The following is a 55,537-nucleotide window of genomic DNA, read 5'->3' as shown; positions in this document are numbered from 1 at the left end:
GCTGCCTCTCGGGGTTACCAGCACCATGACTCGTGGTGTCTCGCCACTCTGCAGCGTCGACAGGTGGCCCGGTCAAGCGAATTACGGTCGAGTCGGCGCGGCTGGACACGACGCAGCCCGGTCCCGGACGACCCGGCCCGGCGTGTGAGTTGGGGTCGACGGACTCGGTGGCGCTGATCCCCTGAAGCCACATGGCACACAGGCAGGGATCGGGGTATGCGGCCGCACCCGGCCGGGGCCTCGCCGCGAGGGGCACCGAGAACTACGGTTCTGTCGTCTGGCGGCGTCCTGTGACAAAGGGCCCTGGTGGCGTAGCCCTGGCGCTGCCCGGGTCAGTCGAGGCCGGCCCCGAGGCGACGCGCCAGATCGGTCAGATCTGCCACCCTCAGCACCCGTCCGGCGAACCCTGGCAGGGGCACGTGCAAGGACCCGGTCCACCGGGCGGGGATCGCTTCCCATCCGTAGTAGGCGCCCGCGAGACCTCCGGTGACCGCGGCGACGGTGTCGGTGTCACCGCCGACGTCGATCGCCGCCCGAAGGGCGTCCTCGAAGCTGGTCGTGCTGCGCAGAGCCCAGACCGCCGTCCCCAAACAGGGCCAGACCGCGCCGTTGAACTCGGTCGCCTGGGCGGGGTGCCAGTCAGCAGCCAGGACCGTGGCGTATCGCCGGCGGTGGCCTGGATCGACGAGGTCCAGAACGTCAGGAAGGGCGCGGAGGGGATCGACGCCGGTCAGGCTGAGGCGAATGAGTTCGTGGAATATCGCGGTGCCTTCCCAGGCGGCGCGATCGCCGTGAGTAAGGGCGGCAATGCGTCGCGCGGCATCCATCGTGGCCGACTGTCCGGCCCGCGCAAAGTAGACCGCGGATGTCGACGCCCTCATCAACGAGCCGTTGCCGGCTGCCCGTTGGTTGACCTGGAAGTGAATCGCGGCGGCGAGATCCCAGGGCATGCCGTTGGTCAGTACGTCCTCGGTCTGCAGGCCGATGTCTTTGGGCTCGGCCGCCGCCCACTGCTGGAAGCGAGCGAAGATGTCGGGCAGGTCCGGTCCGCCCTGCTGCAGCAGCGACTCGGCGACAAGAACGGCCATCTGCGTATCGTCCGTGGCCTCGCCCGGATCCCAACCGCCGCCTCCGCACATCTCGCCACCGCTCCCTGGCGCAGGGAATCGGGCAGAGAACGCACCTGGCGGGCCGAACTCGAAGGGAGCTCCCAGAGCGTCGCCCACGGCTGACCCGACGACTGTCGCGACGGCTCGCTCCATACGGTCCATCGGCGCAGGCTATCCGCCTCACGCGAAAGTGCACCCGTCAGCTCAGGGCCCGCGGTCGAGTGCTCGTGCCGCGGCCGGCCTCGATGAGACAGGACAGCGAGCCGCTGGAGAACGGCCAGTGCCGTTTTGCGTCCCGGTGTCTGTGCGCGCCACCGCCACAGCCATGCCATGCCATGCGTTGGCGGAGGCGCCCCGCTCCGACTTGCGATGGTGCCCGCCCCAGGTCACGTCGAGTCGACGTGACCTGAGGCGGAGCTTCTGAGGGGGTGTTACTTCAGCGTCACGGCGTCTCCGCCGGACATGACGCGCGCGGTCGTGTCCGTACCGGGGAAGTAGCCGTTCTGGCCCTTTTCCCTTGCATGATTCCTCCCCTGTGGTGTGCGAGGAGAGTGCAGTGCAGACGACCTCGACCTGTTCGGCAGATCGATCGTTCAGCCGGTGTGTGGCCGCGAACGCCGGTGCAAGTGGGCCGCTTTGGTGGTGAGGTAGCGCTGCTCGGGCGCGTTGGTGGTGAGGGCGGCTGCCAGGCGGTACTGAGTCACTGCCGACGCCGGCTCTCCCGCCATTTCCAGCAGGTGTGCTCGTACCGCGTGCACCCGATGATGGTCGGCGAGTAGGCCGCGGTCGTCGGTGTCGAGCCGGTCGAGCAGTGCCAGGGCGGCGCTCGGGCCGTCGACCATGGCGAGGGCGACCGCGCGGTTGAGAGTGACGAGCGGGCTGCCTGTCACACGTTCGAGCAACTCGTAGAGGCCGTGGATCTGTGGCCAGTCCGTGTCCTGAGCGCGAGCCGCGCGGTCGTGGACGGCTGCGATGGCGGCCTGCAGCCGGTACTCGCCCGGCCGTCCCTCGTTGGCGAACGAACCGATGAGCAGCGCGGACCCCTCCCGGATCAGGCGGCGGTCCCAGCGCGTGCGGTCCTGTTCGGCCAAGGGGACCAGTTCGCCGTGCGGGCCGGTGCGTGCCGGCCGGCGCGCCTCGGTCAGGAGCATCAGGGCCAGCAGCCCGGCCACCTCACCTTCGGCCGGCAGGATCCGGTGCGCCTGCCGGGCCAGCCGGATTGCCTCACCGGACAGGTCCGCTCGGTGCAGCATCGGGCCCTTGGAGGCGGTGTAGCCCTCGTTGAACAGGAGGTACAGCACGTGCAGTACGGAGCGGAGCCGGCCAGGCCAGTCCGGCTCACCCGGCGCGGGCACCTCGAACTGCACCGACGACGCCTTCAAGCGCTGCTTGGCCCGGCTGATGCGCTGGGCCATCGTCGCCTCGGGCACCAGGTAGGCGGCTGCGATCTGTGCGGTCGTCAGGCCGCCGACGGCCCGCAGGGTCAGGGCGATCGCCGAGGCGGGTGTGAGCGTGGGGTGGCAGCACATGAACAGCAGGGCGAGGCTGTCGTCGGCGTTCGGGGCTTCGGGCTGGGCCGGCTCCCTTGCCACACGTTGCTCGCGCCGTCGTCGTGCTGTGTCGCTGCGCATCTGGTCGGTGTAGCGGCGCGTGGCGGTCTGCAGCAGCCAGCCGCGCGGATTCTCCGGCACCCCGTGTGCGGGCCAGTGGCGGGCGGCTGCGATCAGGGCTTCCTGGACCGCGTCCTCACATGCGTCGAAGTCGCCGTGCCGTCGCGCGAGCAGGCCGAGGACCTGCGGCGCCAGTGAGCGCAGCAGGTCCTCGATGTCCGGGCGTTCGGTCACAGGTCGAACGCGGTGTCGTGCATCACTTGGCGTACCTCGACCGGCTGTTGGGTCGGAACCCCACCAGGCCCGGGCACGGCCGAGATCCTCGCCGCGATCTCCAGGGCGCGGGCCTCGGAGGCCACATCGATGACATTGAACCCGGCCAGAACCTCCTTGGACTCCGGAAACGGGCCGTCGGTCACCACCGGGGTCGCAGCCCCGTCCGAGCGTACGACCCTGGCGAGACGCGGGTCGGCCAGCCCGGTGAACTGCACCATCTCACCGCTCGCGACGAGTTCTTCGGTCAACGCCTCGTAGTAGTCGAAGTGGGCCGTGATGTCGTCGGGAGCCCATTCGTCCATGGGCTGCTCGAACACTCCACCGTCGTGGTTGACCAACAACAGGAACTTCGGCACGTGAACTCCTTGATCTTCGGTGCGCCCAGTGTGGCGCACTCGCCCCATGAACGGAGCCGTCGAGGGGTTCTCTACATCGCCTGGGAGGGAAAAGAGCAGGTTCACCATGACGGAAGAACGAGGGGAGTCGAGCCAGGCTCTCGACCGCTCCCCGCAGCGAGGTCGGTGCCTCACGGTCAGCCGCGAGGAACTGCCCGCCCGAGTTCCAGCGTTCGGATTCCGTGTCATCCGCTGACTGTTCGGCCGTCTTCGGACACGGTGAAGTAGTTGTTGCCGGAGAAGGCGAGCTTGAACACCATGCCGTACTTGTCGCGCAGGTTCGTGACGCTGGTGGAGGCCGGCTCACGCAGGCAGCGCTGGACAGGCGGATCGCCAGGGGAACATGCCGGGAGTTCCTCGATCCGCTGACGTTTCCCGTCCTGGCGGACCTGGTCCCAGTCGAGCGTGATCGTGGGCGCGCTGAACAGTTCGTTCGGCTCACCGGTGCCTGGGCCCTGCGGGTCGCCCGTCTTGCCCCGGTAGTAGTCGACGACCTTGGTCGCGTAGAAGAAGTCGTGTCCGAAGGGAATCCGGGAGCCGCGATGATCACCCGCGGTGAGGATGCTGTCGATCGTGTCGGCCGCATGGTCCGGGCCGGCGCCGAAGTAGGCGTTGACGTACATCGTGCAGTGGATCTTGTACTGGTCGTCCCCGTCCACGGAGAACAACTCTCGGGCCTGCCCGCCCACGCACGAGTCGTGGACGGTGACCAGGCCGAGCGAGAGCGCGGTGTGGGTATCCCAGTAGGTGATGGTTGCCCGGATCTCCTGCTCCGCCTGCCTGCGGGCCTGCACCGCCTCGGCACTGCCGGCGAGTTTGCGAACCGTCTTCGGACTGGTGGCGCCATCCTGCGAACAGGCGGAGACGGCCAGCAACACCGCGCTGCACACCATGCCCAGAATGGCTCTGGTACGACGTCGATGCCCCACCACAGTCGCCCCTTCCCCCGTCTGTGACCACTGTGGACGGCGGGGGTGGGAAGTCGCATGAGTATGCGTACTCAGCTGTCACCGTGCCTCATCGGAACGCTCTCCAGTCGCCGGGGGCCGTGGGGTCCGGAGACCCTCAACGGCCGAGGCCACGGTGATCGGAGGTCGAGCCCGGTCTTGGGGACTATTCGAGCAGGAGGTCATTGGCCGTCCGGCCTGAAGCCACGAGAACGCTCGGCGCCGGTTTGCCTCATCAACACGGCTTGATCTGCTGGTTCAGGGCCGTGACGGCAACCGCTGCGGCACGAGCGATGAGCCTGTCGTCGTAGTCGGCATCTCGAGCGGCTCGGCTGGAGAGGACGACGATGATGACGGGGGCTGCGTGGGGCGGCCAGGCGAGGGCGATGTCGTTGCGGGTTCCATAACTTGCGGAGCCGGTCTTGTCGCCGACCGACCAGGTGTCCGGGACTCCTGCACGAATGAGGTTGTCACCTGTGGTGTTGCGCTTGAGCCAGTCGATGAGCAGTGCTCGCTCGGCGGCGTCGAGGGTGTCGCCGAGGCCGAATTCGCGTAGATCGGCGGCGAGGGCACGTGGCGTGGACGTGTCGCGACGGTCGCCGGGCGTGGCTTCGTTGAGAGCGGGTTCGTAGCGGTCGGCCTGGGTGGTGTCGTCCCCCAGCGCTGCCAGGGCGTTCTGGAAGCCCTTCGGTCCGTTGAGCTCGTCGAACAGCAGGTTTCCGGCGGTGTTGTCGCTGTAGCGGACCGCGGCGTCGCACAGAGCCCGCAGGCTCATGCCGGTGTCCACATGCTGTTCCGTGATGGGCGAGTGGTCGACCAGGTCGTCCTGGGCGTAGTGCACGATCCGTTCGAGGTCTTCCAGGCGGTTGTGGTCAAGTACTGCGGCGGCCGCCAGCGCCTTGTAGGTGGAGGCGTAGGCGAACCTCTCGTCCGCGCGATGGGCGACGACCGTGCTGGTAGCGGTGTCCACCGCGAAGACCCCGAGCCGCGCGTCGAACTCCCGCTCAAGGGCGGTGAAGGCCTGATGCGCTGCCGTGTGAACCCTCCCTGCGGCCGCGTTGGCGACGGGCGCGCCGCTACCGATGATCGGGGTGACGGAGAGGCCGGCCAACGCGGTCAGGGAAGAACGGCGCGTGATGGGCATCGAAGTTCCTGTTCGGTGGGGTTGTTGCCTATTGGCCGAGGCTATCGGCCGCGATCAACTGCCGCGGGCACGACGCCACTGGTCGCAGAATGATCGGATCGCGGTCTCGTAGAGGACGACGAACCCTGGTGAGGGAGCTGATGCGGCCGTGGGGTGAGAGAGGCGAGTTCCAGGCGCAGGTTCACCTCGTCGATGATCCGGACTGGGCCGGAGCCGCGTCGGACGAGGTCATCGCTGCCGTGCGACGGGACGAGAACCCGAGTGTGGTTTTCATGGCCGACCGTGTGACCGTGCAGTCCTCCGACGGGGCGCTCGCTGAGGTCGCGTCCTCGCACCCCGCTTGTCGTCCTCAGCATTGTCGAGCCGGGCCGGGCGGATGGCCTCGGCAATGGGGAAGAGCCTCGAACTCTGGCCGAGCCGTGCTCGGTTGACGTGGGGGCCGCGCCTCGCGGGCTTCATACCCTTGATTCCGTCGAGCCGATGGGGTCGGCCGGGGCGCTGTCCGTCGGGCGATGCGCGGGCCGTTCCGACGCGGGGCTTCGGCGTGGCACTGACCGTCATTCAGCGTGTCGATGTACGGGCTGCCCCAGGTGTGCTGGACTTCTGTGCACGACGAGCGAGGGGTGTCGGAAGTGATTCGTAAGCTGCAGGCGGTCGCACTGGACTGCGCCGATCCAGTACGGCTCGCGGAGTTCTACGCGAGTCTGCTGGGCGGCCGGGTGGTCGTGGATCCGAAGGAGCCCGACTGGGTGGAGGTGCACGGGTTCGAGGGGACGCCGTTGGCCTGCCAGCGGGTCGATGGATACAGGCCGCCCGAATGGCCCGGCCGGCAGCACCCGCAGCAAATCCATCTGGACTTCGATGTGGACGACCTCGACGGGGAGGAGGAGCGGGCCCTCGCCCTCGGAGCGACCGTGCTCGAGCGGACGGACCAGCTCCGCCCGGAGGCGAACTGGCGGGTCTACGCCGATCCGGCCGGTCATCCGTTCTGCCTGTGCCTCCACTGAGTGCGCCGAACTCATCACGGCCCGGCATGGCGGGCAGGCCGGCGGTGAGCACCATGAGGCGCCGTCGAGGCCGGACAGCATGCGTCGCGTCGGCCTGGCGCGGTGGGCGAGGCTCAAGTGGCGCGTGCCTATGCGCGGAAGGTGCGGCGATACGTGTCCGGGGGGACGCCCACGGTGCGGTTGAAGTGGCGGCGCAGGGTCGTGGCGGTGCCCATGCCGGTGGCTTCCGCGATGGTGTCGATGCTGTCGTCACTGATCTCCAGCAGTTCCTGGGCGCGGCGGAGCCGTTGGGTCAGCAGCCACTGGAGCGGGGTTGTGCCGGTGACCGACTTGAAGTGGCGGCCCAGATGGCGGGAGCTCATGCGCGCCTGGCGGGCGAGGTCCTCGACGGTCAGAGGCTGGTCCAGGCGGGCCATGACCCAGGGAAAGAGTTCGGCGAGCGGGTGGTTCGCGGGAGAGGGCACCGGGGTGGTGACGTACTGGGACTGGCCGCCGTCCCGGTGCGGCGGGACGACGAGGCGCCGGGCCACGGCGTTGGCCACGGACGAGCCGTGGTCGAGGCGGACGATGTGCAGGCACAGATCCATGGCGGCTGCCTTGCCCGCTGAGGTGAGGACGCGGCCGTTGTCCACGTACAGGACGTCGGGATCGACGTCCACCTTCGGGTAGCGGGCCGCCATTTCCCGTGTGTGTGCCCAATGCGTCGTGGCGCGCTTCCCGTCGAGCAGACCGGCGGCCGCGAGCACGAACGCGCCCGTGCACAACGAGGCCACACGGGCGCCGGCTTCATGGGCCTCCCGTACGGCGTCGACCAGTTCGGTGGGCGGGTCGACGTCGATGTCGGACCAGCCCGGGACGATGACGGTGTCGGCGTGTCGCAGACGGTCCAGCCCATGGTCCGGTGAGAGGCGGAAGTTGCCGATCCGTACGCCCTCGGGCCCGCACACGGCGACCTCGTACCAAGGGACCTTCACGGCGTCCGCGGGCGGGCCGAAGACCTCGTACGCGAGGGACAGTTCGAAGTGGAGCATTCCGTCGGTGACGGCGATCGCGACAGTGGCCATGTCCGGAATTGTATGGCGTAGGTCGTTCCGGACACTGGTTTCCGGGTTTCCGGCTGGCCAGGATGACTGCAGTCGATCGTCCGGGAGCGAGGAGACGGGTTATGGGATCGGTGCAGAAGGTGGCGGTGTTCGGTGCGTACGGGCACACCGGGCGGTTCGTCGTGGCGGAGCTGCGTGAGCGCGGGTTCGTCCCGGTCCTGTCCGGCCGCGACACCGCCAAGCTGGAGAAGTACGCCGCGGAGACCGGGATGGAAGCGCGACCGGCGTCCATCGACGACCCGGACTCGCTCGACCGTGCGCTGGCGGGCACGGCCGCCGTCGTCAACTGCGCCGGCCCGTTCGCCTCGACCGCCGGCCCGGTGATCGAGGCGGCCCTGCGCGCCTCGATGCCGTACATCGACGTCGCCGCCGAGGTCGAGGCCAACCGCGATACGTTCGCCCATTTCGCAGCTCGCGCACGCGCCGCACAGACGGTGATCGTCCCCGCCATGGCCTTCTACGGCGGTCTCGGTGACCTGCTCGTCACCGCCGCCATGGGTGACTGGACCACGGCCGACGAGGCGCATGTCGCCTTCGGGCTGACCAGTTGGCACCCCACCGCCGGGACGCGTGCCTCGGGCGCCGTGTCCCATGAGCGGCGCGACGGCCGGCGCGTGCGCTACGCGCAGGGGCGGCTGGAGTACCGGGACGACGCCCACCCCACCCTGGAGTGGCCCTTCCCCGAACCGATGGGCCCGCGTCCGGTCATCGGCGAGTTCACGATGGCCGAAGTCATCACCGTACCCAGCCACCTCGACATCGCCGAGGTGTGCACCTACATGACGACCGAGGCCGCCCGTGACCTGTCGAACCCCGACACCCCGGCACCGACTCCGGTCGACGCGAGCGGCCGGTCCGACCAGACGTTCCTCGTCGACGCCGTCGTACGCGCCGGCGGCGTCGAACGCCGCGCCGTTGCCACGGGTCAGGACATCTACGCGGTCACCGCACCGCTCGTCGGAGAAGCCGTCGACCGAGTCCTCGGCGGCCGGACCCGAGCGGTGGGGGTTGCGTCCGCGGGGGAGATCTTCGACGCCGTCGACTTCCTCAAGGCGCTGGCCCCGCACATCAGCGTGGGACTGCCTGCATAGCGGGCAGCCAACGGCTCCCACCCCGTTCCTGAACACGGCACGCACACCGGGCAGCCGGTGAGGCGCTGACGCCGCCCGAGGCGCCGACACGCCAATTAGTATCGAATGATACCGTCGTGATCGAAACCTTGAAGGAGGCTGCCGCGATGGGTGCCGTTCTGTCGTCCTTCCCTCGCGCAGCGTGAGCGGACGGGAGAGATCATGAAGATCGCAGTTGCCGGTGGTACCGGGGTGGCCGGACGAGCGGTGGTGGAGGTACTGCGGGCTCGCGGGCATGCGCCCGTAGTGCTGTCGCGTGGCCACGGTGTCGATCTGGTGAGCGGGTCGGGGCTGTATGCCGCGCTGACCGGGGCCGAGGCGGTGATCGACGTCAGCAATGTGACCACGAATCGCAAGTCGGTGGCCGTCGGCTTCTTCGACAAGGCGGGACGGAATCTCGTCGGGGCGGCCGAACGCGCCGGGGTGCGGCACCTCGTGACGCCGTCGATCGTGGGGGTCGACCGGGTCGGGCACCCGTACTACACGGGTAAGTTGCGGCAGGAGGAGATCATCCAGGGTGGGGTGGTGCCGTGGACCATCATGCGGGCGACGCAGTTCTACGAGTTCGTGGGGCAGGCGCTGAGTGGTGTCCCCGGGCCGATCGCGCTGGTGCCGACGGCGGTGGTCCAGCCCATCGCCGTACGGGAGGTGGCCGAGGCCCTCGTCGACCTTGCCCTCGGATCGCCGAGGGGGATGGCCCCTGAGCTCGCAGGTCCGCAGGTCGAGTCGCTGGTCGACCTGGCCCGGCGCCTCATCGCCGCGGGCGGCGCGCGCCGGCGCCCCGTCGTGCCCCTGTACCTCCCCGGGGCGATGAGGAAGGGAGGCCTGCTGCCGACCGGCGCCGGCCCCCGCGGCACTCAGACGTTCGCCGACTGGCTCAAGGAGGAGAGCCCGGCGACGCCCTCGTGACCGATTCCCGTGTCGCGCAACGAACGGACGGCTGAGGCCGGTCTGCGGCAACCGGGCCCTCGACGAGCGGCGGCCAGTGCGTGACCGTCGCACTTGGGCGCGACACCGTCCGCTGTCGGGCGGCTGTGCCGGTCGCAGCGCTCGGCGAGTGGCTGTGGCCAGCGGGGGGTCGGCATGCTGACGTCTCCCCGGATGCCCTGCCGCACCGGCCGGACGAGCAGTAGAGTCCGCATGTGCGTTGATCTCCCCGGCGGCAGCCGTGCGCAGCCGCAGACAGTGCAGGGCGCCTCTCGCGCAGGGGCCGCCCCAGCAGGCATCCCTGTCGTCACCGCAGCGGAGATCCACACCATGACTGCTCAGCAGCCTCTCACCTACGACGCGCTCGTCGAACTCGCCACCGCTGATTCATCCGTCGTCGGGCTCGTCCTCAAAGGTTCCCGAGCCCACGACGGCATGATCAGACGGCACTCCGACCACGATCTGTACGTAGTCGTCGCCGACGACGCCACGACCGACCTCGCCCGGTTCGCGGGTCATCGCACCGCCGAGCTGGACCTCGTCATCGTCTCCGTCACCGAGTTCCGTGCGGCCGGGATGCCCGGCTTCGAGCGCTACGCCCTCGCCCGCGCCCGGATCGTGCTCGACCGGCTCGACGGAGGCATCGCCCGGATCCTTGCCGACAAGGCGCGTCTGGGTGCCGACGAGGCATTCCGGGACGCCCGTGGCAGGCTCGACGCCTACGCCAACTCGCTCTACCGCTCCGTCAAGAACCACCGGGACGGCCAGGCTCTCGCGGCTCGCCTCGACGCCGCCGACAGCATGCGGTTCCTGCTCGAACTGCTCTTCGTCCTCGACCGCCGCCCCCGCCCCTACAACAAATACCTGGAGTGGGAGCTCGCCCGACATCCGCTTCCGGGCTGGGACACCGACGTGTTGCTGCGCGCCCTGGACCGGATCTCGGCAACAGGCGACGTATCCATGCAGCGGTACCTGTTCACCCTTGTCGAGGCGGCGGTCCGAGAAACCGGTCATGGCGAAGTACTGGATGCCTGGGGCGAGGACCTGGACCTCATGCGACCGCAATAGGGATACAGGGACTCCCTGGTCGGAGCCGGCGTGGCGCACCCGCGCGGATGACCTTCCGAGTCGCGAAGATCGAGGCCGTGCGCCACGCTGATCAGTCAACCGCTCGTGTCGCGGGGTGCGGTGATGCCGAGGACAGGGAGTTCTTGTGGTGGGGGAATGGTCCACGTGGTGTGGCAAGTGGCTGGGCTCGCCGTCCGTCGAGACGCTTTTCGAACGCGCCCACCTGTCCACGGTCGTGGGACTGCGGCTTGCGGACGGCCGCGAAGTCGTCGTCAAGGCAAGGCCGTTCGAGCACCGGCTGGCCGGCTGCCTGGAGGTGCAACGCCGCATGCACCAAGCCGGCTTCCCGTGCCCGGAGCCGCTGGTGGGGCCGGAGCCTCTGGACGCCCGGGGGCCGTTGAGGGACTTGGTCGTCACGGCCGAGGCACTGGTCCCGGACGGCACCGTGCTGCCGCCGCGTCCGGACGCGCCCGAACTGTTCGCGGCGGCGCTGGCGCGCCTGGTGACGGCGGCGCCGTCAGCCGCGGACGTACCGTCGCTGGCTCCCGCGCCACCGTGGATCGGTTGGGATCATGCCGATCCGCGGCCCTGGCCGTGGCCGGACGACATGGACGTGGATCTCAACGATCGCCCCGGACCCGGCTGGCTGGACGAGACGGCGCGCCGTGTGCGCACGCGGCTGCGGCGCGCCGCCCTGCCCGAGGTGGTCGGCCACGGCGACTTCGAGTCCCAGAACATCCGCTGGAACGGCGACACACTGCATGTGGTGCACGACTGGGACAGCGCGGTCGCACGGCCCGAGGCGGCCCTGGCCGGTACCTCCACCGCAGTCTTCCCCGCGGGCGGGCCCGAAGACCGGCCCGCGACCGTCGCCGAGACCGAGCGGTTCCTGGCCGGATACGCCCGGGCCCGCGGCCGGCACTGGACGCGTGAGGAGTGCGAAGTGGCCTGGGCCGCGGGGCTGTGGGTACTGGCCTTCAACGCCAAGAAGGCAACGGTCGGCCGGCCGAACGGCTCCGCAGCCGCTCGGCCGGCCGAAGAAGCAGCCGAGCGGCTGCGGCGGGCCGGCGCCTGAAAGGTGTGGGCCGGGGTACGCCCGGCAGCGATGTCCAGCCGGGGTGTCGTCGACCGCCACGGTCGGCGCCGGCCGCAACGGACCGCCGGACGAGGAGCGGGCCAGGCATCCTTGAGCGGGGCACGCCGCACGTGTTCAGCTCACGCTCTCGTGGAGCGTTCAGCGTGTGGCGAGGAGTTCCAGTGTGTCGATGACGCGGTTGGAGAAGCCCCACTCGTTGTCGTACCAGGCGACGACCTTGACGTGTCGGCCGTCGACTCGGGTGAGGGCCGCATCGAAGATCGACGAGGCGGGGTTGCCGACGATGTCGGACGACACGAGGGCGTCGTCGGAGTATTCGAGGACACCGGCCAGCGGGCCCTGCGCGGCAGTGCGGTAGGCGGCCAGCACGTCGTCGCGGGTCACCTCGCGGGCGACGGTGGTGTTGAGCTCCACGATCGAGCCGACCGGCACCGGCACACGGATGGAGTCGCCCGACAGCTTGCCGTCCAGGGCGGGCAGCACGTGGCCGATCGCCTTGGCGGCGCCCGTCGTGGTCGGCACGATGTTGACGGCGGCGGCGCGGGCGCGGCGGGCGTCGCGGTGCGGGCCGTCCTGCAGGTTCTGCTCCTGCGTGTAGGCGTGCACCGTGGTCATGAAGCCGTGCTCGATGCCGGCGAGGTCGTCGAGCACCGCGGCCAGCGGGGCGAGCGCGTTGGTCGTGCAGGAGGCGTTCGAGACGATCGTGTGCACGGCCGGGTCGTACGCGTCCGTGTTGACCCCGTACGCGAGCGTGACGTCGGCGCCGTCCGACGGGGCACTGACGAGCACCTTGGCCGCTCCCGCGTCCAGGTGGGCGCGGGCCGCCTTGGCCGACGTGAAGCGGCCGGTCGCCTCCAGCACGATGTCGACGCCGAGCTCGGACCACGGCAGCTGGGCCGGATCCCGCTCGGCGAGCACCGTGATGCGCCGACCGTCGACGACCAGGGCGTCGCCGTCGACGGTCACCGGACGGCCGAGCCGCCCGGCGGTGGAGTCGTAGGCGAGGAGCCGGGCGAGGGTGGCGGGCTCGGTGAGGTCGTTGACGGCGACGATCTCCAGGCTGCTGTCGCGTTCCAGCAGGGCGCGCAGCACGTTGCGTCCGATGCGGCCGAATCCGTTGATGGCGATGCGAGTCATGTGGGGTGTCCCTTCCGTTCCCCATCAGCCTCGCGTGCGCGATCCGTACGTGGCCGTGGCGAGAGCGCCATGGTTCGAAAGGATCGCGCCAAGCGCCGGGCGGCGGGGCTACTCGCCTCGGGTGAAGGTGCGCCGGTACTCGCTCGGTGTGGTGCCGAGGATGCGCTGGAAGTGCATCCGCAGATTCGCGCCCGTGCCCAGACCGACATCGTTGGCGATCTGCTCGACGCTGCGCTTCGAACGCTCGAGCAGCTCGCGGGCCAGATCGATGCGGGCGCGCATGATCCATTGCATCGGTGTGTACCCGGTGTCCTCGGCGAAGCGGCGCGAGAACGTGCGCGGTGAGACTGCCGCGTGCTGGGCGAGGGATTCGAGGCTGAGCGGTTCGTCGAGCCGGTGCAGGGCCCATTCGCGGGTGGCGGCGAACCGCTCACCGAGCGGCTCGGGCACGCTGCGCGGCACGTACTGCGCCTGGCCGCCGCTGCGGTAGGGCGCCGCGACCAGGCGCCGGGCCGCGTGGTTCGAGGCGGCCACCCCGAGATCGCCGCGCAGGATGTGCAGACACAGGTCGATGCCCGAGGCGGCGCCGGCCGACGTCAGCACACTGCCCTCGTCGACGAACAGGACGTTCTCGTCGATCCGGATCAGCGGATGCTTCTCGGCGAGCGCGTGTGTGTAGTGCCAGTGCGTCGTGGCGCGCTTGCCGTCGAGCAGGCCCGTCGCGGCGAGCGCGAAGGCGCCGGTCGAGATGGCGGCGAGCCGTGCACCTCGCCGGTGCGCGGCGATGAGCGCATCGACGACGTCCTGTGGCGGGTCGTCGCGGTCCGGGAACCGATAGCCGGGAATGAAGACGATGTCGGCCCACGCCAGCGCGTCGAGACCGTGGGCGACGTGGTAGGCCAGGCCGTCGCCGCCGGTCACCAGGCCGGGTGCCGCACCGCACACCCGCACCTCGTACGGCATGCTCGCCCGGGTCGTGAACACCTGAGCGGGGATGCCGACATCGAGCGGCTTCGCACCCGCGAGAACCAGAACGGCGACGCGACGCAGGCGGGAGGAGGACACGGGGACAGGGTACGAGGTCTCGCATCGGATGCCTGCGGACCATGCCTGGGCGCACGCGTATCCGTGCCCCCGTCTGCGAACGCAACTCGTCTGCTCGTGTGAGTTGGTCCTGCACCTGATGACGAACCTTGGGCGGGAGCGCATCACGATCGCGGTCGCTGCCGTCGCCGGCGCGGAACGCCTTCTGGAGATCACCACCCGGTACGTGAAGGAACGCGAGACGTTCGGGCGGCCGCTGGCCAGGCTCCAGCACGTCCGCTTCGAGATCGTGGAGAGGGCGACCGAGTGCGCCGTCACCCGGGCTTTCCTGGACCGGTACGTCGAGGAACACGCACGTGGTGCGCTGGATGCCGTCCACGCGTCGATGGCGAAGTGGTGGGCGACCGAGCTGCAGAAGCGTGTCGCGGACAGGTGTCTGCAACTGCACGGCGGATACGGCTGCATGACCGAGTACCCGATCGCCAGGGCCTTCACCGACAGCCGCATCCGGACCATCTACGGCGGAACCACCGAGATCATGAAGGAGATCATCGGCCGTTCTCTGCTCGCCTGAGTCCGTCTGCCCTCACAGCACCCCGCCCTGCGCCTGGAGTACGGGGAAGGGTCGACCGGCACGAGGGATGCCCGCCGCCTGTGTGTGCAACGGACGCGCCTACAGGGTCGTAGGCGCGTCCGTTGCTTCTCGTCGTTCCGTCGGCGTCAGCTCAGCGGTTCGATCCAGATGTTGCGGTAGCGCACCTTGTTGCCGTGGTCCTGGAGGCGGACGGCTCCGGCCGACAGTCCCTCCGATGCGCCCCCGCCGGTCGGGCCGTTGATGGTGACGTCGTCGTGGACCTTCTTGCCGTTCCAGACGACGCTCACGCGAGCGTCGGCGGTCTTGGTGCCGTCGGCGTCGAATCGTGCTGCGTGGAAGGTGATGTCGTAGGTCTGCCAGGTCTGCGGGGCCGTTGCCGCGTTGACGTCCGGCGCCTTCTTCAGATAGATCGCTCCCGCTTCGTTCGTGTCGAGTGTCGTGTCACCGTAGGAGTCGAGAATCTGCAGTTCGTAGCGGTCCTGGAGGTAGACGCCGCTGTTGCCTCGGTCCTGGCCGGTCACGTCGTCCGGCAGGAGCGGGACGCGGAACTCCACGTGCAGCTTGAAGTCCTGGTAGGCGTCCTTGGTACGGATGTCGCCGCAGCACACCTCCATGGATCGTTCGTCGGTCAGCGGCCACTGCACGGCCCGCCCGTTCGTGTGCTGCCACTGACCCTGCGAGCCGGTGGAGCCGTCGAACAGGGTGACCCGGGTGCCGTGCGGGCGCACGGTGATCAGGTCCAGGTTCACGTGGCCGGCGTCGCCGGAGTCGAAGCGGTACGCGATGGTGTTCTTCCCCTTGCCGAGCATGACCCGCTCGGTCTGCGTCGACCAGGCGTCCCAGGTGCCGGTCGAGGCGAGCTTCGTCTGCCTCAGCTTCTGCCCGTTGGCGTACAACGAGAGTGACTTGGTGCCCTGGTAGGGGTTGGGGCCGTTGGAGTAGCGCAGGTTCACGTCGTACTCGCCGGCCTCGGGCACGGTGACGTCGAAGGTCGTGGCGCCCTTGCCCTCGGTGTTGTAGCGATCGACGAAGCCGCTGCCCGAGTAGCCGGTGTGGTCGGTGTTGATTCCCGCCGTCCCGGTCAGCCGCGCCTCCTCGGCTTCATACAGCGTGGCGGGCGGCGGTTGCTTTCCCGGCAGGGCATTGAGGGTGTACCAGGCCTCCGTGCTCCACAGTGCCTCACCCGAGGCGGATGCGAAGGGGCGTGGGGAGCGGACGTGCACGACGCGGCCGGGCTTGAGGCCGTCGACCTGGAGGTGGACCGTGCGACCGTCGTCGTCGAGTGTTGCCGAGCGGATACCGAGCCGCTCCTCTGCGATCTTCGGCCCTCCGTAGTCCGACGTGGGGGTGTAACGCCACTGCTCGGCCTGGTAGTGGGAGGCCAGCTTCTCCGCGGTGCTCCGTGACAGCGGTTGGGTGTACTCCAGATCGAAGCCGCCGTCCACGGCGCGCATTTCCTTGATGTCGAACGTGTTGCCACCGTTGGGCGTCAGTTTCTGCAGGCCGAACTTCAGTTTCCCTTCCTGGCCCCAGTTGCCGTCGGCACCGAGCCCGCCCGCGTAGATGGCGCCGTCGGGGCCCATGGTGATGCGGTTGACGCCGGCTTCGAGTCCCTGTGTGTAGCGGAACACGGCGCCCTGGTACTGGCCCTTCACCTTTTCCAGGTAGGCGCGCTGAAGCCCGCCGTAGGTGACGTCACCGAAGAGCATCTGCCCGGCGTACCGGCCCTTGGCCAGATAGAGCGGTGTGCTGGGGGAGTTGGCGATCTCGTTCTGCGGCAGCCACAGCACCGGCTGGGTGACGGAGCGGTCGTCGAAGGGGCCCTGGGGCTCGGTGTAGTGGTTGAAGAAGCGGTCCTGCTTGATGTGGACGAGCTTCGAAGCGGGCAGCCAGCCGCCTTGGTTGTCGGTGGTGAAGATGTCGCCGCCGGGACCCCAGCCGATGCCGTTCGGGGTGCGCAGGCCACCTGCGACCGGGTGAATGTCCCCCGTCTTCTTGTTGATCTTGTACGTGGTGCCCCGACCGGGGGCCGGCTGCGGAGTCGTGGTCGCCCCGCCGTAGTTGATGGCGACGGAGAGGTTCACGTAGAAGTAGCCGTCACGGTAGAGCAGGCCGAAGGCGAACTCGTGGAAGTTGCCGCCGTAGGGCCATGTGGCGATCCTGCGGTACTCGTCGGTGACGAAGTCACCATTGCTGTCGACCAGTTGGGTCAGCTCATGCTTCTGCGACACGTACAGCGAACCGTCGACGTACTTGATGCCCATCGGTTCACGCAGTCCGCTCGCCACCTTCTTCACGGTCACCTTGTCGCGACTCGTCTTTCCGGTGACGTGGTCCAGGAGGTACACCTCGCCCGCCGTGGTCTGGGAACCACCCCAGGTGGAGATCGCCAGGCGGCCGTCGGGCAGCCAGTCCATGCCGGTGACTTGAGGGTCGAAGCCGTCCGGGCGCAGGTCGGTGAGGTCGAGGTCGGGACGTACCTCGGTCAGGGGCAGGCCGTCGCCGGGGCTGTCCGCCCCCGATTCGCACTCCTTGCGGCCCGGTGCGGTGACCCGGACGACTCCGCTGTCGGTGCTCAGCGCCTCGCTCGGCACGGTGGTGAAGTCGTTCGCACCCGGCGGCTTCCAGGCGAGCGCAAGGCGCTGTTCTCCGCCGGCTTCGAAGTAGTCGATGCGGAACGGGTGTGATCCGGCGCCGAGTTGGACGGATCCGTCCTTGGGCTCGGCCGCGTGGAGTCCGTCGTGCTCGATGACCGTCCGGTCGTCGACGATCAGCCGTGAGCCGTCATCACTGCTGAGACGGAAGTCGTACGTTCCGTCGCTGGGCACGACGAGGTAGCCGGAGGCCTCGGCCGTGAAGTTGTCGGCGAAGCCGCCGAAGTCACCGGTTGTCGACCAGTCCACGGTCGGCATCAGCTTGTCGACGTTGGGTGTCTGGCCCGGCTTGAGTGTGCACAACTTGCTGAGCGGAACCTGGGTGTCGAAGACCCGCAGGGTCACTCCCGGTTCCTGGGGCGGGATGTCGGCGCCGGCGGCGGCGGTCGTAGGCGCTGCCCACACACCTCCGACAAGGAAACTGCCCAGAAGCAGCGGAGTGAGCCGTCTTCGGGCGCGTGAGAACAACCGTCGATGCATCGGACCTCCAGTCGGACCGGAGGCCGTCGGGTCGCACTCCGGTCGAGCTTTCCCTCTGCGCGGGCGGCGCGCAGAGAGTGCGGTACTGGTGCGGTTGTGTCGATACGGTAGGGGTCTTTTGCGGAGCGCGTCCATACTTTGTCATCAGTGAGTTCAAAGTTCACCGCTCGCCGGCGGAAGCCGTGATGTGAGCCGTAGCGGCAACGGGGGAGGGGCCTCGCCGAGCCCCTCAACTGACGTGGATGCACCGGGTTTTGACCGGCCCATCGGTCATCGGTGCGGTGGGCGCCGCCAGTGGACCGTTGCCAGGCAGGCAGAGGCAGGAAGGTGTCTGGCCCAGCTCTCGCTGGACCAGACGTGGGAAGAACCAGGGCCACCCGGAGCCCCTGTCGGCCCGTTACGTCACCGGACGGCTCTCCGACTCCCGCTGCCGCGCGGCCAGTGCCCGCGCCAGCATCTTCGCCCGGTAGGGATTCGCCGCGCTGAGGGCCGTCGCCACCTTCACCGCCTCATCCAGCAGAGCCAGCCGTTGCTCCGGCAGGTCCCGCACCAGGGGCGAGGTGCTGGCCTCCACCAGGACGTACGCCAACTTCGATCCGTACACCTCCGGCTCGACCTGTGTGAGAAGGCGGTACACCCACAGCCCCTCCGCGCCGCGTACCACCCGTCGGTTGGCGCTGAGCAGCTTGACCCTCGCCAGCACGACCATGTCCTGATCCAACGATCCCCCTCTGTTCCCATGCTCCCGACGCGCCCGTCGCACGACGAGACAGCACGGCGAACGCACCGGCAGCCGAGGACGGATGCCGGCACGGACGCCGGAATGTGGATGACGACGAGTTTGCGGGCCGTCCGCCCTCTGCGACAAGCCCGGACGGACGTGCTCTCCGTCCTACCGAAACACCCGCCGAACAGGCATGATGGACCTGACACTCACCCCAGACTCGTCCGGTGGACCACCCGAGATGCGGGGATCGCAACACCGGGGCGGAGCCGGCTGTCGTACCCGGGCCGAGTCGGCCCCAGGGCGCAGGGCACTCGCCGGGCAACGTCGTGTCGCACCAAGGGTGGCTCCACTGCGGCCAGTTGCAGCAGTGCGCGCGCCGTCGAGACCGGTCCCGGATCCGGCGGCGTCCGGGGGAACCTCAGGGCAGGGTCAGGATGCGAGGGCCGTGGTCGGTGATGGCGACGGTGTGTTCGATGTGTGCGGCCCTGCTGCCGTCGGTCGTGCGCAGGGTCCAGCCATCGGTATCGGTGCGGTAGGTGTTCTGCCCGCCGGCCATGAACATGGGCTCGATGGCGAGGACGAGGCCGTGGCGGAGGGGGAAACCACGGCCGGGGCGGCCGCGGTTGGGGACATGAGGGTCTTCGTGCATGCGGCGCCCGATGCCGTGGCCGCCGAAGTCGGCCGGCATGCCGCAGCCCGCCTTGCGGGCGACCGTGTCGACGGCGTGGGAGATGTCCCCGATGCGACTGCCCACCTGGGCGGCGGCGATGCCGGCGTCGAGGGCTCGCTGCGTGGCGTCGATCAGATCGAGGTCGCCGGGGCGTGGCGTTCCGACGGTGAAGGTGATGGCCGCGTCCCCCGCCCAGCCGTCGAGTTGCGCGCCGCAGTCGATGCTCACCAGGTCGCCGTCGCGCAGCCGGTAGCCGGTGGGGATGCCGTGCGACACGGCGTCATTGACGGAGGTGCAGATCACGGCCGGGAACGCGACCGGGGCGAAGGACGGCCGGTATCCGAGAAAGGGCGAGCCGGCCCCGGCCTCGTCCAGTACCGACCGGGCCGCTTCGTCCAGTTCTCGCAGGGACACCCCCACGCCGGCTGCGTCACGCACCGCGGCCAGCGCGCGGGCCACCACGCGCCCGGCTTCCCGCATCGCATCCAATGCGGCATCGGTCTTGATCTCCACCATGTGTCCGACTCCCTCGAAGCACGCCTACCCAATTCTTATACCGGTATTAGTATCACGGTTGCGGGAGCAAGCTCCTCGTGACGCCGTCGGAGCGGGGGCAGGGGCGGAAGCGGGAGCTTGGCGTGCGGCGAGCGGTTCGGCGGGCTGCCGCGTCGAGCGTGCGGTCGCCGAAGCGCGGTGGAGGTGGCGGCCGCGGCGTGGCGGAAGTGGCGACCGTGACAGGGTTTCCTGGGGGCCCTGCGCAGGATCGAAACCGGCCGGGCCCGCCCCCGTCCCTCTCGTCATCGCGCTCCCGGTCCGCCGCGTCTCCCCTGCATTGGCCGTCTACGCTCTCGACATGCAGCGCAGCAATGTCGCACGGGACGACGGCGCATGGATGGGCCTGTCCCTGGACCTGGAGGATCGCCGCCTGCCGGGACTGTGCGTGCTCAGTGCCGGGTCGCCGCTGCTGATCTCCCAGCAGTCGCGGCCCGTGCTGCTCGCCGATGTCGACGGCCACTTCCAGGGCGTGGACTTCTGGCGCACCGACGAGTACCGGTCGTGCATTCCGCCGCTGCGCGCCGACGTGGCGCGTGGCCTGGCGGGCAGCCCGGAACGGTGGGCTCACCGCTTGGCGCAGCACCTCATCGACTCGTCCGGCAGCCCGTTGCACGAGGGTCGATGGATGCTCTCGGCCCGGAGTCCGCTCCGGCGCCGGCGTCACGCTGACGCTTCGACTGCCGAGTACTGGAGCTCGATGCTCGTGGAGGGCCATCCGGACGGATACATCGACTGGTCCGTCCACTCGGGCTCGTGGGAGGTTCTCCCGCTGCGGCCCGTACCCGATCCTGGCGACAGTCGGGTCGAGGCGTACCGCAAGCAGGCCCGTGAAGGGGTTCTCCCACCCGTCTTGTTGTGGTGGGTCAGTGGCCTCGACTGCCACTTGATCCTGGACGGTCACGCACGGCTCGCCGCGGCGATCGCCGAGTCCGTCGAGCCCCCGCTGCTGCACCTGCATCGATCGGTGCCGCGCTATGACCTCGCCCTGCGCATCGATGACGCCGTCGGCTTCTACGAGCGCGAACTGGCTCGCTTCGTCGAGCTCCGCGCCGTCCAAGGCCCTGCCGTCCCGGACGGCGCCACCATCGCCGGCCCGCAACTCGCCCGCCGCCTCCGCGGTCTCGATACGGCGGCGCAGCCCACGTGGGCCTGGCCTCTGCCCGGCGGGCAGGCTCAGTGGCGTCGCATCGCACGCGAGGTGACGTCCGGTCAGGACTGGCCCCGCAGCTGAGTCCTGGCGGATTCCGTAGGTGGTGGGAGAGGCCTGCACGTGCTGCGAGACGGCATGGCTGCTCAAGGGGTCCGCGGGCAGTCTCGCCACGTGGTCGAGGATCCGGCACTGCTGCGGTCCCGCCTCGGTCGTGGCTTCCAGGGCCGGCGTGCGCCCGCAGGCCGAACGGCACCTCCGTCATAGCGTTCACCTCCAATCCATTGCAATGGAATCAAGATCCGGACGTTGCGTTAAAGCCAAACCATCGCAACGATTATTCCTCTCTGACCGGCTGGTACGTCGATCCTGCGCAATAAATCGATTGCCCAAAATATGAATGCAACGTAGCGTTTCCTATGTCGGAAAATGCGTGCTCGAAGGCCTTACGGGCCGCGGACCGCGCGTTTCATGGGGTGGGCGATCAAAGGGGGCGGACCATGGACACAGTGCAGAGACGGCAGCCGGGGGAACCCGGCAACGTCACCGCCTTCGCCCGCTTCGTGGTCTGCGGCGGCGGAGTGGGTGTCGCCTCCAGCTTCGCCGTGGCGGCCCTCGCTTCCTGGATTCCGTGGGGCCTGGCCAATGCCCTGATCACCGTGGTTTCCACGCTCCTCGCCACCGAGCTGCACGCCCGCTTCACCTTCGGCGCGGGTGTGGGCGCGACCTGGCGCCAGCATGCGCAGTCCGCCGGATCCGCGGCAGCCGCCTACGCGGTGACCTGCGTGGCGATGTTCGTCCTGCAGCAACTCGTCGTGGAACCGGGCGCGTTGCTTGAGCAGGTCGTCTACCTGTCGGCCTCCGCGCTCGCCGGTGTCGCGCGATTCGCGGTGCTGCGCCTCGTCGTCTTCGCGCGGAACCGCTCGCACGTCGCAGCCACCGACCACACCGCGCGCCTCGTGCAGGCGACCGTGGCCCGCGACACGGCACCCGCCGATCCCGTCGCGCTCTACCGCGCCGCCTGAACCTTCCGTCCGGGCGGTGCGCCGCGCGCCGGCCTCGTGGCCGGCATCTGCGCGATGCGCAGCGCCGTACGAAGACGCCCGGTACACAGCACAGGTGCCCGGTGATCGCGAAGCGAGCGGGTCCCGTTTGACCTTGACACGGTGACAAGGCCTTCAGTACTCGCCAAGGAGGTGGTCCCGATGGCCATGACGAGACAGGACGCGGAGGCGGGACGAGCGCTCCAAGCGCTGGAGGACGGCCGGTCGTCCGTACGACTGCGAGCGGCTCTGGAGGCCGGTACGACGCCTGACCCGCGCTTCGTCGGCAAGCTCATCGAGCGATGCGGAACCGAGCCGGAGTTCTTCGTCCGCGACATGCTGACCTGGGCCCTCACCCGACACCCGGTGTCCATCACGCTCCCCGGGCTGCTCCATGAAGTCCGCTCGGAGCGTGCGCAGGCACGGAGCCAGGCGCTGCACACGCTGTCCAAGATCGGGGACCGGCAGGCGTGGCCGTCGATCACACCGGCGCTCCTGTCCGACGCCGACGACGAGGTGGCGCGGAGCGCCTGGCGGGCCGCGGTCGTGCTCGTCCCGCAAGGCGAGGAGTCGGCCTTGGCCGCGGGCCTGGCGGCGCAGCTCGGGCGCGGTGAGCGCGAGACACAGCTGAGCCTCAGCCGTGCGCTGGTCGCGTTGGGAGACGTCGTCCTGCCCGCTCTGCGTTCCGCGGCGACGGTCCCCGACCCCGGCGTGCGCGCACACGGGCTCGCTACCGAGCGGCTGCTGCGCGACCCGGATGCCGGATTCGAGTTCGCGATCGAGGAGGCGAAGCGCATCCTGGCCCTCGGCGACTCCGACCAGGAGGGACAATAGGAAGTGTTGATCGGTGAGGTGGCGCGACGGTCCGGGGTCAGTGCCCGGATGCTCCGGCACTACGAGTCGCTCGGCCTGGTACGGCCTTCGGGTCGTACGGGCTCCGGCTATCGGGAGTACTCCGGTGAGGACATCCGGCGGATCTTCCACATCGAGAGCCTGCGGTCGCTGGGGCTGTCGTTGCGTGACATCGGGCGTGCGCTCGACGACCCCGGCTTCGCGCCCTCGGCGCTCGTCGACGACCTCATCCGTCAGACGCGCGAACGCCTCGCGGCGGAGACCGAACTGCTCACGCGACTCCGTCGGATCGACGCCGCGGAACCCGCCGGCTGGGAGGACGTCCTCCAGGTCGTCGCGCTTCTCCAGGCGCTTGAGTCGAAGAGCCCCGACGCGCGCCAACGCGCGGCGCTTTCCTCGGTCGACGAGGTTCCGGTGCCGGTGGCGGCGCTGGTCGAGGCGACGCTGAGCGAGACGGAGCCGAACGTCGCCGGGGCCCTCCGGTGGGCACTGGCGCGATCGGGCGAGGGCGGCACGGAACTGCTCGCGGAGGGCCTGGGCTCACCGGTGGCCGCAGTGCGGGAACGTGCCGTCCGATCCCTCGCCGAGATGCCCGGTGACCAGGCCACCGCGCGGCTGCGTGACGCCCTCGCGAACCCCGACGGCGTGGTTCGCGGACATGCGGCTCTGGCGCTCGGGACGCGGGGCGTGGCCGATGTCGTCCCGACGCTCATCGACATGATCGTGGAAGGAAGGAACGACACCGATGCGGCCGATGCGCTGAGCGCCCTGGCGGGCGACACCGTGACGGCGGATCAGATCGCGACCGGGCTCGTCGACCGCCTCGCCGACGACGCCACTGCGGCGCCTGCACGGGGACGGCTGACCCAGGCGCTGGCGGACATCCCGGGGATCACGGCGTCACGTGCCCTCGTGGAGCTGTCGCACGACGAGGACCGGGCCGTTGCGCTGACCGCGGCGTATCTCCTTCAGCTGCGCGAGGCACGGTGAGGGATCCCTTCTCCGGGCGCGCTCGGCCATGAAGGCCGACCGAGCCCGACCCGACGCGTGATGTGTCGACCAGAAGGTCGCTGCGTACCGTGAGGTCGCCTTCGTACGCCACCACGATCGTGACGAAAGCCGAGTCTCGCCCAGGCAGTGCGGCGCGTGTCTCGCGCCTGTGGCAGGTGACTTGGTGGCCGCCGCCTACGCGGAGTCCGACCAAGGCCCCCTCTCCCGGGCGTGGTCAGTGTCGGCTCCGGTGATGTCTTCCCGGCCGTGGTCCGGCGCCGGGGGTTGCTGCGGTGCCTGACGGCCCTGTGCCGCCGCGAGTGGGGTCAGGTGCCGTTCGGCGCTGTCGAGCAGCCCGAGATCGGCCTTGGTGTGCGCGACGGCGGCGTCGACCAGCAGGGCGACCAGTGGTTCGCCGGCGTGCGCCCTGCGCTGCTGCGCGAGGCCCGCGAGTTCCGACAAGTACGTCTGCCGCTGGGTCTCGATCAGGGTGCCCAACGCCTCGCTGCCCAGAGCGACGGCTCCGAGGAGTTTCAGGAAGACCTCGTCGCGGAAGCCGCCGGTGCGGACCGAGGCGGTGGTCGCCCAGGCGCGTACTTCGACGTTCCCGGCGGGTGTCAGCGTGTACAGGTTCTTGTCGGGGCGGTCGGGCTGCGCGACTTGTGAGCGCGTGACATATCCGTCCCGGACGAGCCGTTCGAGAATCTGGTACAGGTGCCCGATGTTGAGGCCACCCCACTGTGGCCCGATGGTCTCCTCGAACTGGGCCTTGAGCTCGTAGCCGTGACTCGGTCGCTGCGTCAGGAGCGCGAGCACGGCGTGGTGTAGCGGCATATACGTCCCTCCTGCATTGTGACAATGTACCGTTGCATTGCGGCAATGTAGGGGAGTGGGGGCTGTTTCCATGGCTGTGAGCGTGGCGTTGCGAGGGGTGAGCCGGCGATATCCCGGCCTGATCGCCCTGGACGAGGTCGACTTGGAGGTCGCGCCCGGGGAGGCGGTGATGCTGACCGGTCCGTCCGGAGCCGGCAAGTCCACGGTCCTGCATGTGACCGGCGGGATGGACCGGCCCGACGACGGCAGCGTCGAGATCGACGGAAAGGAACTGCGCCCTCGGGACCTGGACGGCCACCGGCGGCGCATCGGGTTCGTCTTCCAGCGCTTTCACCTGCTGCCCGCACTGACCGTGCTGGACAACGTGCTGGCCCCCGTGCTCCCTCGCAAGGTCGACTTCGACCGGCGTGAGCGCGGCATGGAACTGCTGGAAGCGGTCGGCCTGGGCGGGCGGGCCGACGCGCTGCCTGCGGAACTGTCGGGCGGTCAGCAGCAACGCGTCGCCGTGGCACGCGCATTGATCAACCGGCCGGGGCTGCTCCTGGCCGACGAGCCCACGGGCAACCTCGACAGCGTCATCGGCCGGGAGATCATCGACCTGCTGATGTCCCTGCGGGAGCGCTACGGCATGACGATGCTCATCGCCACCCACGACCCGGAAGTCGCCGCGAACGGCGACCGGGTGGTGCGCCTGCAGGACGGCAGGATCACCTCGGACCAGCGGATCACCGCATCCGGCGACGTGCTCGACCGGCTGGGGGGTCTGTGCCCGTGATAGCAATGATCATCGGGCAGCTCCGGCGGCGGCGTGGGCGCGCGCTGGCGCTGGCCGCAGGGATCCTGGTGGCGGCGACCAGCTTCACTCTGCTGACCTCGACCGTGCACACGAGCCAGGCGAGCACCGTGGGCACGGTACGGAAGAACGCCCGGTCCGCGTACGACGTGCTGGTGCGCCCGCCGAACGCGCAGACGGACGTGGAGCGCCGAAGCGGCCTGGTCGCGCCCAATTTCCTGTCCGGCACCTTCGGCGGCATCACCATGGAGCAGTACCGGCGCATCCAGCGTATGAGCGGAGTCGACGTGGCCGCGCCGGTCGCCAACATCGGCTACCTGATGGTGCACAACACGGTCTCCGTCGACGTGTCCCGCTTCCTCGACGGCAAGGCCTCCCGGCAGATCCTGCGCATCGCCCCGACGCTCACCGCGGGCTTGAGCACCTATCGCGCCGCCGACCAGTACGTCTACCTCACCCGCAGCCCGCTCAGCTCGGGGAAGCACGACGTCTTCGAGTCCGACACCCTGGAGAAGGGCGCGATCGACAAGAGCACGCGGCAGTACGTGATGAACGGGAAGTACAACGTGTGCTTCTACTTCAACGGGGACAAGACGGAAAAGACCCGCTGGAACCTCGAACTGCCGATGATGGAGAGCATCATCGCCGAGGACCTCAGCGACAGGTCGGCGTTCGACCCCGACCTGCACTCGCGGATGAACTGCCAGTCGGGGCAGGGCAAGGCCACCATCGACATCCCGGTCGCCTACCCGGTGCTGCTCTCCGCCGTCGACCCGCGGGCCGAGGACCGGCTGGTGGGCCTGCGCCGCACCGTCACCTCGGGCCGGATGCTCACCGAACAGGACAGGCCGCAGGTGGTGCCGCCCTCGAAGAACCCGAACGGCCAGAGGGAGACGTTCGTACCGGTGGTGCTCAGCAGCCGCCCGCTGACCGCTGGGAAGATCACCGCCACCGTCGAGCGACTCGACACCGGGGACCCGGCCGAGCTGCCTTCACGACTGGGCAATCCGACCGCGGCCGGCTTCGTCAAGAACCTGCGCGGCACACCCGTGGGCCGTGTCGCCGTCGACCTGAGCCGGGGCTACGAGAAGGCGGTGCCCACCTACGGGGTCGACGCCACCGACTACTGGACCGTCGGCCCCGTGACCTACCGTCGCACATCCGGCGGCGACCTCACCGTACAGCCGCGGCCGCCGCAGAAACCCGGCCTGTGGGTGACCAACCTGAACCAGCAACCGGTGGCGGACGTCCCCGAGGAGAACACGGGCCCGCAGTACCGGAAGGTGACCAGCCACCCCTCCACCTTCTGCAACGGCTTGGGAGTGTGCGAGAAACTCGACTACGGCCGCCTGCCGAACCCGCTGTTCCACGTCGTCGGCCGCTTCGACACCGGCAAACTGCCCGGCTTCTCGCCCCTGACCGAGGCCCCGCTGGAGACGTACCAGTCCCCTCAGGTCACCGGCGCCGACAAGGCGACCCGCACGACGCTGAACGACACGTCACTGCGGCCCGACCGCAACCTGGGCGGCTACCTGACCCCACCTCCCACGATGCTGACGACGATGGACTCCGTCACCGCGCTGACCAAGAGCCGCCGGACCCCGAACCTCCAGGACACGGCACCCGTCAGCGCGATCAGGCTCCGGGTGGCCGGAGTGACCGGCGTCGACGCCGCCTCCCGCGCACGCGTCAACGCCGTGGCCGGCAAGATCCGTACCGCCTACCCCGAGCTCCAGGTCGACGTGACGGTGGGCAGCTCGCCCACCCCCCAGACCGTCGCGCTGAGCACCACGGCGCATGTGACGGAGCGCTGGGTGAGCAAAGGCGTGGCACTGCGGATCCTCAAGGCGGTCGACACCAAGAGCGCCATCCTGTTCACACTGGTCCTGGTCGTCTGCGCGCTGTTCCTCGGCCAGGCGGCGCTGGCCTCGGTACGCTCCCGCCGCACCGAGATCGGCACGCTGCGCTGCGTGGGCTGGAGCGGCGCGGAAGTACTCCGCCTGGTCCTGGGCGAACTGGCCGCGATCGGGCTCGCGGCGGGGGCCGCGGGGGCGCTGCTGGCGTACGTGCTCGGCAGACTGCTGGGCCAGCCCGACGCCGGCGCCAGATCCCTCCTGGTCCTCCCGGTGGCGCTGCTGCTGGCCACGGCCGCAGGCCTGATCCCGGCCTGGCGCGCCACCCGGCTGGGCCCCATGCAGGCCGTCCGGCCTCCGGTGACGGCGGTCCGCCGGGCCCGCCCGGTGCACTCGGTGGCCGGCCTGGCCCTGCTCAACCTCCTGCGGATGCGAGGCCGTACCCTGCTCGGCGCGGCGGGCCTGGCGCTCGGAGTGGCCGCCTTCACGGTGCTCCTCGCCCTGACCCTCGCCTTCCAGGGCGAAGTGGCAGGGTCGCTGCTCGGCAACGCCGTCGTGGCACAGGCCCGGACCGCCGACTACCTCAGCGTCGCCTTGTCACTGGTGCTCGGCTCCGCGGGAGCCGTCGACGTACTGGTCCTCTCGCAACGCGAACGCGCGGCCGATCTGGCCGTACTGCGGGCAACCGGCTGGACCAACCGCGAACTCGCCCTGCTGACCCTCTGCGAGGGCATCGGACTGGCTCTGCTGGGCGGCCTGTCCGGCGCCGCGCTGGGCCTGGCGGCAGTGGTGGTGCTCGGGCAGGGCGTACTGCAGGGACACCTCCTCGCGATCACCGGCGCCGCACTCCTGGCCACGCTGGCCGCCACCGCACTGGTCAGTGCCGCCCTGACGGTGCCCATCCGGAAACTCTCCCAGATCGCTCCGGCCCATCTGCTGGCCGCCGACTGAACCTCGTGGCTGCTCCTGCCCGCTTCCGCCAAGGTCGCCTGCTGGAGCAGCACCACCGGTCGGTCCGATCGGTTCTGGTTCACAATGCCCGTACGCCGACCTGTTCCCAGGCCTTGTAGACCGCTTGAGGTTCTTCGCCGTGGCCGTATCGTTCGCGTGCGGCACGCATCGTCAAGGTGGCGAAGTCGGAGAACAACGCCAGCTCCGTGAGTTCGCCACCCGTGAGGACGTCGTACCAGATCTGTCCGGCCCTTTTCAGGCGTGACAGGCCGAACCAATTCCGCGGGTCCTCCACCCGCGCGCTCGAGTGCGGCATCCCTCTGACCTGCGCAGACCGAAGGCGCGCGAAACTCACCGACGCCCTGAGCGCAGCCTCGCACAGGGCCCCGGTGTCCACTCCCGCGCAGTTGCGTTGGCGCCGCGCGGCCCGGAATTCGAGACTGGTCGAACCGAGTGACGGAGGTGGCCATGAGGGTCGACGCGCACGTGTACGTCTGGACCGAGGACTATCTCGACCTGCTCGACGGCACGGCAAGACCGACACCGCGGCACAGCGCGGCTTCGGTGCCGGGCTGGGCGAGGACGAGATCCAGGCCCGTACGGAACTCATGGACTCGGCCGGGGTGACGCATCAGGTGATCTCCGCCGCTCCGCAGTCGCCCCACTTCGCCGACTCCGAACAGGCGCTGCACGCCGCGCGGTTCATCAACGACGAGTACGCCGACGTCGTACGCCGGTGGCCGGACCGGTTCCTTGCCTTCGCGTCCCTGCCCCTGCCCACACCGGCCTGGCTCTGCAGGAACTCGACCGCGCGCTGGACGAGTTGGGCATGGCCGGGGTCTGCACCACCACGTCTGTACTGCACCGTTCCGTCGCCGACCCGGCCTTCGAGCCGATCTTCGCCGAACTCGACCGCCGCGGCGCCGTCCTGTACATCCACGCCGCGGGCTGCGGCGCCGGAACACCGTTGATCTCCGAGCACCGGCTCACCTGGTCGATCGGGGCGCCGATCGAGGACACGGTGGCGATCATGCACTTGATCCTCGCCGGTGTCCCGAGCCGCTACCCGCGCCTGCGGATCCTCGCCTCACACCTCGGCGGCACCCTGCCGATGCTGCTCCAGCGCGCGGACAACCAGTACGCCTGGGAAGCACCCGACACCCCCGAGAAACCGTCCGCCGCCGCGCGCCGCCTCTGGTACGACAGCGTCGGACACGGGCACACCCCGGCCCTGCGCACCGCCGTGGAGTCCTTCGGGACGGACCGGATCGTCCTCGGGACGGACTTCCCCTACGAAGCGGGGGATCTCTTCCGCACCGCCGTCAGCTACGTCGAACACGCCGGACTCCCACCCGAACAGGCCCGCGCGATCCTCGACACCAACGCCGTCGCCCTCCTCGGCATCAGCGCCGACCACCCGTAGCAGCACGCCCGCGCCCCGCGGGCCCCGGGAGGCCCCGCCGCCCCCAGCGAGGCAGGCTGGATCCATGTCGTGTCTCGACCGAGAGCGAAGGAGGCGACGACCGATCATGTCCTACCCGGAGCCCCGCTACCTCGGAGAACAGGGCGAGATCACCGCTCTGTTCCGCCCCGCGGACACCTCGCCCGACATCACCGCACCCACGGGCAACCGCACCCATTACCTCGCCACCCACACATCCACGGGCGGCGAGTTCGGCCTGTACCGGGTCGATCTGGGCCCGGCCTCCCCTGGCCCCAGCACCCACTTCCACCGGTCGATCTCGGAGTCGTTCTTCATCCTCTCCGGGGCGGTGAACCTCTTCAACGGCGACCAATGGATCACCGCCCGTCCCGGCGACTTCCTCTACGTGCCGCCCGGCGGCCTGCACGCCTTCCACAACGAGGCCGACGAGCCGGCGTCGATGCTTCTGCTCTTCACGCCCGGCGCACCCCGCGAGGAGTACTTCGAGAAGATCGGCGAGGTGGCGCTGCGCGGCGGCGAGGAGCTGCGGGAGTTCCTGCTGCGCCACGACAGCTTCTTCGTCGACGCGCCTTAGGGACTGTCTCTTGGATCCGTCCGTGAGATCGTCGTGCTCATGGTCGAGTCCTGGGTGATCGATGACAGAAGCGCCGTCCCTGTGTCGTCCGAGGGGGTGCTGGAGACGCTTCGGGCCAGGATTGCCAGAGGGCTGCTCGAGACGTGGCTGACGAGTTCGTCCGGACGATCGCTGACCTTCCTGACGAACACCGAGCGGGCGATGGTGATGCTGCTCGACGGGGAGGGCGATCCCGGCGCGCATGCCGTGGATCCAGGGGCCGAAGGATCGAGCGAGGGATTCGTTTTGTCCAACGGACAGAACGACGAGTACCCGGACCTCGACACCGTGCCCGTAGGCGAAGCGTTCAGGCTCGTGGAGCACATTGTCAGCGCGGGGTCGTGGCCGGAGAACGCGCATTGGGTCATCGATCGCTGAGGCAGCGGCCCATGGCCGGGCCCAGATGAGGGTGGCGGCGAGGTGGAGTGCGGCCTGGTAGGCGCTGGCGATCTTGTCCGTTCGCATGGCCAGGCCGCCACTGCTTGAGTCGGTTGGTGCAGCGCTCGACCGTGTTCCGCTGCTTGTATGCCTCGGCATCGAAAGCAGGCGGACGGCCTCCGCCGCGGCCTCGCCGCAAACGGTGGCCGACCTGGTCGGAGGGCTGGGGGATGACAGCGCGGATTCCACGTCGGCGAAGGTGGCTCCGGATCGCGCGGGTTGAGTACGCGCCGTCCGCCAGCACGGCATCCGGTCGGGTCCTCGGTCTTCCGGCCCCGCTTCGCGGAACGCGGATCCTGGCCATGACGGCTTCGAAGGCTGGTGCATCACCTGCCTGGCCTGCGGTGATGCACAGGGCCAGCGGCCGGCCAGGTGGACCTTCGTGCTCAGTCCGCCTCGGGAGCGTCCGAGTCCGTGATCGTCGGGCTCGGTCTGGCCTGGCGCCCCCTTTTCTTGCTCCGGCGGCATGCTGGTGAGCCCGGCAAACGGTGGAGTCCACCGATACGGTCTAGTGCCGCATCAAGCAACGTTTGCCCTGCTGCGTTGGGCCGGCACTGCCATACTCGCGGTCATGGGGAGAGCTTTGGGTCGGACCCGACCGTGGGGGCCGGGCGATCTGACCGGCGGGCCGGTCGATCAGGTTTTCGCACAGATACGTCATGATGTGCCCGGGTTGATCATCCAACGTCTGGCGGTCACCCACGCCGGTGACGACGACAACGTGTACTTCCTGGGTGACAAGACAGTCCCGGATCGCGTCCAGCTCGATACCGGTCCGGGCGGTCAGCCGCCCTTCCTGGTCGAGGCCGACGATCGGCTGGTGGCCTCGGAAAACGCGGGGGCAGTCGCGGCTGTTTGCTCGTGGCTCGGTTCAGGCAATGTTGGCTCGGGTGACGATTTCGCTTAGCCGCTTGTCCTGGGCGTGCTTGTTCCGCCAGATGATGTAGCGGCGGATCATGCTGCCTTGCTCCTTGTGGCTGGGGTGATCGGTGCCGTCGAGGGTGAAGTAGCGCAGGGCGGTGAACTGGGCTTCGATGCGGTTGAGCCAGGAGGCGTTCGTCGGGGTGTAGGCGATCTCAACATTGTTTGCTTCTGCCCACGTCGCGACCCGCTGGCAGCGTTTCGTTGTCCGGTGTGGAGAGTAGAAGCCCCTATGTTTCGTCAAGCCGCAGAAGGGACCTGGCTGGTCGCCCGGGGCTGGATGTGCCGGTAGAGCTCGCGGGCGACGTACCGCTTGAGGCATCGGATGATCTCGCGCTTGGACATGCCCTCGGCGGTGCGTCGCTGCAGGTAGGTCTGGGTACGTTCGTCCCAGCGTATGCGGGTCTGCACAATGCGGTAGAGGGCGGCGTTGGCCTGGCGGTGGCCACCGCGGTTCAGCCGCCGCCGTTGTGTCTTGCCCGAGGACTGCTCGACCGGGCTGACGCCGCACAACGCGGCGAAGGAGGCTTCGTCGGCGAGCCTGTCAGGGTTGTCACCTGCGGCGATGAGGAGGACCGCGGCGCTGTCGGGTCCGACACCGACGAGGTCCAGCATCCGGGGCCGGCAAGCGCGCACGGCCCTGGTGGTGCGCCGGGTGAGTTCCTTGACCTCGTCGGACAGGTGCTGAACCCTGCGGGCGAGCAGACGCATCGTGAACACGCCCTCGCCTCGGCCATCGGGATCAAGGACCGCGCAGGTGGCAACCAGGGCCGGGTTGCTCAGGCCGGTGAGCAGTTCGCGCAGGTCCGGGTCGATGGAGATGAGGACGGCCTTGAGCTGGTTGAGCGCCTGGGTACGGGCCTTGACCGCCGATTCCTTGGCCAGCCGCAGGACCCGCATGTCCGCTGAGGGACCGTCCGCGGTCTTCGGCACGGTGGTGGCGCGTCCGGACAGTACCGAGCGGGCAGCCGCGTCCGCGTCGATGGCATCGGTCTTGCCGCGCTTGCGCCGGGTGGCGCGGTCGGGCTGATTGACCTCGATGACGTCAAGGCCTTCCCGACGAAGCATCTTGGCCAGCGCGGCTCCGAAGGACCCGGTGCACTCGACACCGGCCCGACGCAGGACGCCGAACGACCGTGCCCAGGCGAGTAGCTGTCGATAGCCGACGGCGCTGGCCGGGAACTCCTGGTGAGCGAGCGAGGCACCCAAGACCGTGATGACAGCGGCCACGTGGACATCTTTGTGAGTGTCCACCCCCAGGATCACGTCCTCGGCCTGCTCGGTCCGGCCCGGGTCCCTCTGCGCTGACAGCGTCGCGTGGGGCATGCTGGTGACGGTCACGAGGCTCCTTGGACTGGGTCTGGTGGCTGACACCGGTCCGGTGGACGGTCAGAACTGTGACGGTGCTTTGTGCAGCAAAGCCCCTATCGAGACACGTTCACCGGACCGGCGGCAGTACGCACCGCAGGAGGCCAGGGCCGACAGTTCTACTCCAAGGCAACTGCGGCCAGTTGTCGCACGGGTCAGGCTCCGGCCCCCTGCGGCACACCATGATCCTCACAGTTGTCGCAGACGATGGCGATCCGCACCGTGACAGGGTGCAAGGAGCGCAAGTAGCGGCAGAACTCTAGGAACTTCGACCGGTTCTGGGTCCGGTCGTCAGGTCGAGGGTGGTCACGGGATGGCGGGTCCACACAGGTGAGCCGTCGATCCACGGCACGAGCACGGTGACGGAAGAGAGCAGGCCGTGAACGTCCGCGACGCCTGTCGGAGGGAGGCGTCGTGCGTGCCGCTTATTCGCGAGCCGAAGAAGCATCGGCGCAGCCTCGTCCGGATCGTCGTCGGCTTGGTACAGCAGCAAGTAGGCCTCACCCGCGTCCGGTTCGCGCAGCAGCAGCCATCGCATCGGGCGTACCTGCTCGCTGGTGGCCAGGCGGGCGAGACCGCGGGCGAGCCGTGCTTCGAACACGAGGGCCACCAGGCCGACGGCCGAGGCCACGAGGAAGAACCACCCGCGGCCGGTCCCGCCGAGGATGTGCAGCACGCCGCCGAACCCGACAAGCGCCATGACGACGGTCCAGACGGCTATGGAGGGAAGGGCGAAAGCGGTGAGCAGGTCGCGGTTGCGCCACCAGACCAACCGCCCCCGGCTGTCGGTCACGGGCGCGGGCGGCTGCGGCTGTACAGGCGTCTCTCTGGAGCGTACGGCCGCTTCGAGGAGCGACTCACGCGTGAGCTCCGCGGCAGCCAGGGGTTCCTCACGGGAACGGCGGACGGCGGTCCTGCGGCGACGCTCCCTCCTCGACTCGGGATCCAGCCGACGCAGCACACCGACCCATGCCGTGACACCCATCAGCAGACCGCCAAAGAAGATCATGAGCCAGGCGAAGTCTCCGGCCTCCGTGCCGTCGTCAAAACCTTCGAAGTAACCCACCGCCGCGCCCGGGGCCGCAAGGAGGAGGCCCAGGACACCGACGCGCAGCAACCACTTCTCGGGCGCGGTGCCCGGGCCCACAGGGGTCACGTCCCAGCGGTCGGCCATGCCTCTCCTCAACTCGTGTCCTGAAGATCAGACATACGAGTGCGCCGAACGGTTGCACCGTCTGACCGGGGCTTTGGAAGACGTGGGTCAGGCGGGTGTCGTCCGCCTGGAGGCGCTGGTCGAGGGTGGAGACCCAGGAGCGAGGAACCAGCCGTCCCGACGGTACGGGGACATGCGCGTGTGCTGCGGGAGAGCGGGAGGACACCGGACCGACCGATCACATGGCTGGTGCATGAGGTGGACCTGGTCGAGCTCGGCCGACCGTTCTCGGCCTCGTCCCGAGCTTGCCTGACGTGAGAAAGGCCGGGGTCGATGTGAGACTGGGCATGGAAGGGGTGATCCCCGTGTCGGATCCGCCGCACGCGTTCTCCGGTCCCGACACCGCCATCGACGAGAATCGGCTGGAAGAGCTGATCGTCGAGGCGCAGACGGCCCTGCCGGTCGAACTGCCCGCCCTGGCGAACCGGTGCGCCTCGTCCCTCGGCCTGGACACCGCGCTGATCTACCTCGTCGACCTGCAGCAACGGCTGCTCATCCCACTCGACGAGGCTTTGGATCCGCTGCCGGTGGACCTCTCGTCGGCGGGCTGGGCGTACCGTACGGTCTCCCCGCGGGTGGCCGAGGCCGACGACGGCTTGATCCTCTGGATGCCCCTGGTCGACGGTGCGGAGCGGCTGGGCGTGCTGGCGGTGCGAACCGCCTCGCTCGACGGGATACGGATGCGTCGCATCCGGATGCTGGCCCATCTGCTCGCCATGCTGATCACCTCCAAACGCGCCTACAGCGATTGGCTCGCCGCCCGTACCCGCACCGCGACCATGCAGTTGCCCGCCGAGATGCTGCGGGCCTTCCTGCCGCCCCGCACCATCGGCAGCGCCAGGTGCGTCTCGACGGCGGCCATGGAACCGGCGTACGACGTCGCCGGCGACGCCTTCGACCACTCGGTGGTCAAGAACGTCCTGCACACCATGATCCTCGACGCCATGGGGCACGATCTGACCGCCGGCCTGACCACGTCGGTCGCCATGGCGGCGGCGCGCAACGCCCGCCGCGGCGGTGGCCACCTGGCCGACGTCGTCGGCTCCGTCGACCAGGCGCTCGCCCAGTGGCTGCCCGACCAGTTCTGCACCGGCGTGCTGTGTCGGCTCGATGCCGAGACCGGAGTGCTGCGCTGGGTCAATTGCGGTCACCCGCCACCGCTGTTGATCCGTGCCGAGCGGGTGCTCGCCGGGGCGCTGGACAGCCCCGCACAGCCGCCGATCGGCCTGGCCGGCCCATTCGCCCCAGCAGGCCGGCAGGTCCACGAGACGACCCTGGAACCGGGCGATTGCGTCCTGCTCTACACCGACGGTGTCGTGGAGGCTCGCGACGCGGACGGTGCGGAGTTCGGCCTGGAGCGTTTCACCGACTTCATCATCCGCTCCCACGCGGCCGGAGAGCGCCCGGCCGAGGTGCTGCGACTGCTCATTCACGCCATCCTCGATCACCAGCGCAACCAGCTGCGGGACGACCTGACCATCCTGCTCTTCGAATGGCGCCCGCAGACCCGATGACCCGTGGCCTTGCGCGGACATGCCCTCAGGCGAGCGGCGCGGGCGGGTGTGTTCCTACGTCACCGACTCGCTGTGCTGCGTGGACGTCCGTCGGTCGAGCCTGGCTCTTTGCCCGCGAGGTCTGTGCTTCTCGCCGAGCGCACCTGAATCCTGAACGACCGTCAGGCAGTCCTTTGCGGGTGGCCCGGAGGGCGCCGGGTAGCGGAGCGGCCTCACGGATGACCGGATCGAGTGCGAGACGAGACGGCGGAGCACTCGGCCCGGCGCTGGATGGACCACCTCGGCATTGGGGAGAAGAGCGGCTGCCCGTCAGCCGCTGTTGGACGGCACGGCGGAGGGCGGCTCGGCCTGACGGAGCTCGGCGAGGAGTTCGTTCTGTCCCGCCAACAGCTCCGTCAGGATGCGCCGGGCGGCTCTCAGCAGCTCGGCGACGTCACCGCCGGCGAGCGCGTAGCTGACCGTGCTTCCGTCACGGATCGAAACGACGATGCCCGACCTGCGCAGGACCGCCAGTTGCTGGGAGAGGCTGGACGGCTCGATGTCGATGTCGGCGAGCAGGTCTCTGACGGAGACGGGACCGTGTTGCAGCAGCTCCAGCACTCTGATGCGCACCGGATGCCCCAGCATCCGGAAGAACTCGGCCTTGGCCTGATAGAGGGGAACTTGCAAGACATACGCTCCCTGCGCGTCAGCGAGGACCCCGAGAGGGGCTGCCGGGGAGGGGCGGGAGACTCGCGTGTCCCGCCCCGCACAACCGATCGTGCACCTGTACACCGCCCGGATCCGCGAAATGGCGGAATGCGGATATGGAGAGTTGCAGAACTCTTCACATCGCGGGCACGCGAAAAACTACGTCACACAGCGAGCTGTTGCTCCACGTTCTTGAGCTGATGCCTGGCCATGGCCAGATTGGACCTGGCCCTGTCCAGCACCAAGTACAGGAACAGGCCGTTGCCGTCCCGCCCGGTCACCAGCCGGATGAGGTGGTACTGGTGCCCAAGAGTGATGAGGATGTCCTCGATCTGCCCGCCGAGGCCCACCTGCTCCATGGCCCGCACCTCCGCTCGGATCACGTCGGTGTTTCCGGCCGCTGCCACCATCAGGTCGAGGTCGGCTCCTCCGCCCAGGGTTCCCAGCGCCATCCCGCTGCTGTAATCCACAACGGCGGCCCCCACCGATCCCTCGACGGCCGTCATCAGCTCTTTGAGCGAAACTTCCACACTGGCCACGGTCTGCTCCCCTCCATCGCTCGGCCGGGCGGATGCCCGCCCGCCGTCGCAGACACGGTAGGAGCGCGCTGCCTTCTCACGTCCCAAGTGCCCACTAGTTGCCAGAACCTGACAGAAGTCCGCTGAATCCCTTGCCTCTCCGACCACTTCGACAGGCGACGAGGCAGCGCGACCATCGCCGAGGATGGCCGTCCCTGTGCGACTCGCGCCCGTGATGTCGTGCCGCAAGGACCCGGGGCGGGCAGGCCGCGGGTCGGCGCGCAGGGTCCCGGGGGACCGCGTGAGCCGCGCAGAAGACTCTCTTTCCTGCCCCTGACCAGCGATCGCTTCAACCTGAGACATGGACCTGCTGTTATGACGAGCAGCGGGTGGTGTAGAACAGACACGGGGTGTTGCTCGCTCGCGGGCAGCCTCTTTTCATAGACCAGCCGGGCATTCCGGCTATATCGAAGGACAGCAGCATGGCCAGCGGTACCGTGAAGTGGTTCAACGCCGAGAAGGGCTTCGGATTCATCGAGCAGGACGGCGGCGGCCCGGACGTCTTCGCCCACTACTCCAACATCGCCGGGAACGGTTTCCGCGAGCTCGTCGAGGGTGAGAAGGTCACCTTCGACGTCGCCCAGGGCCAGAAGGGCCCCCAGGCCGAGAACATCGTCCGCGGCTGACAAGACGTAGCCAAAGGCAGACAACGGGGCTCGGCGCATCGCCGGGCCCCGTTGTGCTGCGGGGTGAGTGAGCAAGCGGTGAGCCAGCAAGGGGTGAGCCACCCTGTTGCCACGTACGATGCGGATCGACTTCCGGCCCTGCACCAAGGCCGCTGACGTCCCCGAACTACCCGGCCGCTGATGTCCGGGCGTCATCGGGGCCGGCTGGATCGGCAGACCGCACGCCGAACCACTGCTCGGCGCCGTACTCCTCGAACCGCTCCACCTCGGTGAAACCCAGCTTCGCCGCGAGGCGCATCGCGCGGTCGTTGGCGGTCTGGGTGCAGAGCACCACCGGCTCACCGGGAAATGCGCCGCCGAACCAGTCGAGTGCCGCCGCGCACGCCTCAGCGGCGTACCCGTATCCCCACGCCTGCGGCAGGAACATGTAGCCGAGCTCGGCCTCCCCACCATCCGGTCGGACGTGGCCCGGCCGCTCCGCGTCGCGTCGGTCGAGCGTGATCATGCCGGTCATCGCCCCGTCGAGATCGACCACGAAAAGGCCGGGGCGCCGTCCAGGCATCTCGGGCACCGCGCGCTCGAGCTCGTCACGCGATCGAGCGCCTCCGATGTAGGTGCCCACCTCCGGCGAGGCGAACAGCTCGATGAACGCTGTACGGTCCCGGGCCTCGGACTCGCGGAGCACGAGCCGCCCGGTCCTGATCGGGACAGGTGGCCAGGTGCTGGGTCCGAGCTCAGTCATGGCCGCAACGTATCGCACGCCCGTCGGCGGGCGGCGGCCCGGGACGACTGATGGAGGCAGCGGCACCGACCCGTCGGCCCGCTCGGTGTGCCGGCTGATGTCAGAGCCGGAACGCTGTGGTCACCTGCTCGGCGAGATCATCTTCCGACATCGTGATGTCGACCTGAACAGTGCGGAGTTGAAGGCGCTCGGTTTCGTCCCGGAGGCGTTGTGCGAACATGCGATCGCGTTCGGCGATGTTGCGGCCGGCCCGCGCGGGATCGCTGGTCCTCCGCAGGAACCCGTCTCCCGGTGCCGACCGACTCAGGATGGCGGCCTGGCGGAAATCGGGGGTGGGGAGGAGCCAGACGGCGTGCTCAGGGGCAGCAAGCAGAGGCTTCACGAGGTGCGGGAGCAGCCGGAATCCCTCGACGATGACGCACGGCTCCCGCGGCAGAAGAAGGAGATCTTCGATGATCAGACCGAAACCCTCCCCCCGGAACCAGTGGAACGTCTCGAGCATGACCTCCGGAGAGCGGTTCACCCATCGCTCGTCCATGCTCATGTCGATGAACCGGTGCAAGAAGGGGGCCTCCTCGGAGGTGGTCCGCCCCGCGTGATCGTGCATCACGTCATCGGTCGCGTAGAAGCGCCAACCGTAACGGTCGGCAAGCCGGCGGGCCGTCGTCGACTTGCCTGCACCGCTCCCGCCACCGATCCAGTAGACGTGCCGCAGCCGTGCCGCAAGCTCTGCGGCGCCAGTCACTTCTTCATACTGCCGGGGCTGCATTCCACTCCTGTCCACGAGGACGACGAAGGCGAATCCCATTGTGCTCTCCACCATGGTCGACGCACTCGAAGGGCCGCCACGGTGGAGCCGGCTCAGCCCGATCGGGCGCGGCTCGGCGGCCGGTGGTCCGAGGTGGCCGCTCGTCCGCTGTTTCCGGCGGGTCGGCCCGCTTACGGCGTTCTCGCGTACGACGGTTCAGGCTACGAGCAGGCGGAGGCCGAGCTCCGCCGCGTCGAGATCGACGAGGTCGCGGTTGCGCTCGGCCCACCGGCCTGAGGACAGGTCGTCCCGGAGCCTGTCCACCGCCCGCTGCTCCGCCTTGGGCCCGACCCTGGTCCATACCGAAACCGCGCGGCGCACATGTTCGTCCAGGTACGCCTCGGGTCGGCGCCAGTACGCCTCGAAGAAGCCGTCGGCGCAGTCCCACGGGATGAGCACCGGTTCGATGCGAGCCCCGATCGCGCGGGCCAGCTGGTCCACCGAGGGGCGGCCGGCGACGAGGTCGGCGACCTCTGGCAGGTAGTCGCGGGAGAGCCAGAACCGCTGACGCCATCCGATGTCACTCGAGTCGTGCGTGAACACCACGACGCGGCGGGCCACGCGCCGCATCTCGCGCAGCCCGGCGATCGGATCCTGCCAGTGATGAACGGTGCTGAAGGCCATCGCCGCGTCGAAGGACCGGTCCTCGAACGGGAGGCTCTCCGCGGCGGCGGCCACGCACGGCGCCGCCCCCGCGGGACGTTGCGCCCGCATGACCGCCGACGGCTCCACCGCGGTCACCTCGCGGTCCGGGGGTTCGTAGGAGCCGGTGCCCGCACCCACGTTCAGTACCGTCCGTGCGTCCCCGAGTGCGTCCCAGACCCTCGCGGCGATCCGCGGCTCGGTACGTCGCGTCGCAGGGTAGGCGGACCCGATGGCCTCGTACAACTGTGCCCCGAACACCTTCAGTTGCTCCTCCGGCGTCGTCCTGATCCCCATTGCCCGTGCCTCCAGTTCCCTGTCTATGGCCGTCACCATGGCGGCTGCGCGGTCGCGCTGCTCCAGCAGCAGACCGCGCAGCCGGTGCAGGCGCGCGACCGCGTCGGTGGCCGGGTCGTCGACCAGATCCGCGATCTCGCGCAATCCGAAGCCCAGCCGCCGGTAGGCGAGCACCTCCCGCAGTCGCTCCAAGTCGTCCGCCGAGTAGGCCCGGTATCCGGCCGCGGTCCGCGCTGATGGCCGCGCGAGTCCGATCTCGTCGTAGTGATGCAACGTGCGGACGCTCACGCCGGCCAGCTCGGCCACGCGTCCCACGGTCAGGTGTTCTTCCACGACACCGACCATGCGGCATCACGCCACGTGAGGGTCAAGCGCCGCGCCACTGGTACAACGTGTGGCTCCACCGTCGCGTCGTCCAGCAGCTCCAGGCTGTCGAGCGGTCACGGTGCAGGGCGAGATCGACCGGGCCTCGCACCAGGAGACCGTTGTGGAGCACGGGCGGCTGCGACAGCGCTGTGTGGGGCGGAGGTGCGGGGGTAACCGGGTCTGACTGATTCGGCGCTGACCGGCGCCGAGCCGAGGACGAGAGAGAGGTACAGCGTGTCCGCTTCCCTCGTGGAGACCGTCGACATCCAAGCCCCCGTGTCCGTTACGTGGGATCTGTGGAGCGACGTGACCAGGTGGCCGTCCTTCCTGAGTCACGTCCGCCTGGTGGAGCCCTTGGACGAACGCCGCTTCGCCTGGCAGCTGTCCGTGCCGGGAGCGGACAAGAACTTCGTCGCCGAACTGACCGAGGTGATCCCCGGGGAGAGGATCGCCTGGCACACCACCGAGGGCGTCCACCACGCGGGCGTCGTGACGTTCCACCGCCTGAGTGACTCCTCGAGCCGCGTGACCCTGCAGGTCGAGTACGACCCGAAGGGATTCGTCGAGCGCCTCGGAGCAGTCACCAATCTGGACTCGGTCCTCGCCAACTACGACCTCGGTGAATTCCAGAAGCTTGCCGAAACTGTGGCTTCCACCTGATGTCCGACATCGCCGGGTCCACAGCCCGCAGAGAGTGGGACAAGTTCCTCGCTCGGGGCCGGGAGATACGGTCACTGGCTTTCAGGGGTATCAGGACAGGTCCCGACGAAGACGACACGAGCACCGCCCGAGAGCCCGCTCGCAGAACTGCTCGACATCCGTGACGTCCGGCTCGTCGAGACCTCACCGACGATCAGATCGGAGCCTCGTCGACCAGCGAAGGCACGGAGCATCGGCGCAGAACCATGAGCGAGTCGTCCAGCGCCGCCACCATGGCGAAGGGAAACCGGTCGAGCTCGAGGCAGAGTGCGACGTCATCGGGATGGACCCCTTGACGCACACCCTCCGTCAGCTCGGCAGCGGCGCGCGAGTCGGCGGCGCGGCGAAGGTACTCAGCTGCAGGCGTGGCAGCTTCCGTGGCCCTCCGAGCGATGTACTGAGCACACGCCAGATCTTCATCGGCCTGCCCGTCCTCGCCGGTGACCACGAACGTGACACTGTCACCGCGGCGTGTCCGCAGGACACGAGCCGTCGCCTCCGCCACCACGAAGCCGGCGCACAGCACCAGCGACGCCTCCTTGACCGCGAGGGCGCCGACCGTTCCGGCCGTGGTCTTCTGCACAACGGTCCGCCCGCCGAGGTCGACGGACCTCAGCAGGCCAGGCGAGTTGACGGCGTCGAACCCGCGCGCGGGCGGACCGTCCTTGAGCGCCACCCAATCCGGGTGTCGAGCCTTGAGCGCCAGTGCTTCGTCCAGCGACTCGGCAAGAACGATCCTTTCCGCTCCCTGGGCAAACGCCCAGGCCGCCACGGTGAAGGCGCGCATGACGTCGACGACGACCGCCACGGACGGGGTTTCGACCAGCTCAGGGATACCAAGGAAACGAGCGTCCATCCGGTCATGATCGCGCATGCCCAACCCGAAGGACCCCCACGGTGATACGCATCACGTCGACGGCCCCGCCGTGCAACACCTGCCACAGAATCGGACAGCCGGCGCGGTCGACAGCCGCAGCGCCGGCCGGGGAGACGCATCCCCGGCCCGGAGGGACTGTGCGCCCCTGCCGGTCACGCTGTACGGCGGACGGCCGGACCGGGTGAGGTGTGGAGGGATCACCGTCCCGCTCGTGCTGTGTCAGGTGCCGCGGCGCTGCTCCTGGACCGCCTTCATGAGGTCCTCGATCGCGGACTGGGTGTCGCGGTCGTGCCGCTCGTCGATCGCTTTGAGCGCGGCGGCCGCGGCCTCGCGAATGTGGTGGGGAAGCCCGTCGGCGGCCGTGAGTTGGTAGGCGGCCTTGCGTCGCGCCCTGCGCTCGGCGGCGTCCACCGCGTCGGGACCGGAGAGCGGAAAGACGGAGGCGCTGTACGCGGATATCCCCAGCACCATCATGTCGGCGATGCCGTCCGCGTACCCGAGGGCGGCGGCCTTCCCCTGGCCTTCGCGCATGGTTGCCACGATGCGACGGCGGGACAGGGCCGTTCCCACGGCGGCGCCGCCTCCCAGGGAAAGGCCGCAGGTGACGGCGAGGAACGGCCCGCCCCAGGCGAGGCCGGTGAATCCCCCGAGGACCGCGAGCGCGACCGTCCATGCGGCGGCGGTCCGGGAGCTGATGTGCTCGGGCGTGGTGTCCATGGGAGCAGTGTGTCAGGAGGGACGGACAGCACCGGTGCGGGGCGAGCCTTGGTCGTGCGACAGCCGCGAGACCGTCCGCCGGATGTGCTCATGGGGAGGGAAAGACGAGCCGCAGGACGATCTCGCCGTCGTCGATCTCCCCGGTGGGCTCGAACCCGAACTTCTTGTAGAAGGGCCACGGTTCGCCCTCGCCGGGATCGTAGCTGGTCAGCAGCTCGGTGGCGCCGTCGGCGCGCACCAGGGCGGCGATCTGGGTGAGCGTCTCCCGGCCGATCCCTCGCCGCTGGTGCCGCTTGTCGACGAGGAGGCGCCAGATGAAGTGTCGCCCTTGATAAGGACCGGCCGGCGGCTTCCACGACAGCATCACGAAGCCGACCGGCTCGTCGCCGACGTACATGGCGCGGTACCAGGGATTGGTCTCCGGCTTCTTCGCCGCCTCCTTGAGCGACTTGGACACGGATGCGACGAACTGCTTCTGGCGGCTTCGGACGCGGAGGGCACGGACGGCGTCCCGGTTGTCGTCGGTGATCTCCCGCAGTTGCACGGCTGGGGACTTCATGTCACACCCTTTCCTGCACCCGGCGGCTGAGCCATCCGGCCCGACGCGAAGAGCCGCCGCCGTGCGGCCATGCACGCGATATCAGGGACATCAGCTTGGACGTCTCCGCAGCGTATGGGACGCAGCGGATCCGGAGCGGGACTGGCGCGCCGAGCTGTGACCGGGCCGAGGCAGCTGCTCGAACCTGGGCGCAGACTCCGAGACCCGCGAGGACGGGCCCGTCGGGGGCACTGGGGGATCGGGCGCCAGAAGATCTCCTTGAGGATGTCAACCTCGCATCCCTGCCCGGCCGCGAGGCGGGACATGACCCTCAGAGCAGGGCGGCGGATGGACCGTTGACGTCAGGCGTCGCACCCTGATCTGCTGCCTGGATCACCGTGGAGAACGACGCAGCGCACGCAGATGCCGAGCAGGGAGCTAAGGCCATGACGAGCTCGCCGCACGCACCGGGCCCGCCGACCGCCGTGGTCGTACAGAACACCAGGAGCGGCGGTCCTGGCCGAGTCGGGGCCTGGCTGGGTCAGGCGGGAATCGGCCTGGAAGTGCTGCGTCCCTACGAGGGGGAGGCCCTGCCCCGGACTCTCGACGGCAGGCCGCTTCTCGTGCTCGGCGGCGGCTTCCTCCCGGACGACGACGAGCGCGCGCCGTGGCTCCCCGCCACCCGCCGCCTCGTCGCGCAGGCGCTGGGCGACGGCACGCCCGTCCTCGGTATCTGCCTCGGTGGCCAATTGCTCGCACAGGTCGCGGGCGGCAGCGTACGGGCGCGTCACGGGCAGCCCGAGTTCGGGAGCACGCAGATCCGGCTGCGTCCCGAAGCCGCCGACGATCCGCTGTTGTACGGGCTCGGCGCGACCGTTCCGGCCATCGAGCGGCACGTCGACGCGATCTCCGAACTCCCGCCGGGTGCCTCCTGGTTGGCGTCCAGCGCGGCCTGCCGTTACCAGGCGTTCAGGGTCGGGGCGGGTGCCTGGGGTGTGCAGTTCCACCCGGAGGCGGAGGCCGAGCGGATCGCCGGTTGGGACCGGGAGCAGCTGGCCCGTCAGGGCTTCGACAGGGACCGGCTGCACGAGGAGGCCGTGGCCGAGGAGGGCGCGGCGGTCGCGGCGTGGTCGGTGTTCACGCGGAGGTTCGCCGAGGTGTGCGCGAGACTGCCGTGACCGGCTGCGGGGATGGTGGCCGGCGGCCCGGCGTCGCCACCAGGTTGATGCCGAACGGCGGTCACCACCGCCGAGACCTGGACGCGGCTCCTGTGACGCACGCGATGGCTGCCGGCTTCGCTTCAGTGGCTCGGGCCCCTCCTGGCTGTGCGGGTTGTGCGATGTCGCGACCGTCACCAGGGCCGGAGGTGCCGCTATGTCGATGAAGGCATACGGCGCAGCTGTCGAGCTCGGCCGGCAGCCCTTGCCGTGCACCGTGCGATCGGCCACCGACTCGGCGAGGCCCGCACCCTCGGCGCACTCGCGCGCCTATCGGGAGACCGACGGCGCCGGCGCCCAAACCCGGACGACGCCCCGGTGTGGAGGCTCCTCGAAGAGGCGGCCGGAAGGCCGTCGGCGGAACACTCAGGTGCGCTGGGCATTCCGCAGGCGAGTGACCTGCTTCTCTATCAACTCGAACGGGAAGGACGCCGGTCGGTTCACGTTCACTGCGGAGAATGTCGCCATGGTGCTACCCACTCGGACTACGACGTACTGATCGGTGCGTACCCGGCCGTCGATGGGGTTTTCGATGCGGAAGCTCACGGCTTGGTCGCCTACGTGGGGCGGGCTGCCGGGGGTCAGTTTCGAGTGATACTTCCCTACGAAGCCGGTCCCGGTGAAGGATGTGCACGACTTCAGCCCGTCGCGGAGCCGGCCGAAGGCGTGCTCGGCGTCCTCACCCTTGTAGGCAGCGAGCGTGGAGCCTCCCGGATATATGTCGCCTTTCCAGTTGAAGATCTGGTCCACGACGGCGGGTGCGTTCTCGCCGCGGCTGATGTCGAGTATTCGCTGGCAGTCCGGATCCGAGACGGGAGGGAAGGCGTCGGTATCGGCAGTGTCGTCGCGGACCGTGACATCGATCGCACCCTCCCACGCCTGCGGCACTTCGCCGTCGTGGAAGGTGAGGGCTTTGAGGTCCGCCGTACTCAAGGTACGAGCGGCATGGGCGGATGCCTTTGCCCGTGCGGTCCGGGCCGGGCCGCCCGAATCCTCATGCGTGCCGCATCCGCTGACGCCCAATACCAGCGCGCATGCCCCCACCATGGCGGTGACACCCGATCTGGCCGCCGACAGTGCCCCCGTGCGCATCCAGCCCCCTCTTTGAAACGAGGGGCAGAGGATAGCTCCGGGACCCGTGGGGCCACCAGAGGCGATCTTGAGCCTGACCAGGGGACCGTATTCGGCCACGCGGAAGCTTCTGCATCCCGGCTGCCCGCGGGCGCTCCGATGGCCTGGATGCATATCGGTGGAGGCCGGCGGGGGCATTCTTGTGGTGGTCGTCGCCCTGCGGCCGGGGAAGACAAGAGTCAGTCGAGGGTGAGGCGGCGTCCCCATGCGCTGCTCCAGCCGCCTCGCCAAACCGCCAGCCCAGCGTAGGTGAAAATGCATCCGACGCCGACGCCCCATTCGTCGCCCTCGTAGCGGACGTCGGGGTCGCAGAGGGCGGCGCGCATCTCGTCGAGGGACATCACCGTGAAGGCGTCGCTGTCTTCGTCGGGGTAGTGCTGGACCTCGATCCAGCCTTCGCGGACGAAGGGCAGCAGCGGGGCGAGTTGCCGGTCCACCCAGGCAAGGCGTTCGTGAATGTCCAGGTCGTCCGGCGGATCCTCCCAGATCCCGAACGCGCCCGTGAGCATGCCGCTGGCCTCGGCGGCACCGACCACACCGGTCCAGCGCAGTGCCACACCGTAGTTCTGCACCACCTCGGCCAGGGAGTACTCCGATATTGCTCGACGCATGAGCGTCTGTTCAGCGATGGTCAGGGAGTCCCAGGAGCGCATGCTCTCACTGTGAGCGGACCGAGCGACAACTGAATGACTTCGATCAACGGCCCCGGCAATCGGCCCATGAAACGGCTCACGGCTGTCGACCGGGACACCGACGTGACGAGCCTCGCACCGACCCCAGGGCCTCGTGGCCGCGACCCCGTCACACCGGCGAAGCACCGAAGCCGCCCCCAAATCCCGCGGCGGACGCACTCCTGGTCTGCCTGGATGGGGCAGGGAAGGCCATGGGCGTGGGTCATCGGCTGCGGGTATAAGTGATGGTGTCCCCGTTGTCGCTGGTGCGGCGCAGGGCTTTGTCGCTTGTGAGGGTCAGGGTCGAGGCCTTGCCCGGCGAGCAGGAGGCCGCCGGAGTGCCGGAGGTGAGGGTGCTCGGGCCGAGTTCAAGGCGGTCGCCGTTGCTGGGTGCGGCGGACAGAGGGGCTGTGAACACGCAGTGGTAGGTGTCGCCGGTGGTGGGTCCGTCGGCGACGAGGATCAGTACGTCGTCGCCGACGCGGCCCTGTTTGATGACAAGTGATCTGGTGTTCTTGCCGACGGCGTCGGTGATGGTGGCCGTCCAGCTGCCGAGGTAGCCCGCTGGCACGACACCGCTCACCACGGGAGTGGGGGTCGGGTCGTCGCTGCCTACCGAGTGTGAGGCTGTCTGCTGGTGGAGAAGAGGGCGCAGCTGGTAGCCGAATGCGGTGAAGGCGATGGCGAGGACGGCGGCCACCGCGGCCAGCGCCAAGATGTGGCGCGGCCGTTGCTCACGCTGATGAGATGGGGTACCGCTCGTCCCGATAACGACGGGTGATGCGGGATCGAAAATGACGGTCACCCGAGCCGATGGGTCCGGTCGTGGGCCGCGTTGGTGCGGTGGCCGATCGTCGGGGGCCGTGCCCTTCTCGGCGTGCGGTGTGCGTGCTGTGACGGTGGACAGGCGCAGGGCCTCGTGGGCGGGGCGGCGGACTTCCCAACGCCTCGACGGTTTGGGGGAGGTGCCGACGGGCTGGTAAGAGCGGATGCCGATGACGGCGGCTGTGACCCGGCGGGCGAGAGAGAGCTCAAGGGCCGGTGTCAGGACGGTGGTTCGGGCGGGATGCAGGGTGGCGCCGAGGGTGGCCGCGGCGGCCCGGCGCAGCAGCCTGGGCCGGCTCATCCGGTGCCGTCCTGGTCCGTGGCCGTCCCGCGCGCACTGCCCGGCGACGGGGAAGAACGCGACGGCTGCGGGCTGTTGGCCGACGGCGGAGTGGGCGTGTCGGCGGTGCGCTGCGCCGACGTGGTCCGTGGTGTGTTGGCCAGGGTCGGAGCGCCGGCCGTTGTGTCCGTCGGCAGCGTGGCGTTCGCGGCTTCCGGGGCAGCGCCTTCCCCCAGGACCGCCCCGGCCAGACGGGAGTTCTTGAGCTGGACGAGGACCAAAGGAGCCGAAGCGCCTGCGGCAAACACTGCGAAGCCGCCGCTGACCTGTCCCGATGTCCCCAGCAGCCCAGCCACCAGAGCTCCCAGCAGGGCATGTACCACAGCTGCGATGGACTCGCCCCCCACGTCGTAGAAGGCCTTGAACGAGGGCGGTCCTTCCGCGCCAGGGTCGGGCGCCAGCCGGTACTGCTGACGCCCACTGAGCCATTCGGTCATGCAGTCGTAGGCGTGCATGATCCCGCGCACCGCTCCGCCTGCGGCGCCGAGCAGCAGCAGTGTTGCAGTGTCCACGGTGTCCTAGCCCATACAGGAAGAGGCCAGCAATTGCGCCGCAAAGCCTACAGACCCGGCAACCGTGACGCGGTGCGTTCACCGAACACGCTCCGTTTCCCCCTCCGTCATGGCGGGCTCGAACGGACCGAGTCGCGGCGCCTGAGCGCTCGGCCTATGCTCCTGCTCCACGGTGGATCAGGTTCCGCTGTTGTGCGAGGGGGACCCGTGGCCGCGGCAGGATCAATCCCGAATGTGACCGACGAGCGTCTGTGCCGGCTCATCCTTCGGGACGAACTCCTCCAGAGCAGCGGCAGGTTGCGCCTTCTCGGGTGGAAGGCCGACGGAGCAGTCGAGCACCGGAAGTGTGTCTGACGTCCTCGGCTCACGGCTCCCGGATGTCTGACGTGTCCTGCATGACGGCATCCGCGGCGGCATAGAGGAACTCCAGGAGCTTGCCGTATGCCTCGCCGTGCGCTCGTTCCGACTCCGCCCCGTGCTGTGGCGTTTCTGTCCCATGGTCAACCGCGTGCAACCAGTCCATGACCGCGCTGAAATCCGACGCCAAGGCGCCACTCGCCGCCTGCGCTGCCGCCAGGGCGCCACTTGCCGCCTGTGCCTCGGCCTGGGCGCCGCTTGCCGTCGGCGCCGCGCCGGCCGTCCGGCTGGGGCCTTCGACATAAATGACGTGCAGAAGACGGTTGAGGTGGCGGTGCAGTGCACGTGCTTCATTCCAGAGGCGGCGTGCTGCCTGACGGCGCTCTTCGCGTTCTTCGGGAGGGTCGCTTGCCGCGATGCCTCCGAGTTTGATGGCTGCCTCGGCCAATGTCCCATGTACTTGACTCCAGCCCTCGGCAAAGGCCAGGTAGGCACTCTTGCGCGATTCGCGAAGTCCGCGAGTCCGTTCAGCATCCAATTGAAGGCGGGCTTGCCCCAACTGCGTCTCGGACTGGATCTTGGCCTGTTGCTCCGCTTTCCTTCCGGTGATCCACGCGGATGCCGTAGCGCCGACTGCGCCTACGGCGGCGCCGATGACGCCACCGAGGAGTCCTGCAAGTCCTGCGTCCATGAGGTGATTGTGCTGGCCAGGTGGTGCGCGTTACCAGTGGGGCGCGACAGTTGTGACTGGCTGCTCAACTCGGTTGCAAAGGACGTGTGTTGCTGACATCGGCAGCGTCGGCGACCCGGTCGCCGCGGTCCGGAGCAAGTGGCGATGAGCCGGATCGGTGGGGTCGACGCCAGTGAGTTTGATGTGCTCGAGGCGCCCAACTGGATTCGCATGATCTCGCGCCCGGTCAGTGGCAGACCGGCGAGCGGAGTCTGACGTGAGGTGGCTTCAGAGAGGGCTTCACGCACTGTCGCCGGTCTCTCGGGCCTGGCGGGAGCGGATGAGTTCGAGGCCGATCGGCACGAGCGAGACCACGACGATCACGGCGATGATGGGCAGGAGGTAGCGGTCGACGTTGGGCACCGAGGCGCCCAGGCCGTAACCGGCGAGGACCAGGCCGACCGTCCACGCCAGCCCCCCGAAAACCTGCGCCAGGGTGAAGGTGCGTACCGGGACGGCCAGGATGCCGGCCAGGGGGTTCAGCACGGTGCGCACGATCGGCAGGAACCGGGCCAGCACGATCGCCTTGGCGTGACCGTACCGGTGGAGGATGTCCCCGGCGCGGTCGGCGCCTTCCTTGATCTTGCGGGACTTCGCGCGGGCCAGGAACGCCGGGCCTGCCTTACGGCCCAGCAGGTATCCGGTCTGTGCGCCTGCGAGGGCTCCGGTCGCCGCGGCGACGAGGACCCAGGGCAGAGACAGGTGACCGGGCTGCGTCGCCGAGCCTGCGCACAGCAGCCCGGCGGTGAACAGCAGCGAGTCGCCCGGCAGGAAGAAGCCGATGAGGAGACCGGTCTCGGCGAAGAGGACGACGGCGATGCCGAGGGTGCCGAAGGCGGCGAGCAACGACTGCGCGTCGAGAAGGTTCACGGCGAGGTGCACCTGAGATGCGGCTTGGTGTGCGAGCGTCATGGACGAGCCTCTTCGTGATGCCGGTAGGGGGCAGACGGACCGGAACGCTCTATGGCGTATTCGCTCCGCGCGCGTCTGTGTCTACAAGACAGTAGTCGGTCTACTTCACTGTAGACGATGGGGGAGCGGAGGCAGCCCTATGACAGACGCGGAGTGGGTGCGCCCGGACATCGTCCTGTGCGCGATCACCGTGCTGCCTACGTGTGCCGTGTGGAATGGAGACGGCTGGGACACGGCGCTCGGCAGCAGTCAGGATGCGTTCAGGTGCGCGGTGGCACGGTCACGCCCCATGACATATGAGACGTCGAATTCCTCGGCAACAGCCGGGGCGGGAAGCCCGGTTGCCCGGTCTTCCGGTCAGCGACTGCGTTGGAACAAGGCGCCCGAGGTCACGGTCTACTTCTGGGTGATCAAAGTACTGTGCACGACGGTCGGAGAGACCGCGGCAGACCTGTTGGCCGAGAAGGCCGGACTGGGCCTGACGGGTGTGTCGGTGCTGATGAGCGCGGTTGTGGCGGTGGTCCTGGTCGTCCAGTTCCGTAGGAAGGCCTACCGGGCGGGCGTGTACTGGGCGGCCGTTGCCCTGATCAGCGTCGTCGGTACGTTGATCAGCGACAACCTCACCGACAACATGGGCGTGCCCCTGGAGACCAGTACCACGGTGTTCGCCGTGATCCTCGCGGTGGTCTTCGCGGTCTGGTACCGACGTGAACGGACGCTGTCCATCCATCACATCGACACCACCAACCGTGAGGCCTTCTACTGGCTCGCCGTCCTGTTCACGTTCGCTCTGGGTACGGCGGCCGGTGACCTGGTCTCCGAGCGCATGGATCTCGGCTACTGGCTGTCCGCGGTGCTCTTCGCCCTGGCGATCGCCGCTGTGACCGTCGCGCACTTCGCGCTGGGCCTCCACGCGGTGTGGAGTTTCTGGATCGCCTACATCCTGACCCGCCCGCTCGGTGCCTCGATCGGTGACTACCTGTCCCAGCCGTCCGCGGGCGGAGGCCTGGGCTTGGGCACCGTGGTGACCAGCGTGCTGTTCCTGGCAGTGATCCTCGCACTGGTGGCGTACCTGGCCGTTTCCCGCAGGGACGTCACCGGTCGGGAGGCGGGAGCCCGGCAGGTGGCCTGAGTCTCCGGCAGGCATTCAGGCCGCGTTCAGGCTTGCTGTGCCACGGTCGACATGCCGGCTGCTCTCCGCGGTCGGCTCATCCGAGCGGAGCGCTCGCCCGTGTCTCTGGGCGGGCGCTCTGTCGTTCGGCACGATCAGGAGCATCACGTGGAGAAACCAGAGGTTCTCAACGGCGCCGACGCGGCGAGCATGTCGACCACTGCGGTGATGAAGAAGTTGCCAGAGGTCACACTGGCATTCTGGATCATGAAGATCGCCGCGACGACGCTCGGCGAGACAGCGGGCGACCTCTTCGCGCAGACCCTGAGACTCGGCTACTTCCTCACCACGATCGCACTGTTCGCGATCTTTGTGGTGACGCTGGTCGTTCAGCTGCGGTCTCGCCGCTACAACCCGTTCTTCTACTGGACCGTGATCCTGTCGACCAGCATGGCCGGCACCACGATGTCCGACTTCATGAACCGTGACGCCAGCGCCAGATACCTGTCCGGCGGCACCACTTCGCTCGGCTGGGGCCCGCAGGGCCTCGGCCTGGGCTACCCGGCCGGAGCAGCCGTCCTGATCTCGATCCTCCTGGCCGTCTTCTTCGCCTGGAAACTGAGCGGGATGACGTTCCAGATCCGTGACATCGTCAGTTTCCGCGGCGAGGCCCTGTTCTGGTCCGCGATCCTGGTGTCCAACACGCTCGGCACCTCGATGGGCGACTTCCTGTCCGACAGCTCCGGCCTCGGCTACGCAGGGGGCGCGCTGCTCGTGACCGGCGTACTCGCGCTGCTCCTCGCGCTGACGAAGGTGCCCACGGTGCCGAATGTGCTTCTGTTCTGGATTGCCTTCGTCCTCACCCGTCCTCTCGGTGCGACGGCGGGAGACTTTCTCACGAAGCCAGTTGCCAAGGGCGGTCTTGACCTCGGTACCGAGGGTTCGTCGGCCGTACTCGTTGCCGTCCTGTTCGGCCTGGTGGTCTTTGCCCAGGCGCAGGAGCGCAGGGGCAGCGCCGCGTCGGCCACGGAACGGGGGCAGGTCAGCCGCCGCCGGGCAGGCTGACCGTGAATCTGGCCCCGGACGCGTAGGTGGCGTCGTACATGACCTCGCCGCCGACGGCACGGGCCAGGCGCCGCGCGAGCGGAAGTCCCAGCCCCGCCCCGTCGTGTCCGTCATCGGCGTCGGCACGGTGCCCAGGCCGGAACAGCTCGCCGACGAACGCCTCCGGCACGCCCGGACCGTCGTCGACGACGTCGATGGCCACTGCGCCGGGCAAGGTCCGCGCGGACACGGTCACGGTGGACTCGGCGTAGCGGGCGGCATTGGCCAGCAAGGGACTGAGGATCCGTTCGAGCAGAGCGGGCGCGACCGCCACCCGCGGAACCGGATCCTCGGTCTCCAACGTGGTCTTCAGCCGCCATGGAGCCTCCGCGTCCTGGAGCAGGCGCCGCAGGACGGGTACGACGTCGGTGGTGCCGGGAACCGTCGCCGGGTTCAGGGCACTCTGGCGGGCGTCGTCGAGCAGCGTGTCGCAGATCGTGCGCATGGACTGTGCGGCCTCGGCCATCACCGTATGGGCCGCGCGGACCTCCACGGCGGAGCGGGGCCGGGCCCGTAGCCAGTCGAGCTCGATGACGATCCGGGTGAGCGGGGTGCGCAGCTCGTGGGACAACTCCCCGGTCAGCTGCTGCTCGTGCCGCAGTACGGTGCGTATGCGGTCCAGGAGTGCGTCCAGTGAGGCGCCCAGATCGGTGAGTTCGACCGGTTGGTGCGCGGCGCCGAAACGATCGTCCGAGCCCACGGCGCTCCACTGGGCGGCCTGGTCGGTCATGGTCCGTACGGGGCGCAGGGCCCGGCCGACGGACAGACGGGTGAGCACGTACGTACAGCCGAGCATCACGGCGTCCAGGACCAGGGAGCCCAGCAGCAGAGTGTCGGCGGAACTCCGGTACGGGCCGAGGTCCAGGGCGGTGACGACGGCGGCAGCATGGTGGCCGGCCACGGTCAGGGCGCACAGCCGGACGGGCTGACGGTCCTGGACCGTCGCGCAGGCGTACTGGCGTTGCGCGGCCAGCCGGTCCGCGGCCTCGGTCAGGAGATTGTCGGCCGAGGCAGCGGGCGGCTTCTCCAGCAGCCGCCCGCTCGCGTAGACCCATACGTTCGAGTCGAGGAGCCGGTCGTCGGCGGCCTCCAGGACCCGCACCCGGCTGCCGCTGGTGTCGACGGTGGCGGCCACCGCGTCCGCCCGGGTGTGCAGTTCGCTGTCCGCCTGGTGTTGCAGGTGCCGGTCCATCACCACGTTGAACACCACGGTCAGGACCGTCATCAGCAGCGCGGCGGTGGTCAGTGCCACGAGGGAGAGACGGCCACGCAGGGTGCGGGGGACCGGACGGCGCAAGGGTCCGCTCATGACAGACGGTGTCCGATCCCGCGGGCGGTGCCGAGGCTCAGGCCGCTGCCTGCCTCGCGCAGCTTGCGGCGCAGCCGGGTCAGGTACTGGTCCAGGGTGTTGTCACTGACCTGTGCGCCGTCCGGCCAGCCGGCCCGGACCAGGTCGATACGGCGCACGATCGCACCGTCCGCGGCGACGAGCGTGGCCAGGACCCGGAATTCGGTCGGGGACAAGGCGACCGGCGCGCCGTGAGCCGTCACGGTGTGGTCCACGGCATCCAGGACCAGGTCACCGGTCACGGCCATGGACCGTGGAACGGATCTTTTCAGCGCGGCTCTCAGCCGGGCAGCCAGTTCGGCGAGGTGGAAGGGCTTGGGCAGGTAGTCGTCGCCCCCGGCGGAGAACCCGGACAGCCGGTCGGTGAGCTGGTGGCGGGCGGTCAGGAAGATCACGGGGCCCGGGAAGCCGTTGGCTCGCATGGCCTGGCACACGTCCCGGCCGTCTGCGTCGGGCAGTCCGATGTCCAGGACTGCAGCCGAGACGGCAGGGGTCGCCAGCCGCAGGGCCATCGCCCCGTCGGGGGCGAGCACGGGATCGAAGTCGTCGGACAGCCCGCGGCGCAGCGCGTCCCGCAGCGCGTGGTCGTCCTCAACGATCAGGATCTTGGAGCGCACGGCGGTCTCCCTCGGCCGGGCGGGGAGTCGTGCCCGCGATGAACGATCCGGGCAGCCACCGGGGCCGACGCGTGCCCATGGCCGGCCGCACCGCCGTCGCTCGGCGCGGAGCCCTCAGGGTCACCGACATGATCAGCAACCCGGTGGTGAAGGCTCCTGTGATGTTGTGGCCCGCGAGGGGGACGACCAGTCGGAGGCGTGTGTCGCCCGGTCCGTGTGCGGAGGCCGGGGCCGGTGTGGCCATACGGTCGAAATCCTTTCCTGCGGACGACCCGATCAGGTCGAACAGGGCGACACGACCGACTACAAGGAAGTAGACCGTCTACTGAACTGTAGACGACAATGGCGCCGGAAACGTGCCCGAACGCGCGCGTTTCGAGGCATGCCGACGCCTTGGTGGTGATCGTGCAGTCGCTTCGGCAGGCCGCGGGGCGGCGGGAACGCGGGGGAGGAGCCCGGGGTTCGGCGGCCGGCGCGACGGGTCACGGACGCGGTGCCCACGAGCGTGGCGGCCGCCGGATTCTCGCCGAGAGGGCTCGCCCGGCCCGCGGGGTGTCCGGCGGGTCCGGGTGGGTGGTGAAGGGCCGGCTCAGCCTTCGTTGTGGGTGAGGCCGTCGCAGAGGGCGGTGAGGAGGCGGGTGAGGGCGGGTTCGAAGTCGATGCCGACGTGCGCGACGGCGGGTTCCTCCCGGTACAGCCGGGCGAGGTTTTCCCCCGGGTGTCCGGCCTGCCACAGCGGCGCGGTCAGGGCGATGGTGGCGACGACGAGTTCCTGGGCCTGGTCGCGGTCGAGAGTGCTTGCCGTGCTGATGGCGCCGGTGACGGCCGCCACGGCGTTGCCGGCGGCGCGTTTGAAGGTGCGGACGCGTTCGTAGGTGACCTCGCGTTCGAGGCTCAGGGTGACATGGGTGAGCAGGTCGCAGAACAGGGGACGCTCGGTGAGAGGCGCGACCAGCGTGCGTGTCAGCTCCGCGCAGCTTATGTCGCTGTGGCGGGACAGCTCCGCCGTGACGGCCCGTGACCAGTCCTCATACCCCTCTTCGGCGAGGTTGAGCAGGATCTCCTCGCGAGAGGCGTAATAGCGGCGTACGGCCGAGACGTGGACGCCCGCGTGCTGGGCGATCGCGGTGAGGGTGACCCCGCGTACGCCGTCGCGGGCGGCGAGGGCCCGGGCCGCCTCCATCAGGTCGGCGGCTCGCTGCGCCTTGTGCTCGGAGGAGTAGGCGCGCTGGAAGCCGGGCTTTGTCATGCCCAATACGTTAACGCAATCGGCGTGCGTTGCAGGTGGGTGACCCCCGCTCTCACAACGCAAGGCCGTTGCGTTGACAACGCAACATGCTTGCGTTACTTTTCCGGTGTCGCCACCGCAGAGGTGCCAGGGATGTTTCCTCTTGCGGGGCGACGGCCGTCCGGACCGTGAAAGATCCGCAGTGA

Annotated in this window: 54 protein-coding genes and 4 pseudogenes; 23 read left to right on the top strand and 35 right to left on the bottom strand. The window is 69.2% G+C overall.

Going from position 1 to position 55,537, the window contains the following annotated elements; all coding sequences use genetic code 11:
• Positions 1-332: 332 nt before the first annotated feature.
• From ACZ4IF_RS16430 to bla, 5 genes are all read right to left on the bottom strand, one after another.
• Entirely contained in the window at positions 333-1,271 is a 939-nt protein-coding gene (locus ACZ4IF_RS16430) for an ADP-ribosylglycohydrolase family protein (protein ID WP_467563406.1), read from the bottom strand.
• 431 nt (positions 1,272-1,702) lie between these two features.
• Entirely contained in the window at positions 1,703-2,953 is a 1,251-nt protein-coding gene (locus tag ACZ4IF_RS16425; RefSeq protein WP_467563404.1) for an RNA polymerase sigma factor, read from the bottom strand.
• The gene (locus ACZ4IF_RS16420) at positions 2,950-3,351 is read right to left on the bottom strand and encodes a YciI family protein (RefSeq protein ID WP_467563402.1); all 402 of its coding nucleotides are present in this window, start codon (positions 3,349-3,351) and stop codon (positions 2,950-2,952) included. The genes ACZ4IF_RS16425 and ACZ4IF_RS16420 overlap by 4 nt, the downstream gene beginning before the upstream one ends.
• A gap of 224 nt (positions 3,352-3,575) precedes the next feature.
• On the bottom strand, positions 3,576-4,319 hold the full coding sequence (locus tag ACZ4IF_RS16415) for a hypothetical protein (protein WP_467563400.1): 744 nt from the start codon (positions 4,317-4,319) through the stop codon (positions 3,576-3,578).
• 253 nt (positions 4,320-4,572) lie between these two features.
• Positions 4,573-5,481 (bottom strand): class A beta-lactamase, encoded by a 909-nt coding sequence (bla, locus tag ACZ4IF_RS16410; RefSeq protein ID WP_467563398.1) that lies wholly within the window; start codon positions 5,479-5,481, stop codon positions 4,573-4,575.
• An 89-nt stretch (positions 5,482-5,570) separates the two neighbouring features.
• Between bla and ACZ4IF_RS16405 the strand changes: the two genes are divergently transcribed.
• Complete coding sequence (locus ACZ4IF_RS16405; RefSeq protein WP_467563396.1) at positions 5,571-5,912, top strand: DUF6924 domain-containing protein; 342 nt, start codon at positions 5,571-5,573, stop codon at positions 5,910-5,912.
• Between the two features lie 201 nt (positions 5,913-6,113).
• Positions 6,114-6,488 (top strand): VOC family protein, encoded by a 375-nt coding sequence (locus ACZ4IF_RS16400; RefSeq protein WP_467563394.1) that lies wholly within the window; start codon positions 6,114-6,116, stop codon positions 6,486-6,488.
• Positions 6,489-6,616: 128 nt separating this feature from the next.
• Here the strand turns inward: ACZ4IF_RS16400 and ACZ4IF_RS16395 are convergent, their stop codons facing one another.
• Complete coding sequence (locus tag ACZ4IF_RS16395; protein ID WP_467563393.1) at positions 6,617-7,552, bottom strand: helix-turn-helix domain-containing protein; 936 nt, start codon at positions 7,550-7,552, stop codon at positions 6,617-6,619.
• Positions 7,553-7,653: 101 nt separating this feature from the next.
• Here ACZ4IF_RS16395 and ACZ4IF_RS16390 point away from each other — a divergent pair, with 101 nt between their 5' ends.
• The 4 genes from ACZ4IF_RS16390 (at position 7,654) to ACZ4IF_RS16375 (ending at position 11,791) form a co-directional block, all read left to right on the top strand.
• Entirely contained in the window at positions 7,654-8,682 is a 1,029-nt protein-coding gene (locus ACZ4IF_RS16390; protein WP_467563391.1) for a saccharopine dehydrogenase NADP-binding domain-containing protein, read from the top strand.
• Between the two features lie 201 nt (positions 8,683-8,883).
• Entirely contained in the window at positions 8,884-9,630 is a 747-nt protein-coding gene (locus ACZ4IF_RS16385; protein ID WP_467563389.1) for an SDR family oxidoreductase, read from the top strand.
• 348 nt (positions 9,631-9,978) lie between these two features.
• A complete protein-coding gene (locus tag ACZ4IF_RS16380; RefSeq protein ID WP_467563387.1) occupies positions 9,979-10,716 on the top strand; it encodes a hypothetical protein in 738 nt (245 codons plus the stop codon).
• 148 nt (positions 10,717-10,864) lie between these two features.
• Positions 10,865-11,791: a phosphotransferase gene (locus ACZ4IF_RS16375; RefSeq protein ID WP_467563385.1), complete on the top strand. Its 927-nt coding sequence runs from the start codon at positions 10,865-10,867 to the stop codon at positions 11,789-11,791.
• Positions 11,792-11,950: 159 nt separating this feature from the next.
• On the opposite strand, the gene gap is transcribed toward ACZ4IF_RS16375, so the two are convergent.
• On the bottom strand, positions 11,951-12,949 hold the full coding sequence (gene gap / locus ACZ4IF_RS16370; protein ID WP_467563383.1) for a type I glyceraldehyde-3-phosphate dehydrogenase: 999 nt from the start codon (positions 12,947-12,949) through the stop codon (positions 11,951-11,953).
• A 108-nt stretch (positions 12,950-13,057) separates the two neighbouring features.
• On the bottom strand, positions 13,058-14,014 hold the full coding sequence (locus ACZ4IF_RS16365) for a GlxA family transcriptional regulator (RefSeq protein ID WP_467563381.1): 957 nt from the start codon (positions 14,012-14,014) through the stop codon (positions 13,058-13,060).
• A 109-nt stretch (positions 14,015-14,123) separates the two neighbouring features.
• Between ACZ4IF_RS16365 and ACZ4IF_RS16360 the strand changes: the two are divergent.
• Positions 14,124-14,567: pseudogene (locus tag ACZ4IF_RS16360) on the top strand (acyl-CoA dehydrogenase family protein); the annotation flags it as partial.
• A 146-nt stretch (positions 14,568-14,713) separates the two neighbouring features.
• Here the strand turns inward: ACZ4IF_RS16360 and ACZ4IF_RS16355 are convergent.
• The 3 genes from ACZ4IF_RS16355 to map all read right to left on the bottom strand — a co-directional run bounded on the left by ACZ4IF_RS16355 (position 14,714) and on the right by map (position 19,635).
• Complete coding sequence (locus ACZ4IF_RS16355) at positions 14,714-17,722, bottom strand: 3-keto-alpha-glucoside-1,2-lyase-like domain-containing protein (RefSeq protein WP_467563379.1); 3,009 nt, start codon at positions 17,720-17,722, stop codon at positions 14,714-14,716.
• A gap of 397 nt (positions 17,723-18,119) precedes the next feature.
• On the bottom strand, positions 18,120-18,443 hold the full coding sequence (locus ACZ4IF_RS16350) for a hypothetical protein (protein WP_359496943.1): 324 nt from the start codon (positions 18,441-18,443) through the stop codon (positions 18,120-18,122).
• 424 nt (positions 18,444-18,867) lie between these two features.
• Complete coding sequence (gene map / locus ACZ4IF_RS16345) at positions 18,868-19,635, bottom strand: type I methionyl aminopeptidase (RefSeq protein ID WP_467563377.1); 768 nt, start codon at positions 19,633-19,635, stop codon at positions 18,868-18,870.
• A 337-nt stretch (positions 19,636-19,972) separates the two neighbouring features.
• Between map and ACZ4IF_RS16340 the strand changes: the two genes are divergently transcribed.
• The 4 genes from ACZ4IF_RS16340 (at position 19,973) to ACZ4IF_RS16325 (ending at position 23,706) form a co-directional block, all read left to right on the top strand.
• Complete coding sequence (locus tag ACZ4IF_RS16340) at positions 19,973-20,905, top strand: hypothetical protein (RefSeq protein ID WP_467563375.1); 933 nt, start codon at positions 19,973-19,975, stop codon at positions 20,903-20,905.
• A 416-nt stretch (positions 20,906-21,321) separates the two neighbouring features.
• Complete coding sequence (locus ACZ4IF_RS16335) at positions 21,322-21,846, top strand: hypothetical protein (RefSeq protein ID WP_467563373.1); 525 nt, start codon at positions 21,322-21,324, stop codon at positions 21,844-21,846.
• Between the two features lie 180 nt (positions 21,847-22,026).
• Positions 22,027-22,698, top strand: coding sequence for a HEAT repeat domain-containing protein (locus ACZ4IF_RS16330; RefSeq protein ID WP_467563371.1), 672 nt, complete (start codon positions 22,027-22,029; stop codon positions 22,696-22,698).
• A gap of 3 nt (positions 22,699-22,701) precedes the next feature.
• Entirely contained in the window at positions 22,702-23,706 is a 1,005-nt protein-coding gene (locus ACZ4IF_RS16325) for a MerR family transcriptional regulator (RefSeq protein WP_467563369.1), read from the top strand.
• Between the two features lie 195 nt (positions 23,707-23,901).
• Here the strand turns inward: ACZ4IF_RS16325 and ACZ4IF_RS16320 are convergent, their stop codons facing one another.
• Positions 23,902-24,540 (bottom strand): PadR family transcriptional regulator, encoded by a 639-nt coding sequence (locus tag ACZ4IF_RS16320; RefSeq protein ID WP_467563367.1) that lies wholly within the window; start codon positions 24,538-24,540, stop codon positions 23,902-23,904.
• Positions 24,541-24,610: 70 nt separating this feature from the next.
• Here ACZ4IF_RS16320 and ACZ4IF_RS16315 point away from each other — a divergent pair, with 70 nt between their 5' ends.
• Both ACZ4IF_RS16315 and ACZ4IF_RS16310 read left to right on the top strand, forming a co-directional pair.
• The gene (locus ACZ4IF_RS16315) at positions 24,611-25,315 is read left to right on the top strand and encodes an ABC transporter ATP-binding protein (RefSeq protein ID WP_467563365.1); all 705 of its coding nucleotides are present in this window, start codon (positions 24,611-24,613) and stop codon (positions 25,313-25,315) included.
• Between the two features lie 5 nt (positions 25,316-25,320).
• Positions 25,321-28,137, top strand: a complete 2,817-nt coding sequence (locus ACZ4IF_RS16310) for an FtsX-like permease family protein (RefSeq protein WP_467563711.1) — start codon at positions 25,321-25,323, stop codon at positions 28,135-28,137.
• A 79-nt stretch (positions 28,138-28,216) separates the two neighbouring features.
• On the opposite strand, the pseudogene ACZ4IF_RS16305 reads toward ACZ4IF_RS16310, so the two are convergent.
• Positions 28,217-28,393 (bottom strand): annotated as a pseudogene (locus ACZ4IF_RS16305) (M4 family metallopeptidase); the annotation flags it as partial.
• Positions 28,394-28,873: 480 nt separating this feature from the next.
• Between ACZ4IF_RS16305 and ACZ4IF_RS16300 the strand changes: the two are divergent.
• From ACZ4IF_RS16300 to ACZ4IF_RS16290, 3 genes are all read left to right on the top strand, one after another.
• Positions 28,874-29,560, top strand: coding sequence for an amidohydrolase family protein (locus ACZ4IF_RS16300; protein WP_467563363.1), 687 nt, complete (start codon positions 28,874-28,876; stop codon positions 29,558-29,560).
• Between the two features lie 106 nt (positions 29,561-29,666).
• Positions 29,667-30,155 carry a cupin domain-containing protein gene (locus tag ACZ4IF_RS16295; protein ID WP_467563361.1) on the top strand — a complete coding sequence of 163 codons (489 nt, stop codon included), beginning with the start codon at positions 29,667-29,669 and terminating at the stop codon, positions 30,153-30,155.
• A gap of 39 nt (positions 30,156-30,194) precedes the next feature.
• Positions 30,195-30,572, top strand: a complete 378-nt coding sequence (locus ACZ4IF_RS16290; protein WP_467563359.1) for a hypothetical protein — start codon at positions 30,195-30,197, stop codon at positions 30,570-30,572.
• Here ACZ4IF_RS16290 and ACZ4IF_RS16285 read toward each other — a convergent pair.
• Positions 30,559-31,131 carry a transposase gene (locus ACZ4IF_RS16285; RefSeq protein ID WP_467563357.1) on the bottom strand — a complete coding sequence of 191 codons (573 nt, stop codon included), beginning with the start codon at positions 31,129-31,131 and terminating at the stop codon, positions 30,559-30,561. The genes ACZ4IF_RS16290 and ACZ4IF_RS16285 overlap by 14 nt on opposite strands.
• A 72-nt stretch (positions 31,132-31,203) precedes the next feature.
• Between ACZ4IF_RS16285 and ACZ4IF_RS16280 the strand changes: the two genes are divergently transcribed.
• Positions 31,204-31,539: a hypothetical protein gene (locus tag ACZ4IF_RS16280; protein ID WP_467563355.1), complete on the top strand. Its 336-nt coding sequence runs from the start codon at positions 31,204-31,206 to the stop codon at positions 31,537-31,539.
• Here the strand turns inward: ACZ4IF_RS16280 and ACZ4IF_RS16275 are convergent.
• From ACZ4IF_RS16275 to ACZ4IF_RS16260, 4 genes and pseudogenes are all read right to left on the bottom strand, one after another.
• Positions 31,504-31,776, bottom strand: a pseudogene (locus tag ACZ4IF_RS16275) (transposase); the annotation flags it as partial. The gene ACZ4IF_RS16280 and the pseudogene ACZ4IF_RS16275 sit on opposite strands and share 36 nt — an antisense overlap.
• A 17-nt stretch (positions 31,777-31,793) precedes the next feature.
• Positions 31,794-32,879, bottom strand: a complete 1,086-nt coding sequence (locus ACZ4IF_RS16270) for an IS110 family RNA-guided transposase (RefSeq protein WP_467563709.1) — start codon at positions 32,877-32,879, stop codon at positions 31,794-31,796.
• A 224-nt stretch (positions 32,880-33,103) separates the two neighbouring features.
• Positions 33,104-33,205, bottom strand: a pseudogene (locus tag ACZ4IF_RS16265) (transposase); the annotation flags it as partial.
• Positions 33,181-34,095 (bottom strand): hypothetical protein, encoded by a 915-nt coding sequence (locus ACZ4IF_RS16260; protein WP_467563353.1) that lies wholly within the window; start codon positions 34,093-34,095, stop codon positions 33,181-33,183. The gene ACZ4IF_RS16260 and the pseudogene ACZ4IF_RS16265, both read right to left, overlap by 25 nt.
• 326 nt (positions 34,096-34,421) lie before the next feature.
• On the opposite strand from ACZ4IF_RS16260, the gene ACZ4IF_RS16255 reads away from it, so the two are divergent.
• Positions 34,422-35,648: a PP2C family protein-serine/threonine phosphatase gene (locus tag ACZ4IF_RS16255; RefSeq protein WP_467563707.1), complete on the top strand. Its 1,227-nt coding sequence runs from the start codon at positions 34,422-34,424 to the stop codon at positions 35,646-35,648.
• 309 nt (positions 35,649-35,957) lie between these two features.
• Here ACZ4IF_RS16255 and ACZ4IF_RS16250 read toward each other — a convergent pair whose 3' ends face one another.
• Both ACZ4IF_RS16250 and ACZ4IF_RS16245 read right to left on the bottom strand, forming a co-directional pair.
• On the bottom strand, positions 35,958-36,317 hold the full coding sequence (locus tag ACZ4IF_RS16250; protein WP_359496968.1) for an ArsR/SmtB family transcription factor: 360 nt from the start codon (positions 36,315-36,317) through the stop codon (positions 35,958-35,960).
• Positions 36,318-36,502: 185 nt separating this feature from the next.
• Entirely contained in the window at positions 36,503-36,877 is a 375-nt protein-coding gene (locus tag ACZ4IF_RS16245; protein ID WP_345651654.1) for a globin family protein, read from the bottom strand.
• Between the two features lie 461 nt (positions 36,878-37,338).
• On the opposite strand from ACZ4IF_RS16245, the gene ACZ4IF_RS16240 reads away from it, so the two are divergent.
• Positions 37,339-37,542, top strand: coding sequence for a cold-shock protein (locus ACZ4IF_RS16240; RefSeq protein WP_028801133.1), 204 nt, complete (start codon positions 37,339-37,341; stop codon positions 37,540-37,542).
• Between the two features lie 166 nt (positions 37,543-37,708).
• Here ACZ4IF_RS16240 and ACZ4IF_RS16235 read toward each other — a convergent pair whose 3' ends face one another.
• The 3 genes from ACZ4IF_RS16235 to ACZ4IF_RS16225 form a co-directional block, all read right to left on the bottom strand.
• Positions 37,709-38,284, bottom strand: coding sequence for a GNAT family N-acetyltransferase (locus ACZ4IF_RS16235; protein ID WP_467563350.1), 576 nt, complete (start codon positions 38,282-38,284; stop codon positions 37,709-37,711).
• Positions 38,285-38,384: 100 nt separating this feature from the next.
• Positions 38,385-39,092, bottom strand: coding sequence for a shikimate kinase (locus ACZ4IF_RS16230; protein WP_467563348.1), 708 nt, complete (start codon positions 39,090-39,092; stop codon positions 38,385-38,387).
• 156 nt (positions 39,093-39,248) lie between these two features.
• Entirely contained in the window at positions 39,249-40,337 is a 1,089-nt protein-coding gene (locus ACZ4IF_RS16225) for a MerR family transcriptional regulator (RefSeq protein ID WP_467563705.1), read from the bottom strand.
• Between the two features lie 294 nt (positions 40,338-40,631).
• On the opposite strand from ACZ4IF_RS16225, the gene ACZ4IF_RS16220 reads away from it, so the two are divergent.
• A complete protein-coding gene (locus ACZ4IF_RS16220) occupies positions 40,632-41,057 on the top strand; it encodes an SRPBCC family protein (protein WP_467563346.1) in 426 nt (141 codons plus the stop codon).
• 193 nt (positions 41,058-41,250) lie between these two features.
• Here the strand turns inward: ACZ4IF_RS16220 and ACZ4IF_RS16215 are convergent, their stop codons facing one another.
• The 3 genes from ACZ4IF_RS16215 to ACZ4IF_RS16205 all read right to left on the bottom strand — a co-directional run bounded on the left by ACZ4IF_RS16215 (position 41,251) and on the right by ACZ4IF_RS16205 (position 43,249).
• Positions 41,251-41,952 carry a 2-phosphosulfolactate phosphatase gene (locus tag ACZ4IF_RS16215; RefSeq protein ID WP_467563344.1) on the bottom strand — a complete coding sequence of 234 codons (702 nt, stop codon included), beginning with the start codon at positions 41,950-41,952 and terminating at the stop codon, positions 41,251-41,253.
• A gap of 240 nt (positions 41,953-42,192) precedes the next feature.
• The gene (locus ACZ4IF_RS16210; protein ID WP_467563342.1) at positions 42,193-42,690 is read right to left on the bottom strand and encodes a hypothetical protein; all 498 of its coding nucleotides are present in this window, start codon (positions 42,688-42,690) and stop codon (positions 42,193-42,195) included.
• Positions 42,691-42,778: 88 nt separating this feature from the next.
• The gene (locus ACZ4IF_RS16205; RefSeq protein ID WP_467563340.1) at positions 42,779-43,249 is read right to left on the bottom strand and encodes a GNAT family N-acetyltransferase; all 471 of its coding nucleotides are present in this window, start codon (positions 43,247-43,249) and stop codon (positions 42,779-42,781) included.
• Positions 43,250-43,674: 425 nt separating this feature from the next.
• Between ACZ4IF_RS16205 and ACZ4IF_RS16200 the strand changes: the two genes are divergently transcribed.
• Positions 43,675-44,406, top strand: coding sequence for a type 1 glutamine amidotransferase (locus ACZ4IF_RS16200; protein ID WP_467563339.1), 732 nt, complete (start codon positions 43,675-43,677; stop codon positions 44,404-44,406).
• A 405-nt stretch (positions 44,407-44,811) separates the two neighbouring features.
• Here ACZ4IF_RS16200 and ACZ4IF_RS16195 read toward each other — a convergent pair whose 3' ends face one another.
• The 6 genes from ACZ4IF_RS16195 to ACZ4IF_RS16170 form a co-directional block, all read right to left on the bottom strand.
• Positions 44,812-45,378 (bottom strand): hypothetical protein, encoded by a 567-nt coding sequence (locus tag ACZ4IF_RS16195; protein ID WP_467563337.1) that lies wholly within the window; start codon positions 45,376-45,378, stop codon positions 44,812-44,814.
• Positions 45,379-45,755: 377 nt separating this feature from the next.
• A complete protein-coding gene (locus ACZ4IF_RS16190) occupies positions 45,756-46,229 on the bottom strand; it encodes a hypothetical protein (protein ID WP_467563335.1) in 474 nt (157 codons plus the stop codon).
• Positions 46,230-46,470: 241 nt separating this feature from the next.
• Positions 46,471-46,962, bottom strand: a complete 492-nt coding sequence (locus ACZ4IF_RS16185) for a serine-threonine protein kinase (protein WP_467563333.1) — start codon at positions 46,960-46,962, stop codon at positions 46,471-46,473.
• A gap of 407 nt (positions 46,963-47,369) precedes the next feature.
• Complete coding sequence (locus ACZ4IF_RS16180) at positions 47,370-47,924, bottom strand: hypothetical protein (protein WP_467563331.1); 555 nt, start codon at positions 47,922-47,924, stop codon at positions 47,370-47,372.
• Positions 47,925-48,288: 364 nt separating this feature from the next.
• Complete coding sequence (locus ACZ4IF_RS16175) at positions 48,289-48,972, bottom strand: hypothetical protein (protein ID WP_467563329.1); 684 nt, start codon at positions 48,970-48,972, stop codon at positions 48,289-48,291.
• A 279-nt stretch (positions 48,973-49,251) separates the two neighbouring features.
• Entirely contained in the window at positions 49,252-49,923 is a 672-nt protein-coding gene (locus tag ACZ4IF_RS16170; protein ID WP_467563327.1) for a DedA family protein, read from the bottom strand.
• A 289-nt stretch (positions 49,924-50,212) separates the two neighbouring features.
• Here ACZ4IF_RS16170 and ACZ4IF_RS16165 point away from each other — a divergent pair, with 289 nt between their 5' ends.
• Positions 50,213-51,055 carry a COG4705 family protein gene (locus ACZ4IF_RS16165; RefSeq protein ID WP_467563325.1) on the top strand — a complete coding sequence of 281 codons (843 nt, stop codon included), beginning with the start codon at positions 50,213-50,215 and terminating at the stop codon, positions 51,053-51,055.
• Between the two features lie 99 nt (positions 51,056-51,154).
• On the top strand, positions 51,155-52,099 hold the full coding sequence (locus tag ACZ4IF_RS16160; protein ID WP_467563323.1) for a COG4705 family protein: 945 nt from the start codon (positions 51,155-51,157) through the stop codon (positions 52,097-52,099).
• On the opposite strand, the gene ACZ4IF_RS16155 is transcribed toward ACZ4IF_RS16160, so the two are convergent.
• From ACZ4IF_RS16155 to ACZ4IF_RS16145, 3 genes are all read right to left on the bottom strand, one after another.
• A complete protein-coding gene (locus tag ACZ4IF_RS16155; protein WP_467563321.1) occupies positions 52,077-53,447 on the bottom strand; it encodes a sensor histidine kinase in 1,371 nt (456 codons plus the stop codon). The two genes, ACZ4IF_RS16160 and ACZ4IF_RS16155, sit on opposite strands and share 23 nt — an antisense overlap.
• Positions 53,444-54,103, bottom strand: coding sequence for a response regulator transcription factor (locus ACZ4IF_RS16150; protein ID WP_467563319.1), 660 nt, complete (start codon positions 54,101-54,103; stop codon positions 53,444-53,446). The genes ACZ4IF_RS16155 and ACZ4IF_RS16150 overlap by 4 nt, the downstream gene beginning before the upstream one ends.
• A 589-nt stretch (positions 54,104-54,692) precedes the next feature.
• The gene (locus tag ACZ4IF_RS16145; protein ID WP_467563317.1) at positions 54,693-55,352 is read right to left on the bottom strand and encodes a TetR/AcrR family transcriptional regulator; all 660 of its coding nucleotides are present in this window, start codon (positions 55,350-55,352) and stop codon (positions 54,693-54,695) included.
• Positions 55,353-55,537 lie beyond the last annotated feature (185 nt).

The organism is Streptomyces sp. NPDC025784 (genome assembly GCF_055558435.1).
Note: the sequence above shows the minus strand (reverse complement) of the source record. Positions and strands in the feature narration are given on the sequence as shown.

Excerpts from the sequence above, each read along its gene's own strand:
- ACZ4IF_RS16430 (WP_467563406.1), bottom strand. The coding sequence starts at position 1,271 with ATGGACCGTATGGAGCGAGCCGTCGCGACAGTCGTCGGGTCAGCCGTG.
- bla (WP_467563398.1), bottom strand. The coding sequence starts at position 5,481 with ATGCCCATCACGCGCCGTTCTTCCCTGACCGCGTTGGCCGGCCTCTCC.
- ACZ4IF_RS16405 (WP_467563396.1), top strand. The coding sequence starts at position 5,571 with ATGATCGGATCGCGGTCTCGTAGAGGACGACGAACCCTGGTGAGGGAG.
- ACZ4IF_RS16395 (WP_467563393.1), bottom strand. The coding sequence starts at position 7,552 with ATGGCCACTGTCGCGATCGCCGTCACCGACGGAATGCTCCACTTCGAA.
- ACZ4IF_RS16390 (WP_467563391.1), top strand. The coding sequence starts at position 7,654 with ATGGGATCGGTGCAGAAGGTGGCGGTGTTCGGTGCGTACGGGCACACC.
- ACZ4IF_RS16385 (WP_467563389.1), top strand. The coding sequence starts at position 8,884 with ATGAAGATCGCAGTTGCCGGTGGTACCGGGGTGGCCGGACGAGCGGTG.
- ACZ4IF_RS16380 (WP_467563387.1), top strand. The coding sequence starts at position 9,979 with ATGACTGCTCAGCAGCCTCTCACCTACGACGCGCTCGTCGAACTCGCC.
- gap (WP_467563383.1), bottom strand. The coding sequence starts at position 12,949 with ATGACTCGCATCGCCATCAACGGATTCGGCCGCATCGGACGCAACGTG.
- ACZ4IF_RS16355 (WP_467563379.1), bottom strand. The coding sequence starts at position 17,722 with ATGCATCGACGGTTGTTCTCACGCGCCCGAAGACGGCTCACTCCGCTG.
- map (WP_467563377.1), bottom strand. The coding sequence starts at position 19,635 with ATGGTGGAGATCAAGACCGATGCCGCATTGGATGCGATGCGGGAAGCC.
- ACZ4IF_RS16340 (WP_467563375.1), top strand. The coding sequence starts at position 19,973 with ATGCAGCGCAGCAATGTCGCACGGGACGACGGCGCATGGATGGGCCTG.
- ACZ4IF_RS16335 (WP_467563373.1), top strand. The coding sequence starts at position 21,322 with ATGGACACAGTGCAGAGACGGCAGCCGGGGGAACCCGGCAACGTCACC.
- ACZ4IF_RS16330 (WP_467563371.1), top strand. The coding sequence starts at position 22,027 with ATGGCCATGACGAGACAGGACGCGGAGGCGGGACGAGCGCTCCAAGCG.
- ACZ4IF_RS16320 (WP_467563367.1), bottom strand. The coding sequence starts at position 24,540 with ATGCCGCTACACCACGCCGTGCTCGCGCTCCTGACGCAGCGACCGAGT.
- ACZ4IF_RS16315 (WP_467563365.1), top strand. The coding sequence starts at position 24,611 with ATGGCTGTGAGCGTGGCGTTGCGAGGGGTGAGCCGGCGATATCCCGGC.
- ACZ4IF_RS16310 (WP_467563711.1), top strand. The coding sequence starts at position 25,321 with ATGATCATCGGGCAGCTCCGGCGGCGGCGTGGGCGCGCGCTGGCGCTG.
- ACZ4IF_RS16295 (WP_467563361.1), top strand. The coding sequence starts at position 29,667 with ATGTCCTACCCGGAGCCCCGCTACCTCGGAGAACAGGGCGAGATCACC.
- ACZ4IF_RS16290 (WP_467563359.1), top strand. The coding sequence starts at position 30,195 with ATGGTCGAGTCCTGGGTGATCGATGACAGAAGCGCCGTCCCTGTGTCG.
- ACZ4IF_RS16280 (WP_467563355.1), top strand. The coding sequence starts at position 31,204 with ATGGGGAGAGCTTTGGGTCGGACCCGACCGTGGGGGCCGGGCGATCTG.
- ACZ4IF_RS16270 (WP_467563709.1), bottom strand. The coding sequence starts at position 32,879 with ATGCCCCACGCGACGCTGTCAGCGCAGAGGGACCCGGGCCGGACCGAG.
- ACZ4IF_RS16260 (WP_467563353.1), bottom strand. The coding sequence starts at position 34,095 with ATGGCCGACCGCTGGGACGTGACCCCTGTGGGCCCGGGCACCGCGCCC.
- ACZ4IF_RS16255 (WP_467563707.1), top strand. The coding sequence starts at position 34,422 with ATGGAAGGGGTGATCCCCGTGTCGGATCCGCCGCACGCGTTCTCCGGT.
- ACZ4IF_RS16240 (WP_028801133.1), top strand. The coding sequence starts at position 37,339 with ATGGCCAGCGGTACCGTGAAGTGGTTCAACGCCGAGAAGGGCTTCGGA.
- ACZ4IF_RS16235 (WP_467563350.1), bottom strand. The coding sequence starts at position 38,284 with ATGACTGAGCTCGGACCCAGCACCTGGCCACCTGTCCCGATCAGGACC.
- ACZ4IF_RS16230 (WP_467563348.1), bottom strand. The coding sequence starts at position 39,092 with ATGGGATTCGCCTTCGTCGTCCTCGTGGACAGGAGTGGAATGCAGCCC.
- ACZ4IF_RS16215 (WP_467563344.1), bottom strand. The coding sequence starts at position 41,952 with ATGGACGCTCGTTTCCTTGGTATCCCTGAGCTGGTCGAAACCCCGTCC.
- ACZ4IF_RS16210 (WP_467563342.1), bottom strand. The coding sequence starts at position 42,690 with ATGGACACCACGCCCGAGCACATCAGCTCCCGGACCGCCGCCGCATGG.
- ACZ4IF_RS16205 (WP_467563340.1), bottom strand. The coding sequence starts at position 43,249 with ATGAAGTCCCCAGCCGTGCAACTGCGGGAGATCACCGACGACAACCGG.
- ACZ4IF_RS16200 (WP_467563339.1), top strand. The coding sequence starts at position 43,675 with ATGACGAGCTCGCCGCACGCACCGGGCCCGCCGACCGCCGTGGTCGTA.
- ACZ4IF_RS16190 (WP_467563335.1), bottom strand. The coding sequence starts at position 46,229 with ATGCGCTCCTGGGACTCCCTGACCATCGCTGAACAGACGCTCATGCGT.
- ACZ4IF_RS16175 (WP_467563329.1), bottom strand. The coding sequence starts at position 48,972 with ATGGACGCAGGACTTGCAGGACTCCTCGGTGGCGTCATCGGCGCCGCC.
- ACZ4IF_RS16170 (WP_467563327.1), bottom strand. The coding sequence starts at position 49,923 with ATGACGCTCGCACACCAAGCCGCATCTCAGGTGCACCTCGCCGTGAAC.
- ACZ4IF_RS16165 (WP_467563325.1), top strand. The coding sequence starts at position 50,213 with ATGACATATGAGACGTCGAATTCCTCGGCAACAGCCGGGGCGGGAAGC.
- ACZ4IF_RS16155 (WP_467563321.1), bottom strand. The coding sequence starts at position 53,447 with ATGAGCGGACCCTTGCGCCGTCCGGTCCCCCGCACCCTGCGTGGCCGT.
- ACZ4IF_RS16145 (WP_467563317.1), bottom strand. The coding sequence starts at position 55,352 with ATGACAAAGCCCGGCTTCCAGCGCGCCTACTCCTCCGAGCACAAGGCG.